56 protein-coding genes, 1 tRNA gene and 1 pseudogene (2 of these 58 cut by a window edge) are annotated in these 55,456 nt (G+C 64.0%); 29 read left to right on the top strand and 29 right to left on the bottom strand.

The genetic code is table 11. The features are described from left to right. The 5 genes in view from ACVWZA_RS03700 to ACVWZA_RS03680 are tightly spaced (at most 11 nt apart) and all read left to right on the top strand, a layout consistent with a single transcriptional unit that may run on beyond the window. Positions 1-478 carry the 3' portion of an LLM class flavin-dependent oxidoreductase gene (locus ACVWZA_RS03700; protein ID WP_457309792.1) on the top strand. The gene continues 611 nt to the left of window position 1, outside the view, so 478 of the gene's 1,089 nt are visible here — the last part of the coding sequence; the start codon falls outside the window, past its left edge; its stop codon occupies positions 476-478. An 11-nt stretch (positions 479-489) separates the two neighbouring features. Continuing rightward, the gene (locus ACVWZA_RS03695) at positions 490-1,098 is read left to right on the top strand and encodes an NADPH-dependent FMN reductase (protein WP_457309791.1); all 609 of its coding nucleotides are present in this window, start codon (positions 490-492) and stop codon (positions 1,096-1,098) included. After that, positions 1,091-2,302, top strand: a complete 1,212-nt coding sequence (locus ACVWZA_RS03690) for a molybdopterin-dependent oxidoreductase (protein ID WP_457309790.1) — start codon at positions 1,091-1,093, stop codon at positions 2,300-2,302. Before ACVWZA_RS03695 ends, ACVWZA_RS03690 begins: the two co-directional genes overlap by 8 nt. Next, positions 2,299-2,715, top strand: a complete 417-nt coding sequence (locus tag ACVWZA_RS03685; RefSeq protein WP_457309789.1) for a hypothetical protein — start codon at positions 2,299-2,301, stop codon at positions 2,713-2,715. Before ACVWZA_RS03690 ends, ACVWZA_RS03685 begins: the two co-directional genes overlap by 4 nt. Then, positions 2,712-3,164, top strand: a complete 453-nt coding sequence (locus tag ACVWZA_RS03680; RefSeq protein ID WP_457309788.1) for an SRPBCC family protein — start codon at positions 2,712-2,714, stop codon at positions 3,162-3,164. Before ACVWZA_RS03685 ends, ACVWZA_RS03680 begins: the two co-directional genes overlap by 4 nt. 3 nt (positions 3,165-3,167) lie before the next feature. On the opposite strand, the gene ACVWZA_RS03675 is transcribed toward ACVWZA_RS03680, so the two are convergent. Beyond that, complete coding sequence (locus ACVWZA_RS03675; RefSeq protein WP_457309787.1) at positions 3,168-4,037, bottom strand: 3-hydroxybutyryl-CoA dehydrogenase; 870 nt, start codon at positions 4,035-4,037, stop codon at positions 3,168-3,170. Between the two features lie 167 nt (positions 4,038-4,204). Here ACVWZA_RS03675 and ACVWZA_RS03670 point away from each other — a divergent pair, with 167 nt between their 5' ends. Continuing rightward, positions 4,205-5,212 carry a DUF1176 domain-containing protein gene (locus ACVWZA_RS03670; RefSeq protein WP_457309786.1) on the top strand — a complete coding sequence of 336 codons (1,008 nt, stop codon included), beginning with the start codon at positions 4,205-4,207 and terminating at the stop codon, positions 5,210-5,212. Positions 5,213-5,215: 3 nt separating this feature from the next. On the opposite strand, the gene egtD is transcribed toward ACVWZA_RS03670, so the two are convergent. From egtD to gluQRS, 5 genes are read right to left on the bottom strand one after another with little or no spacing between them, the layout of a single operon-like run. After that, a complete protein-coding gene (egtD, locus tag ACVWZA_RS03665) occupies positions 5,216-6,193 on the bottom strand; it encodes an L-histidine N(alpha)-methyltransferase (protein WP_457309785.1) in 978 nt (325 codons plus the stop codon). Continuing rightward, positions 6,194-7,483 carry an ergothioneine biosynthesis protein EgtB gene (gene egtB, locus ACVWZA_RS03660; RefSeq protein ID WP_457309784.1) on the bottom strand — a complete coding sequence of 430 codons (1,290 nt, stop codon included), beginning with the start codon at positions 7,481-7,483 and terminating at the stop codon, positions 6,194-6,196. It abuts the gene before it with no gap. A 55-nt stretch (positions 7,484-7,538) separates the two neighbouring features. Then, complete coding sequence (locus ACVWZA_RS03655; RefSeq protein ID WP_457309783.1) at positions 7,539-8,108, bottom strand: cob(I)yrinic acid a,c-diamide adenosyltransferase; 570 nt, start codon at positions 8,106-8,108, stop codon at positions 7,539-7,541. 17 nt (positions 8,109-8,125) lie between these two features. Then, a complete protein-coding gene (locus ACVWZA_RS03650; protein ID WP_457309782.1) occupies positions 8,126-8,359 on the bottom strand; it encodes a twin transmembrane helix small protein in 234 nt (77 codons plus the stop codon). Between the two features lie 9 nt (positions 8,360-8,368). After that, entirely contained in the window at positions 8,369-9,241 is an 873-nt protein-coding gene (gene gluQRS, locus ACVWZA_RS03645; RefSeq protein WP_457309781.1) for a tRNA glutamyl-Q(34) synthetase GluQRS, read from the bottom strand. Between the two features lie 107 nt (positions 9,242-9,348). Between gluQRS and ACVWZA_RS03640 the strand changes: the two genes are divergently transcribed. The 3 genes from ACVWZA_RS03640 (at position 9,349) to ppc (ending at position 13,552) form a co-directional block, all read left to right on the top strand. Continuing rightward, positions 9,349-9,915 carry an HNH endonuclease gene (locus ACVWZA_RS03640; protein ID WP_457309780.1) on the top strand — a complete coding sequence of 189 codons (567 nt, stop codon included), beginning with the start codon at positions 9,349-9,351 and terminating at the stop codon, positions 9,913-9,915. Between the two features lie 121 nt (positions 9,916-10,036). Next, positions 10,037-10,396: a hypothetical protein gene (locus ACVWZA_RS03635; RefSeq protein ID WP_457309779.1), complete on the top strand. Its 360-nt coding sequence runs from the start codon at positions 10,037-10,039 to the stop codon at positions 10,394-10,396. Positions 10,397-10,864: 468 nt separating this feature from the next. Beyond that, the gene (gene ppc, locus ACVWZA_RS03630; RefSeq protein WP_457309778.1) at positions 10,865-13,552 is read left to right on the top strand and encodes a phosphoenolpyruvate carboxylase; all 2,688 of its coding nucleotides are present in this window, start codon (positions 10,865-10,867) and stop codon (positions 13,550-13,552) included. A 103-nt stretch (positions 13,553-13,655) separates the two neighbouring features. On the opposite strand, the gene ACVWZA_RS03625 is transcribed toward ppc, so the two are convergent. Together ACVWZA_RS03625 and ACVWZA_RS03620 are read right to left on the bottom strand one after the other, a co-directional pair. Next, positions 13,656-14,012, bottom strand: a complete 357-nt coding sequence (locus ACVWZA_RS03625; protein WP_457309777.1) for an acyl-CoA thioesterase — start codon at positions 14,010-14,012, stop codon at positions 13,656-13,658. A 78-nt stretch (positions 14,013-14,090) separates the two neighbouring features. Next, on the bottom strand, positions 14,091-16,148 hold the full coding sequence (locus tag ACVWZA_RS03620; protein ID WP_457309776.1) for a S9 family peptidase: 2,058 nt from the start codon (positions 16,146-16,148) through the stop codon (positions 14,091-14,093). Positions 16,149-16,231: 83 nt separating this feature from the next. Here ACVWZA_RS03620 and ACVWZA_RS03615 point away from each other — a divergent pair, with 83 nt between their 5' ends. Beyond that, positions 16,232-18,028, top strand: a complete 1,797-nt coding sequence (locus ACVWZA_RS03615; RefSeq protein WP_457309775.1) for an aminopeptidase P family protein — start codon at positions 16,232-16,234, stop codon at positions 18,026-18,028. A gap of 38 nt (positions 18,029-18,066) precedes the next feature. On the opposite strand, the gene ACVWZA_RS03610 is transcribed toward ACVWZA_RS03615, so the two are convergent. After that, entirely contained in the window at positions 18,067-18,210 is a 144-nt protein-coding gene (locus ACVWZA_RS03610; protein WP_457309774.1) for a hypothetical protein, read from the bottom strand. Between the two features lie 70 nt (positions 18,211-18,280). On the opposite strand from ACVWZA_RS03610, the gene ACVWZA_RS03605 reads away from it, so the two are divergent. Further along, positions 18,281-18,355, top strand: a tRNA-Thr gene (locus ACVWZA_RS03605). 574 nt (positions 18,356-18,929) lie between these two features. Here the strand turns inward: ACVWZA_RS03605 and ACVWZA_RS03600 are convergent. Next, entirely contained in the window at positions 18,930-19,925 is a 996-nt protein-coding gene (locus tag ACVWZA_RS03600; protein ID WP_457309773.1) for a LysR family transcriptional regulator, read from the bottom strand. A gap of 21 nt (positions 19,926-19,946) precedes the next feature. Between ACVWZA_RS03600 and ACVWZA_RS03595 the strand changes: the two genes are divergently transcribed. After that, entirely contained in the window at positions 19,947-20,762 is an 816-nt protein-coding gene (locus ACVWZA_RS03595) for an alpha/beta fold hydrolase (protein WP_457309772.1), read from the top strand. A gap of 159 nt (positions 20,763-20,921) precedes the next feature. Here ACVWZA_RS03595 and ACVWZA_RS03590 read toward each other — a convergent pair whose 3' ends face one another. Beyond that, entirely contained in the window at positions 20,922-21,518 is a 597-nt protein-coding gene (locus ACVWZA_RS03590; protein ID WP_457309770.1) for a recombinase family protein, read from the bottom strand. 128 nt (positions 21,519-21,646) lie between these two features. On the opposite strand from ACVWZA_RS03590, the pseudogene ACVWZA_RS03585 reads away from it, so the two are divergent. Continuing rightward, positions 21,647-24,599: pseudogene (locus ACVWZA_RS03585) on the top strand (Tn3 family transposase). Here ACVWZA_RS03585 and ACVWZA_RS03580 read toward each other — a convergent pair. Continuing rightward, positions 24,542-25,342 carry a DNA glycosylase AlkZ-like family protein gene (locus ACVWZA_RS03580; RefSeq protein ID WP_457309769.1) on the bottom strand — a complete coding sequence of 267 codons (801 nt, stop codon included), beginning with the start codon at positions 25,340-25,342 and terminating at the stop codon, positions 24,542-24,544. The pseudogene ACVWZA_RS03585 and the gene ACVWZA_RS03580 sit on opposite strands and share 58 nt — an antisense overlap. A gap of 448 nt (positions 25,343-25,790) precedes the next feature. Next, entirely contained in the window at positions 25,791-26,654 is an 864-nt protein-coding gene (locus tag ACVWZA_RS03575) for a sigma-70 family RNA polymerase sigma factor (protein ID WP_457309768.1), read from the bottom strand. Between the two features lie 245 nt (positions 26,655-26,899). Here ACVWZA_RS03575 and ACVWZA_RS03570 point away from each other — a divergent pair, with 245 nt between their 5' ends. Genes ACVWZA_RS03570 through ACVWZA_RS03560 form a run of 3 tightly spaced genes read left to right on the top strand, consistent with a single transcriptional unit; the run spans position 26,900 to position 29,782 of the window. Further along, on the top strand, positions 26,900-27,697 hold the full coding sequence (locus ACVWZA_RS03570) for an SDR family oxidoreductase (RefSeq protein ID WP_457309767.1): 798 nt from the start codon (positions 26,900-26,902) through the stop codon (positions 27,695-27,697). 55 nt (positions 27,698-27,752) lie between these two features. Beyond that, positions 27,753-29,210 carry an MFS transporter gene (locus ACVWZA_RS03565; RefSeq protein ID WP_457309766.1) on the top strand — a complete coding sequence of 486 codons (1,458 nt, stop codon included), beginning with the start codon at positions 27,753-27,755 and terminating at the stop codon, positions 29,208-29,210. Further along, positions 29,207-29,782, top strand: coding sequence for a DUF2165 family protein (locus ACVWZA_RS03560; protein ID WP_457309765.1), 576 nt, complete (start codon positions 29,207-29,209; stop codon positions 29,780-29,782). The genes ACVWZA_RS03565 and ACVWZA_RS03560 overlap by 4 nt, the downstream gene beginning before the upstream one ends. Before the next feature lie 236 nt (positions 29,783-30,018). Here ACVWZA_RS03560 and ACVWZA_RS03555 read toward each other — a convergent pair whose 3' ends face one another. Beyond that, positions 30,019-30,852 carry a thioesterase family protein gene (locus ACVWZA_RS03555; protein ID WP_457309764.1) on the bottom strand — a complete coding sequence of 278 codons (834 nt, stop codon included), beginning with the start codon at positions 30,850-30,852 and terminating at the stop codon, positions 30,019-30,021. Between the two features lie 398 nt (positions 30,853-31,250). On the opposite strand from ACVWZA_RS03555, the gene ACVWZA_RS03550 reads away from it, so the two are divergent. The 5 genes from ACVWZA_RS03550 (at position 31,251) to ACVWZA_RS03530 (ending at position 36,205) form a co-directional block, all read left to right on the top strand. After that, the gene (locus tag ACVWZA_RS03550) at positions 31,251-33,647 is read left to right on the top strand and encodes a TonB-dependent receptor (protein WP_457309763.1); all 2,397 of its coding nucleotides are present in this window, start codon (positions 31,251-31,253) and stop codon (positions 33,645-33,647) included. Positions 33,648-33,649: 2 nt separating this feature from the next. Continuing rightward, entirely contained in the window at positions 33,650-34,102 is a 453-nt protein-coding gene (locus ACVWZA_RS03545; protein WP_457309762.1) for an ester cyclase, read from the top strand. Positions 34,103-34,294: 192 nt separating this feature from the next. Further along, positions 34,295-35,125 (top strand): dienelactone hydrolase family protein, encoded by an 831-nt coding sequence (locus ACVWZA_RS03540; RefSeq protein ID WP_457309761.1) that lies wholly within the window; start codon positions 34,295-34,297, stop codon positions 35,123-35,125. Next, on the top strand, positions 35,122-35,577 hold the full coding sequence (locus tag ACVWZA_RS03535) for a GFA family protein (protein WP_457309760.1): 456 nt from the start codon (positions 35,122-35,124) through the stop codon (positions 35,575-35,577). Before ACVWZA_RS03540 ends, ACVWZA_RS03535 begins: the two co-directional genes overlap by 4 nt. Before the next feature lie 4 nt (positions 35,578-35,581). Then, the gene (locus ACVWZA_RS03530; RefSeq protein ID WP_457309759.1) at positions 35,582-36,205 is read left to right on the top strand and encodes a glutathione S-transferase family protein; all 624 of its coding nucleotides are present in this window, start codon (positions 35,582-35,584) and stop codon (positions 36,203-36,205) included. 30 nt (positions 36,206-36,235) lie between these two features. Here ACVWZA_RS03530 and ACVWZA_RS03525 read toward each other — a convergent pair whose 3' ends face one another. Further along, complete coding sequence (locus tag ACVWZA_RS03525; RefSeq protein WP_457309758.1) at positions 36,236-37,144, bottom strand: EamA family transporter; 909 nt, start codon at positions 37,142-37,144, stop codon at positions 36,236-36,238. Then, positions 37,141-38,223 carry a GlxA family transcriptional regulator gene (locus ACVWZA_RS03520; protein WP_457309757.1) on the bottom strand — a complete coding sequence of 361 codons (1,083 nt, stop codon included), beginning with the start codon at positions 38,221-38,223 and terminating at the stop codon, positions 37,141-37,143. The genes ACVWZA_RS03525 and ACVWZA_RS03520 overlap by 4 nt, the downstream gene beginning before the upstream one ends. A 482-nt stretch (positions 38,224-38,705) precedes the next feature. On the opposite strand from ACVWZA_RS03520, the gene ACVWZA_RS03515 reads away from it, so the two are divergent. Beyond that, positions 38,706-39,803 (top strand): alpha/beta fold hydrolase, encoded by a 1,098-nt coding sequence (locus ACVWZA_RS03515; RefSeq protein WP_457309756.1) that lies wholly within the window; start codon positions 38,706-38,708, stop codon positions 39,801-39,803. Positions 39,804-39,965: 162 nt separating this feature from the next. Here the strand turns inward: ACVWZA_RS03515 and ACVWZA_RS03510 are convergent, their stop codons facing one another. Next, on the bottom strand, positions 39,966-41,243 hold the full coding sequence (locus ACVWZA_RS03510; RefSeq protein WP_457310058.1) for an MFS transporter: 1,278 nt from the start codon (positions 41,241-41,243) through the stop codon (positions 39,966-39,968). 253 nt (positions 41,244-41,496) lie between these two features. Here ACVWZA_RS03510 and ACVWZA_RS03505 point away from each other — a divergent pair, with 253 nt between their 5' ends. Then, complete coding sequence (locus ACVWZA_RS03505; protein ID WP_457309755.1) at positions 41,497-42,426, top strand: PhzF family phenazine biosynthesis protein; 930 nt, start codon at positions 41,497-41,499, stop codon at positions 42,424-42,426. 82 nt (positions 42,427-42,508) lie between these two features. Here ACVWZA_RS03505 and ACVWZA_RS03500 read toward each other — a convergent pair whose 3' ends face one another. After that, complete coding sequence (locus ACVWZA_RS03500; RefSeq protein WP_457309754.1) at positions 42,509-42,907, bottom strand: RidA family protein; 399 nt, start codon at positions 42,905-42,907, stop codon at positions 42,509-42,511. Positions 42,908-42,974: 67 nt separating this feature from the next. On the opposite strand from ACVWZA_RS03500, the gene ACVWZA_RS03495 reads away from it, so the two are divergent. From ACVWZA_RS03495 to ACVWZA_RS03485, 3 genes are all read left to right on the top strand, one after another. Then, a complete protein-coding gene (locus ACVWZA_RS03495; protein ID WP_457309753.1) occupies positions 42,975-43,274 on the top strand; it encodes an ArsR/SmtB family transcription factor in 300 nt (99 codons plus the stop codon). Positions 43,275-43,280: 6 nt separating this feature from the next. Next, positions 43,281-43,715: a VOC family protein gene (locus tag ACVWZA_RS03490; RefSeq protein WP_457309752.1), complete on the top strand. Its 435-nt coding sequence runs from the start codon at positions 43,281-43,283 to the stop codon at positions 43,713-43,715. A 67-nt stretch (positions 43,716-43,782) separates the two neighbouring features. After that, positions 43,783-44,289 (top strand): DinB family protein, encoded by a 507-nt coding sequence (locus tag ACVWZA_RS03485; RefSeq protein ID WP_457309751.1) that lies wholly within the window; start codon positions 43,783-43,785, stop codon positions 44,287-44,289. A gap of 96 nt (positions 44,290-44,385) precedes the next feature. On the opposite strand, the gene ACVWZA_RS03480 is transcribed toward ACVWZA_RS03485, so the two are convergent. Then, positions 44,386-44,997, bottom strand: a complete 612-nt coding sequence (locus ACVWZA_RS03480; protein WP_457309750.1) for a DsbA family protein — start codon at positions 44,995-44,997, stop codon at positions 44,386-44,388. An 81-nt stretch (positions 44,998-45,078) separates the two neighbouring features. On the opposite strand from ACVWZA_RS03480, the gene ACVWZA_RS03475 reads away from it, so the two are divergent. Beyond that, positions 45,079-45,507, top strand: a complete 429-nt coding sequence (locus ACVWZA_RS03475; RefSeq protein ID WP_457309749.1) for a PaaI family thioesterase — start codon at positions 45,079-45,081, stop codon at positions 45,505-45,507. A 177-nt stretch (positions 45,508-45,684) separates the two neighbouring features. Here the strand turns inward: ACVWZA_RS03475 and ACVWZA_RS03470 are convergent, their stop codons facing one another. The 10 genes from ACVWZA_RS03470 to ACVWZA_RS03425 form a co-directional block, all read right to left on the bottom strand. Further along, positions 45,685-46,113, bottom strand: a complete 429-nt coding sequence (locus tag ACVWZA_RS03470; protein ID WP_457309748.1) for a VOC family protein — start codon at positions 46,111-46,113, stop codon at positions 45,685-45,687. Between the two features lie 183 nt (positions 46,114-46,296). Next, on the bottom strand, positions 46,297-47,196 hold the full coding sequence (locus ACVWZA_RS03465) for an NAD(P)-dependent oxidoreductase (protein WP_457309747.1): 900 nt from the start codon (positions 47,194-47,196) through the stop codon (positions 46,297-46,299). Between the two features lie 76 nt (positions 47,197-47,272). Further along, a complete protein-coding gene (locus tag ACVWZA_RS03460) occupies positions 47,273-47,914 on the bottom strand; it encodes a TetR/AcrR family transcriptional regulator (RefSeq protein WP_457309746.1) in 642 nt (213 codons plus the stop codon). Between the two features lie 211 nt (positions 47,915-48,125). Then, positions 48,126-49,022, bottom strand: coding sequence for a PhzF family phenazine biosynthesis protein (locus tag ACVWZA_RS03455; protein ID WP_457309745.1), 897 nt, complete (start codon positions 49,020-49,022; stop codon positions 48,126-48,128). A 426-nt stretch (positions 49,023-49,448) separates the two neighbouring features. Then, positions 49,449-50,174 carry an SDR family oxidoreductase gene (locus tag ACVWZA_RS03450; RefSeq protein WP_457309744.1) on the bottom strand — a complete coding sequence of 242 codons (726 nt, stop codon included), beginning with the start codon at positions 50,172-50,174 and terminating at the stop codon, positions 49,449-49,451. 93 nt (positions 50,175-50,267) lie between these two features. Next, positions 50,268-50,765 carry an N-acetyltransferase family protein gene (locus tag ACVWZA_RS03445; RefSeq protein WP_457309743.1) on the bottom strand — a complete coding sequence of 166 codons (498 nt, stop codon included), beginning with the start codon at positions 50,763-50,765 and terminating at the stop codon, positions 50,268-50,270. A gap of 8 nt (positions 50,766-50,773) precedes the next feature. Next, positions 50,774-51,190: a VOC family protein gene (locus ACVWZA_RS03440; RefSeq protein WP_457309742.1), complete on the bottom strand. Its 417-nt coding sequence runs from the start codon at positions 51,188-51,190 to the stop codon at positions 50,774-50,776. A 111-nt stretch (positions 51,191-51,301) separates the two neighbouring features. Beyond that, entirely contained in the window at positions 51,302-51,895 is a 594-nt protein-coding gene (locus ACVWZA_RS03435; protein WP_457309741.1) for a GNAT family N-acetyltransferase, read from the bottom strand. A 45-nt stretch (positions 51,896-51,940) separates the two neighbouring features. Beyond that, positions 51,941-52,645: an HD domain-containing protein gene (locus ACVWZA_RS03430; protein WP_457309740.1), complete on the bottom strand. Its 705-nt coding sequence runs from the start codon at positions 52,643-52,645 to the stop codon at positions 51,941-51,943. After that, the gene (locus ACVWZA_RS03425) at positions 52,639-53,259 is read right to left on the bottom strand and encodes a cysteine hydrolase family protein (protein ID WP_457309739.1); all 621 of its coding nucleotides are present in this window, start codon (positions 53,257-53,259) and stop codon (positions 52,639-52,641) included. The genes ACVWZA_RS03430 and ACVWZA_RS03425 overlap by 7 nt, the downstream gene beginning before the upstream one ends. Positions 53,260-53,325: 66 nt before the next feature. Between ACVWZA_RS03425 and ACVWZA_RS03420 the strand changes: the two genes are divergently transcribed. Together ACVWZA_RS03420 and ACVWZA_RS03415 are read left to right on the top strand one after the other, a co-directional pair. Then, positions 53,326-54,333 carry a GlxA family transcriptional regulator gene (locus tag ACVWZA_RS03420; protein ID WP_457309738.1) on the top strand — a complete coding sequence of 336 codons (1,008 nt, stop codon included), beginning with the start codon at positions 53,326-53,328 and terminating at the stop codon, positions 54,331-54,333. Positions 54,334-54,418: 85 nt separating this feature from the next. Then, positions 54,419-55,456, top strand: the 5' portion of a protein-coding gene (locus ACVWZA_RS03415; protein ID WP_457309737.1) for an MFS transporter. 366 nt of this gene lie beyond the right edge of the window; 1,038 of the gene's 1,404 nt are visible here — the first part of the coding sequence; its start codon is at positions 54,419-54,421; its stop codon lies beyond the right edge, outside the window.

The following is a 55,456-nucleotide window of genomic DNA, read 5'->3' as shown; positions in this document are numbered from 1 at the left end:
GTGGCCCGACAAGAAGGAAAATGTCGCTGCGATCATCGCCGATATGAAAGAGCGTGCGGCGAAGCACGGCCGCACCCTGCGCTTCGGTTACCGTGCGCACGTCATCGTGCGCGAGTCCGAAGCCGAAGCGCGGACAGCCGCCGACCGGCTGCTGTCCAAGCTCGACGCGGCGGAGGGTGCGGCGATCCGCGCCAAGTCGCTCGATTCGACCTCGACCGGCGTCGCCGCTCAGGCGGCACTGCGCGAAAATGCCGCGGACGACGGGTATGCCGAACCCAATCTATGGACGGGCGTCGGTCGCGCCCGCTCCGGCTGCGGCGCCGCGATCGTCGGCGATCCCGATCAGGTGCTCGCCAAGCTCAACGCCTATCGCGACATGGGCATTGAGGCATTCATCCTGTCGGGCTATCCCCATGCTGCCGAGGCGGACCTGTTCGCGCGTCACGTCCTGCCGCGGATCGATCACGCCCCCCTGTAAAAGGTTTACCCATGGCCGATGCCGCCGCCATTGACGTTCGGGCCGATATTCCTCTCGTCGTCGGAATCGGCGGGACGATCGGCGGTATCTCCTCGACCGAGCGGGCGCTGCGCATTGCGCTCGACGCGGCCGGGCGCGAAGGTTTCCGCACGCGCATGTTCGGTGGTGCGGATATGGCAAAGCTGCCGCTTTACGACCCCAAGGCCACCATGCGCACGCCCGACGAGATCGAATTCGTCGAAACGATCCGCCAGGCATCCGCGCTGATCATCGCCAGTCCCGGTTATCACGGCAGCATCTCCGGCGTCGTCAAGAACGCGCTCGACCTGCTCGAGGAGACGGCGCGCGACGAAAAGCGCCCTTATCTCGCCGACATGCCGGTCGGGCTGATCGCCACCGCTTATGGCTGGCAGGCGACCGGCAGCACGATCGCCGCGCTGCGCTCGATCGTGCACGCGCTGCGTGGCTGGCCGACCCCGTTCGCCGCGGCGATCAACAGCCAATTGACCAAGTTCGACGAGGACGGTGGGGCGAGCGAACCGGCGGTGCTGGAACAGCTTTGCATGGTCGGCCGCCAGGTCGCGCGCTTCGCGCCGCTGTCTATCAAGACCAATGGCTGAACTGGACCGCCGCCGCGCGATCGGGCTGATCGGGCTCGGCGGTGCCGGCCTGGTGACCGCACCGGTCTGGGGCCAAGCTCTGGCCGATCTCGGCCTGCCAGGCGGCAATGGCAGCCGGCCGTTGACCACCGCCTTTCCCGGCAAGGGCAGCATGATCTTGCAGCGTAGCCGCGCACCGCTGCTCGAAACGCCGATGGATGCGTTCGACGGCAATGTCTTCACGCCCAACGACCGCTTCTTCGTGCGCTGGCATTATGACGATATCCCGACCTCGGTCGATGTCACACGCTTCCGCCTGAAAGTTGGTGGTACGGTGCGCCAGCCGATTGCGCTGTCGCTCGCCGATCTGCTTGCCATGCCGCGCATCGAGATCGCCGCGATCAACCAGTGTTCGGGCAATTCGCGCGGCCATTTCTTTCCGCGCGTTCCCGGCGCGCAATGGGGCGATGGCGCGATCGGCAACGCGCGGTGGACCGGCGTACGGCTGAAAGACGTGCTCGACCGCGCCGGCGTCGCGTCGGGCGCCGTGGCGGTGCGGCTCGGCGGCCTCGACCAGCCGCCGCCCGGTGCGCCGGCGTTCGAAAAATCGCTTGAACTCGACCATGCGCGTGACGGCGACGTGATGATCGCGTTCCAGATGAACGGCGCGCAATTGCCGATGCTCAACGGCTTTCCCATTCGGCTCATCGTGCCCGGCTGGTATTCGACTTATTGGATCAAGGCGCTCGACCGGATCGAGGTGCTGACCGCGCCCGACACCGGGTATTGGATGGACAAGGCGTACCGCATCCCGACCGCGCCGCGCGCCTCCGTCGTACCGGGCGCGAAGGATTTCCCGACCGTGCCTATCAACCGCATGGTGCCGCGCGCCTTCTTCACCAACTTGGCGGACGGCGCGAGCGTGGTGGCGAATTCGCCTTTCTTCGTGCGCGGTCTCGCGATGGGCGGCGCTTCCGGCGTCGCACGGGTCGATCTGTCGATGGATGGCGGCGCGAGCTGGCATGCCGCACCGCTGGGGCCGGATCAGGGCAAATACGGCTTCCGCCTGTGGAACGCGACGATCCCCGCTCTGCGACCCGGCGGTTATCGCATCGCGGTGCGCTGCACCAATACCAATGGCGAGGTGCAGGTCGCCGATCCGATCTGGAACCCGGGCGGCTTTATGCGCAATTCGATCGAGTCGATCGCGGTGAAGGCGGCATGAAATCGATCGGCTTCAAGGTCGCTATGATCGCGCTGCTGGTCTTTGCCGTGCTGACGATCGGGTGGAATTTCCTGATCGACCGGGTCGATCCGGCCGCAGCACCCGCTACCGCGGCCAAGGGCCCTTCGGTCTCGGGTGCAGGCGTGACGCTTGTGTCCGACACGATCGCCCTGCCCGGTTCGACCGCCGCGCTGCCGGCGGGAGCGGCGGGCGAGCTGGTCACGCGCAACTGCACCGCGTGCCATTCGGTCGAGATGATCACCACCCAGCCGCATCTTGCGCCGGAGAAATGGCAGGCGACGGTGGAGAAGATGCGCGCAGTCTATAGGGCGCCGATCGCGCCCGGCGACGATCAGGCGCTGGTCGCGGCACTGGTCGGATTCCAGCAGCCCGCCAAGACCGGTGCCAAGTGACGATCCACTGGCTGGACGGCTTCGAACCAGCAAACAGCCCAGTCCATGTCGTCAACCGCATCGAGACCGCGACCGACCCACAGCTTGTCTGGCGCCGCCTGATCCGCGCCGCCGACTGGCCGCTAATCTACGCCAATGCCAGCAAGGTGAAGATCGAAGGCGGCGGCGCGGATTTGTTCGCCGATGCGCATTTCACCTGGAAGACCTTCGGCGTCTCGCTCAGGACTCGGGTGGTAGAGTTCGAACCGGAGGCGCGCATTGCGTGGCTCGCGGAATCGGCCGGTATGCGCGCCTATCACGCCTGGCTGATCACGCCGCGCGACGGCGGCGGCTGCACCATCCTGACCGAGGAAACGCAGCATGGGCTGGTCGCCCGTGCCGGCCGATTGCTCTTCACCGATCGAATGGAACGCTGGCACCAGAAATGGCTCGAAGCGCTTGCCGCCTGACGCTCACCGCGTCGGCACTGGCTCGTCGCCGGAATAATCGTAGAAGCCGCGCCCGGTCTTGCGGCCGAACCAGCCAGCTTCGACATATTTGACCAGCACCGGCGCGGGCCGGAACTTGGGGTCGCCGGTGCCTTCGAACAGCACGCGGGTTATCTCCAGACAGGTATCGAGACCGATAAAGTCCGCAAGCGTAAGCGGCCCCATCGGATGGTTGAGGCCAAGCTGGCAGGCGAGATCGATGTCGCGGATCGTCGCGACGCCTTCGCCAAGGGCGAAGCATGCTTCGTTGAGCATCGGCATCAGCACGCGATTGACGATGAAACCCGGCGCGTCGTTGGCGCGCACCACTTGCTTGCCCAGCGCCCTGGCATAGGTTTCGATCAGCTCGACCGTATCGTCCGATGTGGCGAGCCCGCGAATGATCTCGATCAGACCCATCACCGGCACGGGGTTGAAGAAATGCACCCCGATAAAGCGCTTGGGATCAGGTGAGGATTGCGCGAGTCGGGTGATCGGGATTGACGAGGTGTTCGACGCCAGCACCGCCTGATGCCCCAACACCTTGCCCACCTCAGCGAAGATCGTGCGTTTGATTTCCTCGCGCTCGGTCGCCGCTTCGATCACCAGTCCGCAGGACGACATGCCCTGCACGCCTTCGATCGGCTCGATCCGCGCCAGCGCCTGGTCGCGCGCGGCGGCGTCGATCTTTTCCTTCGACACCATCCGGTCGAGCGCCTTGGCGATGCCCGCCTTGCCCGCGTCCGCACGTTCTTTAGAAACGTCGGTCAGCAGCACATGATAGCCCGCCTGTGCCGATACCTGCGCGATCCCCGCGCCCATCTGTCCCGCCCCGATCACGCCTACCGATTGCATCGTTTCGCTCCGTCCAGTTCCATATCGCGTCGCTCCTATCGACTTGAGCGGCGTTGAGCTAGGATGCCGACGCCCCGCGACATCGCCTTTTTGCCAAGGCCGGTCGTTTTGCCGTTGTTCAATTTCACCAACCTGTCCCATGGCCGGTTCATGATGGGAGAGGTTCGATGCTGACGTTCGCCGCCCTCGCGCTGGCCGCTGCGCCGCCCCAAGCACCGACTTCGCCGCACCCGGGCGAGCTCAAGACGTTCCGCGACTGGGTTGCCGCATGCGACAATGGCCAAAGCTGCACCCTGGCGTCGCTCGGCCCGGGCAGCGGCACCCCGCCCGATGCGACAATGAACCTGATCCGTGGTGCCGGCCCCGATGGCGGGTTGCGTATCATCCTCGCCGCCAGCGACGGCGCGGTACCGGCAGGCCTGTCGATCGACGGCAAGACAGTTGGCGGCGCGTTCAAGCCGGCAGGTCGCGGCGTCACACTCGACGGTACCGGCGCGGCGACAATCGCTGCGCTGCTCGGCAACAGCAAGGCGCTGGCGGTGGTCGATGCCACGGGCAAGCGCATCGCGACACTGTCGCCCAACGGCATCGCCGCCGCGCTGCGCTATATCGATACAGCACAGGACCGTGACGGTGGCGTCACCGCCATCGTCGCCAAGGGGGCGAAGCCGGCAAGCGCGGTTCCCGCCGCCCCAATCCTGCCGATAATCATTGCCGTGCGCCCGGCCGGTCAGGCAGCGCGCCCGACCGCGACGCAAATCGCCGCTCTGGCCCGCTCGGCCAAATGCGAGGCCTTGCCCACCGCGTCGGGCAAGGACGAGTCCTTCGCGCTCGGCGCGGGCAAGGCATTGGTGCTGATTCCGTGCGGAGCGGGTGCCTATAATCTCACCTCCGCCGTGTTTGTCATCGACAATGGAAAACCGGCGCCGGCGCGCTTCGACGCGCCATCGGGCTTTGGCGAGGCGTCGATCGTGCCGATGGTGGTCAATGCCGATTACAAGGCGGGCACGCTGACCAGCCATATCAAGGGCCGCGGCCTTGGCGATTGCGGCACGATTCAGAGTTTCGTGTGGGACGGCGCGAAATTCCGCCTGAACGAGCAATCCGAAATGGGCGAATGCCGCGGCAATCCGAATTTCATCACCACCTGGCGGGCACGGGTCACGCGCCCATAGAGTTCAGGGTGCGGACCGTGCTGCTTGCGCCTCTGCCAGGATCACCGCGAACAGGCCATCGGGATCGGTCCATTCCGCGATCGGCGTCCAGCCGCCGCTGCGCAGCAGAATACGCGCGTCACGCTCGCCATATTTATGGCTGTTCTCGGTGTGGATCGTCTCGCCCGCCCGAATCGAGAAAGGCCTGCCCTCGATCGTGAAATCGAGATCTTCCTGCGCCGCCAGATGCATCTCGATCCGCGCGCGATCGTCGTTCCACACCGCGCGGTGACGGAACCGGTCGATCGGCAAGGTCGCCCCAAGCTCGCGATTAATGCGTTCGAGCAGGTTCAGGTTGAACCTCGCCGTCACGCCGGCCGCGTCGTCATAGGCCGCGACCAGTGTGTCCACATCCTTCACCCGGTCCATGCCGATCAGCAACATCGCGCCCTCGCCGAGCGATTGCTTCATCGCGCGCAGCAGATCGACCGAGGCGTGCGGGATCATGTTGCCGATAGTCGAGCCGGGGAAGAAACCGAGCTTGGGCAGCGCCGCGACCTGCGGTGGCAGCGCAATCGGACGCATGAAGTCCGCCTCTACCGGCAAGACTGGCAGGCCGGGAAACGCCGCAGACAGGTCCGCGGACGATTCGCGCAGAAAGTCCCCCGAAATGTCGATCGGCACATAAGCGGCAGGCGCGACCGCGCTGAGCAGAACCGGCGTCTTGGTCGAAGAACCCGACCCGAATTCGACCACCGCGCGCCCCTTGCCTGCCAGTTCGGCGACCTTGGGCGCCACGTCGCGAAGGATCGCGGTTTCGGTCCGCGTCGGATAATATTCCGGCAGATCGGTGATCGCCTCGAACAATTCGGAACCACGCCGGTCATAGAACCAGCGCGCCGGGATCGCGCGCGGGCGCATCTCGAACCCACGCAGCACATCGGCGCGGAACGCCGGGTCGGCCAGGGTGACGTCGCCGTCCTCGATCTCACGCTTGAGCATTTACGAATCCCTGGCCAGTCGCACGCCGGTGAATTGCCAGCGCTGGTGCGGATAGAAGAAATTGCGGTAGCTCGCCCGGGAATGGCCGCGCGGCGTGGCGCAGGATCCGCCGCGCAGCACGCACTGCCCGGACATGAACTTGCCATTATATTCACCCACCGCGCCGTCGATCGTCCTGAATCCCGGATAGGGGCGATAGGCGCTGCCGGTCCATTGCCAGACATCGCCGAAAAAGGCCGGACCGCCTTCCGCGGGGCGGGGTTCGACCGGGCCCGCCGCATCCATCTGATTGCCACCCGCCGCGTCATACGCGCTGGCCGCGGCTTCCCATTCGGCCTCGGTCGGCAGGCGCGCGCCGGCCCAGCTCGCATAGGCGTCGGCCTCGTAGAAGCTGACATGTGTCACCGGCGCGGCGGGATCGATCGCGCGACGCCCGTCGAGTCCGAAGCGTGTCCAGCCGCCGCCGCCCTGATCCGAATCATCCCATTCCCAATAAAGCGGCGCAAAGATGGCTTCGGCCCTTACCCAGGCCCAGCCGTCCGACAGCCAGTGACGCGCATCGCGATAACCGCCATCGGCGATGAACGCGGCCCATTCGCCGTTGGTGACGGTGCGGTCAGCGATGGCATGGGGCACAAGCAGCGCCTGGTGGCGCGGGCCTTCGCAATCGAACGCGAAGCCCCCGTCCTTCCGACCGGCATCGTCATGGCCGATCTCGACGATGCCGGGCTTGCCCTCGATCCAGCCGATCGGCCCGGGCATCGCCACCGGCACCTTGCGCGCCGCCGGCCAAATCGCCGGATCGAGCGGATTCTCCGACATCAGGTGCAGCATATCGGTGACGAGCAGTTCCTGATGCTGCTCCTCATGATGGCAACCGAGGATCACCAATTCTGTTGCCGCCGGCGGCAAGCCAGGCAGCGCGGCGACCAGCGCGGCATCGACATGGTGGCGATAGGCCAGCACCTCATCGAGCGTCGGCCGCGTGATCATGCCGCGCCGGCCGCGCGCATGGCGGCGTCCCTCGGCTTCGTAATAGCTGTTGAACAGGAACGGGAAGCGTTCGTCGTGCAGCGCGTAGCCGGTGACGAAATCGCGCAGGATAAAGGTTTCGAAAAACCAGCTGGTATGCGCCAGATGCCATTTGGCCGGCGACGCATCCTCCATCGACTGCACCGTCGCATCTGCATCGGACAGCGGTGCGACCAATGCCTCGGTCAGCGCACGTACGGCGGAAAAGCGCTCGATGAGCGCTGACGGGGAGACTGCGAGAGGCTGTATTGTTCGCATTCTGTTCTCCATATCCAGAATAGAAACGCGAATCAATTGATCTGGAGCAAGGCGGCTATCGGGAAGCGCCGGGAACCCATAAAACGTCGCCACAGGCCGATTGGTTCATATGGCGTGCCGTAACGAACAGATAATCCGATAATCGGTTGATATAGGATAAGGCCTGCGGGTTGAGCGGTACCGCCTGCGTCGCCGCGACCGCCGATCGCTCGGCACGGCGCACGGTCGCGCGGGCGACGTGGATCGCCGCAGCGGCCACGCTGCCACCGGGCAGGATGAAGCTGGTCAGCGGCGGCATCTGCGCATTCATCGCGTCGATCTCCGCCTCGAGCCGCGCGACCTGCGCGGCAACGATGCGCAGGGTCATTTCCGACGGCGCGAAATCATCTCCGGGCGTGGCGAGATCGGCGCCGAGGTCGAACAGGTCATTCTGGATGCGGATCAAAGCGGCGGCTGTTTCGCCCTGCTCCAGCGCGGCGATGGCGACACCGATCGCGCTGTTCGCTTCATCCACATCGCCGATCGCGACCATCCGCACGTCGGTCTTGGCGACACGCGACCCGTCTACCAGACCGGTGGTGCCATCATCGCCGGTGCGCGTATAGATTTTGTTGAGCTTGACCACCGGTCGTTACCGGCGGCTCACGTCCGGCCGGCGAGGAACAGGATCAGAACGACGATCACGATCGCGATCGCCTGAAAGAAGATGCGGTACTGCATCATCTTGTTCGACTTGATCGCCGCCGCGCTCGGCCCCGCCTCGCCGCCCTTCACTTCCGCACTCGCGTTCATCATGAAGATGACCAGACCACGGATGAAAACAACCACCACCGCGATCATCGCGGCGATGAGGAGGATTGCGAGGAAAATGCTCATGCATCGTATCTAATCACTGGCGACGCCAAAGCCAATGGGCAACGCCCCGTTGCGCAGCTGTTCCAGCAGCACCGGCCCTACCACCCCATCCAGCCGAAGCGATGCGAGCGTCGGCGCGCCGTCGCGCTTGGCGAGCCGATTGCCGATGGAGTCGGTCAGCAGCGCATGATGCCGATAGATCGGCACCGGCAGGCCGAGCACTTCCTGAAGCAGCCGGTGCACATGGGTTGCCTCGAACAGGTCCCGACCACGCACGATATGCGTCACGCTCTGCGCCGCGTCGTCAACCGCGACCGCGAGATGATAACTGGCCGGCGCATCCTTACGCGCCAGCACGACATCACCCAGGGCCAGCGGATCGGCGACCACCGGTCCGGCCAGCTCATCCTGCCAGACCAGGTCGCCGCCCTGCCCGACCGTCGCGATCGCCCTGGCCATATCGATCCGCCAGGCATGCGCCTCTCCCGCGATCCGGGCCGATCGTACCGACGCGTCGAGCCCGCGACACGTGCCGGGATAGACCGCGCCACCGGCGCCGTGCGGGGCCGACAGGCTGGCGGCGATGTCGGCGCGGGTACAGAAGCACGGATAGAGCAGGCCCATCTCGCGGAGCCGATCGAGTGCCATGGCATAGCCATCAAGCCGCTCCGACTGGTGCACCACCCGCCCGTCCCAGCCGAGGCCGAGCCAGGCAAGGTCGTCGAAAATGCCCTGTATATGCTCCGGTCGGGATCGGCTGCCGTCGATGTCCTCGATCCGGAGCAGGAAGGTGCCACACTCCTGTCGCGCGCGATCATGCGACTGGATAGCTGAAAAAGCGTGACCCAGATGCAACGGTCCGGTGGGGCTCGGCGCGAAGCGCGTGATGATCGTGCCCGGCATCAATCCCGCTCTTGACCGCGAGTCGCGCCCCGTGCTGCATTGCGTATTGTCATCATGGCGTCATCCTGATCGGCGATTGCCGCGCCAGGAAGCAAGGGGGGTTCTGCGTGTATCATCCCGATTTGATCCGGCACCCCGACAGCTGCCCGGCATTGGTGCTGAACGCCGATTACACTCCGCTGAGCTATTATCCGCTCTCCGTCTGGCCGTGGCAGACCGCGATCAAGGCCGTATTTCTCGACCGGGTCGATATCGTCGCGCAATATGAACGCGAGGTGCGCAGCCCGACGGCGCGCTTGAAGCTGCCCTCGGTGATCGCGCTCAAATCCTATGTCCGGCCAAGCGCTTTTCCCGCCTTCACCCGGTTCAACGTGTTCCTGCGTGACAAATTCTCCTGCCAATATTGCGGCAGCGGGCATGATCTGACGTTCGATCATATCATCCCGCGCGCGCAAGGCGGGCGCACGACCTGGGAAAATGTCGCAACCGCGTGCGCGCCATGCAATCTGAAGAAAGGCGGGCGGACGCCCAAACAGGCACATATGCCGCTGCACATCTCGGCGATCCGCCCGACCAGTTGGCAGATGCAGGAACATGGCCGGCGCTTCCCGCCCAATTACCTCCATGATACCTGGCATGACTGGCTTTATTGGGATGTCGAGCTGGAGGCGTGAACGACGCGGTCGTCGCGCGTCGGGGCGCGCCGATCAAGGGCCTTGATGACCGCCGGAACTGATCGCACCGCTCCTCCGTTCGGCGAGCACGCCGTTCCGCGAGCACAGGAGCCCTGCCCAGATGCGTCATGTCATCCCCTTGTTCTTCATCGCACCACTGCTGCTCGCCGGCTGTTCGAACGATAGCGATGAGGATGCCGCCGGGTTCAAGCCCCCGGTCAATGTCCTGCGCGCCGACCTGGTCGCCGGATTCGACAAGCGCTTCGAGCGGCTCGATCGCGACAAGAACGGGACCATCGAGCCGCGCGAGGTCGCGCAGCGGCCGGCGCTGATCAAAAGATACGATGCCGACAATGATGGCGTCGTCACGCGCGACGAATTCAAGACCGTGCAACTCAAGCGATTCGACCAGGCCGATGTCAATCATGACGGAACGCTGACCACCGCCGAGCGCGACGCGATCAAGGACGCGCGGCCATAGAGCATGGAGCATTGCATGCGCGGCGCCTTTGCGCGCGTGGCGATGCTGTTCCGACAATAGGAAAGAGCGAGCCTGTATAGGTCAGGCAAGAGATGCCAGACCACATTCGGTGCCATGGTTTGAATCACTGCGGGCGGCAACGCCGAGCGGTGGGGAGATATGGGACACCATCAATGTCCCGTTTCTCTGGCTACCGCGTCACGACGATGCCATTATAATTCCTTAGATATCAGATAGTTGATTAAGAACAGGCAAGTTTAGGCAGCGCCGGGGTTTCAAGAGATATGGGACATCAAAATACTTCAAGTCGATCGAGCTCGCGCGCCAGATGTCATGCGACGCGCATTTCAGATGGCTTTGCCCAACCGATCTCTGCTGGGCACGACATGAATCGGATTAAACGTCCGGGGGCGCTAAAATCGGCGGCGCGCGGTTGACCTGAGCCGTGCCGCAGCGCAGCATTGGCTGATGACCGAACTGCCTCCGATCACCAACAATCCCGACATCCGCTTCCTCGGCAAGCTGCTTGGCGACGTCATTCGCGCCTATGGCGGCGACACATTGTTCCAGCGCACCGAATATATCCGCGCCGCGTCGGTCGACCGGCATCGCGGGCTTGAGGGCGCGGGCGGAACCGATCTGGGTCTCGACCGGCTGGATATCGACGAGACGCTCGATTTCGTGCGCGGCTTCATGCTGTTCTCGATGCTCGCCAACCTGGCGGAAGATCGCCAGGGTGTCGCGGCGGAAGAAGGCGCCGACCTCGCAGCCGCGCTCAAGCGGCTCGCCGATGAGGGCATCGATCACAGGGCGGTGATGGCGCTGCTCGATCGCGCGCTGATCGCGCCGGTGCTGACCGCGCATCCCACCGAGGTACGGCGCAAGTCGATGATCGATCACCGCAACCGCATCGCCGAGTTGATGGCGATGAAGGATCGCGGGCTGAAGGAGACCGGCGACGGCGACCGTATCGACGAAGCGATCCTGCGCCAGATCGCCTTGCTGTGGCAGACCCGCGTGCTGCGCCGCGAGCGGCTCTATGTCGCCGATGAGGTCGAGACCGCGCTGAGTTACCTGCGCGATGTGTTTCTGCCGACGCTCCCCGCGCTCTACCAGAAATGGGACCGAGCGCTGGGCGAACGCACGCCTAGCTTCCTGCGCCCGGGCAGCTGGATCGGCGGCGACCGCGACGGCAATCCATTCGTCACCGCCGACAGTCAGCGTATCGCACTGGCCAAGGCGAGCGAGGCGGTGCTCGGCTATTATCTCGACGGGGTGAACGCGCTGGGCGCCGAACTGTCGATCTCGACCGACATCGCGCATGTCGATGCCGATGTGCAACGCCTCGCCGAAGCGAGCGGGGATATCGCGCAGAGCCGCGCCGACGAACCCTATCGCCGCGCCTTGTCGGGCATTTATGCGCGACTGTCGGCGACGCATCTCGTGCTGATCGGCAAGCCCGCGCCACGGCCGTCCGCGTTGAAGGGCGAGGCCTATCCCGACCCGAAGGCGTTCCGCGCCGATCTCGTCGCGATCGCGCATGGCCTGGCGGCCGAAGGTGGCGCATCCTTGTCGTCGGGCGGCGCGCTCGGCCGGCTGATCCGCGCGGTCGAGACATTCGGTTTCCACCTCGCCACGCTCGACATGCGCCAGAACAGCGCGGTGCACGAACGCGTCGTCGCCGAACTGCTCAAGGTCGCCGGGGTCGAGCCCGATTATCTCGCGCTCGATGAAGCGGCACGGGTCAAATTGCTGCGCGCCGAACTGTCCAATGCGCGACCGCTGACCAGCAGTTTCGCCGATTATTCGGAGGAGACGAGCGGCGAACTGGCGATCGTGCGTGCCGCTGCCGAAGCGCACGCCAAATACGGGGCCGGCTGCATCACCAATTACATCGTGTCGATGGCGCAGTCGGTGTCCGATCTGCTCGAGATCAACCTGATGCTGAAGGAATTCGGGCTGTACCGGCCGGGCTCCCCTTCCGGTTCGGGACCGACCGCGGCGATCATGGCCGTGCCGTTGTTCGAGACGATCGGCGATCTCGAGGCCGCGCCGGGGATTATGACCGACTGGCTCGGCCTGCCCGAGATTGCCACGATCGCGCAGGCGCGCGGGCATCAGGAAGTGATGATCGGCTATTCGGATTCTAACAAGGATGGCGGCTATCTCACCTCGACCTGGAGCCTGAGCAAGGCATCGACCGCGTTGAAGCCGGTGTTCGAACAGGCCGGCGTGGCGATGCAATTGTTCCACGGCCGCGGTGGCGCGGTCGGGCGCGGCGGCGGATCGTCCTTCGCCGCGATCCGCGCACAACCGCCGGGCACGGTGCAGGGCCGTATCCGCATCACCGAACAGGGCGAAGTGATCGCGGGCAAATATGGCACGCGCGAAACCGCCGCGACCAACCTTGAGGCGATGGCATCGGCGACGTTGCTCGCCAGCCTTGAACCCGACCAGTTCTCGCACGCCGATACGGAGCGTTTCGGCGCGGCGATGGATGTGATTTCGGGCACCGCGTTCAAGGCCTATCGCGACCTGGTCTATGGCATCGAGGGCTTCCGCACCTTTTTCCGCCAGATGACGCCGATCGCCGAAATCTCCGGCCTGAAGATCGGCAGCCGCCCGGCAAGCCGCAAGAAATCCGATGCGATCGAGGATCTGCGCGCAATCCCCTGGGTGTTCAGCTGGGCGCAGGCGCGCGTCATGCTGCCGGGCTGGTATGGCGTGGGGCAAGCCATTGCCGCCTTCCCCGACAAGGGACTGCTGACCGAAATGGCGGAGGGCTGGCCATTCTTCGCCGCGAGTCTCGCCAATATGGAGATGGTGCTGGCCAAGTCCGACATGCGCATTGCCGAGCGCTATGCCGCGCTGGTCGAGGATGCGGCCTTACGCGATTCGGTGTTCGGCGCGATCCGCGACGGGTGGGGCAAGGCGCATGACGGGCTGCTCGAGATCACCGGCCAGTCGCGATTGCTCGAAAAACATCCGGCGCTCGATGAATCGATCCGGCTGAGATTGCCTTATATCGAGCCGCTCAACCTGTTGCAGATCGAACTGATCAAGCGCCGTCGCGCTGGCGAAACCGATGAGCGGATCGGCGAGGGGATTCTCCTGTCGATCAACGCGATCGCCACCGCGTTGAGGAATTCGGGCTAACTTTCCCTCTCCCCCTGTGGGAGAGGGAGGGAGGAGCGAAGCGACGGAAGGGTGAGGGGGACTGCGGGACTGATCGCACAGTCCCCCTCACCCTTCCCACTCGCTACGCGAGCGGGCCCCTTCCCTCTCCCACAGGGGGAGAGGGAGATTGGAGGAACGGCGCGGCCAATTCCGGCCGCACCCGCAACAACCGCCCCGTCGCGCGATCGAGCAGCGCCCAGGTCGACACCGCCTCGACCTTCACCTTGCCATCGGCCCCGGTGAACCGCACATGGCGGTCGAAGCGCGCGCCGCGTGGCGGCTCCGGCACCCAGGTTTCTCCGGTCACCGTCTCTCCGGCAGCCACATTGCCGCGATAATCAATCTCGTGCCGCGTCACGACCCAGATATAGGCCGCCTGATCCTCCGCCGACGCGATCGCCGTCCAGTGCGCGACGGCGATGTCCTGAATCCACTTCACTCACACCGCATTATTGACGTGACCAAGCTCATCGATGTCGGCCGGGGACGCAGTGATGGTGAGAGTGAAGGGCATTGATCAGGCTTCCACCCCCAATTGCCACAACACGAACGCGTGCTCCTCGGCCGCTTCGCGCAGGCTTTCGAAGCGGCCCGATTTGCCGCCATGCCCGGCGCCCATATTGGTCTTGAGCAGCAGCACGTTATCGTCGGTCTTCATCTCACGCAGCCTGGCCGCCCATTTCGCCGGCTCCCAATAGGTCACGCGCGGATCGTTGAGCCCGCCCGAGATGAACATCGGCGGATAGGCTTGAGCCTTGACCTGGTCGTAGGGCGAATAACCACGGATCAGGTCGAACGCCGCCTTGTCCTCGATCGGATTGCCCCATTCGGGCCATTCGCCCGGGGTCAGTGGCAGATCCGCGTCGAGCATGGTGTTGAGCACATCGACGAACGGCACATCGGCGATCACCGCGCCCCATAATTCAGGGTCGGAATTGACCACCGCGCCCATCAGCTCACCCCCGGCCGAGCGCCCGGCGATCGCGATCTTGCCCGCGCTGGTCCAGCGTTCAGCGATCAGGCCCTTCGCGACATCGACAAAGTCGTTGAAGGTGTTGGCACGCTTGTCGAGCTTGCCGTCGAGATACCATTGCTGGCCGAGATCATCGCCGCCGCGGATATGCGCAATGGCATAAGCGAAGCCGCGATCGAGCAACGACAGCCGCCCGGTCGAGAAACCCGGCGGGATGGCATAACCATAGGCGCCGTATGAATAGAGGAAGAGCGGCGCCGACCCGTCGCGCGGAAAATCCTTCGGATAGACGATCGACACCGGCACCTCGGTGCCATCGCGCGCGGTGATCTTGAGCCGCTCGGTCGCATATTTGCCCGCGTCGTAACCGCTCGGGATCTCCTGCACCTTGAGCGTTGTCAGGGTGCCGGTCGCGACGTCATAATCATATTCGGTACCCGGCGTGACCATCGATTCATAACCGACGCGCAGCACCTGCATGTCATATTCTGGATTGTTGCCGAGGCCCGCGTCATAGCTCGCCTCAGGGAAGGCGATGCGTTTGGGCAGGCCGCCCTCATAGGAGTGAATTTCGATCTGATCGAGACCGTCCTCGCGCCCGTCGACGATGAGGAAATCGCGGAAACACTCGACCCCCGTCATGTAGAAATGGTGCGACGGGCCGATCAGCTCGGTCCATTCGCCGGGCGCTTCGATGCTTCCGGTGCACAGACGGAAGTTCGGGTCGGTGTCGTTGGTGTGGATGAACAGCGTACCGTCATGTTCATCGACCTCATATTCGCGCCCGACTTTCCGCGCCGACACCAGCAGCGGCGTGGCCAGCGGCTCGTTGGCGGGGAGCAGATAGATTTCGCTCGTCACATGGTCGCCGCTGGCGATGACGATCCATTTGCGCGAGCTGGTTTCCGACACGCCGACGCGAAAGCCCTCATCGGCCTCCTTGAACAGCTCGACATCGTCGGTGACCGGCGTACCGAGCCGGTGATAACGGACATTGTCGGTGCGCCATTGTTCATTGGCGAGGCCGTAGAGGAAGCCGGTCGAATCGGTCGTCCAGACGATCTCTGACAACATGCCGGGAATGACGTCGGGCAGATGATCGCCGCTGGTCAGATCCTTGACCCGCACCTCGAACCGTTCCGACCCGTTATCGTCGATCGCATAAGCGAGATAGCGTCCGTCCTCGCTGATCGAGAAGGCGCCAAGGCGGAAATATTCCTTGCCATCCGCCAGTGCCGGCTCGTCGAGGATCAGCACGTCATCGCCGCCCGCCACCGGCTTGCGCCACCATTTGCGATATTCGCCGCCGGTCTCGAACGCGGTCCAGTAGAGCCAGTCGCCATCCTTTTGCGGGACCGACGAATCATCCTCCTTGATGCGCCCCTTCATCTCCTCATAGAGCCGGTCGGTCAGCGCCTTGTGCGGTGCCATCATGCTCTCGAAATAGGCGTTCTCGTCCTCGAGATAGGCGAGCACATCCTTGTCGGTGACCTCCGGATAACCCGGATCCTTGAGCCAGGCATAAGGGTCATCGATGGTGACGCCGTGCGTGGTGAAGCTGTGCGGGCGCTTTTCAGCGACGGGCGGTGTGGGGAGTGTCATCCGCCCCCTTTACCGCCCGGACCGAGCTTGTCGAAGCCCCGTCGTTTCTTCTACGCTGGAGCAAGAACTAGCAGGATTCTTCCATGTCCACCTATGCCGACCGCCTTTCCGCCCTTCGCGAACAATTGAAGCGCGACCGCCTCGACGGGTTCGTAGTACCACTGACCGACGAGCATATGTCGGAATATGTCGGCGCCTATGCGCAGCGGCTCGCCTGGCTTACCGGGTTCCAGGGATCGGCGGGCAGCGCCGTCGTCCTGCCCGAACAAGCGGCGATCTTCACCGACGGGCGCTATACGCTGCAAGTGCGCCAGCAAGTCGATGGTGATCATTGGCAGTTCGCCTCGGTACCCGCGACCAGCGTTGCCGGCTGGCTCGGTGAACATGCCGCCAAGGGCGGGCGGATCGGCTACGACCCCTGGCTGCACACCAGCGCCTGGGTCGCCGAGGCCAAGACGGCGCTCGCCGCGCGTGGTGCGGAGCTGGTCGCGGTCGATACCAACCCGATCGATGCGGTGTGGCCCGACCGCCCCGCGCCAAGCGATGCACGACTGGTCGTGCAGAACGAGGCACAGGCTGGTGCCTCATCCGCCACGAAACGCGCGGAAATCGCCGACTGGCTGGCGGAGCGGAAAGCGGATGCCGTGGTGCTGACCGCGCTCGATTCGATCGCCTGGACGCTCAATGTGCGCGGGCAGGACGTCGCGCACACGCCAGTCGCCCTGGCCTATGCGATCGTCGATGCCGACGGCACCGCCGACCTGTTCGTCGCATCGGACAAGATCGACGAGACGGTACGCCAGCATCTCGGCAATGCGATTCGCGTGAAGGAACGATCGGCCTTCCCGGCGGCGCTTGGCGCCTATGCCGGAAAGCGCATCGCCGCCGATCCCGAGCGCGCCGTCGCCGCAATCTTCGACCGGCTCGAACAGGGTGGGGCGAAAGTGCTGGCGCTGCGCGACCCGGTGGTGCTGGCCAAGGCGATGAAGAATCCGGTCGAGATCGCCGGGCACCGCGCCGCGTCGGCGCGCGACGGCGCGGCGCTGGCGCGGTTCCTGCGCTGGGTCGAGGCCGAAGCGCCCAGGGGCGGGCAGACCGAACTCAGTTGTGTCGCCAAGCTGCAGGAATTCCGCGAGGCGACCGGTGTGCTCAAGGACACGTCGTTCGACACCATTTCCGCGACTGGCGGGCATGGCGCGAGCCCGCATTATCATTCGACCCCCGAATCGAACGCCCCGCTCGAACCGGGCCAGCTTTATCTGGTCGATTCGGGCGGGCAATATGCCGACGGCACGACCGACGTGACGCGCGTGCTGCCGATCGGCCAGCCGAGTGACGAGATGCGCGACCGCTTCACCCGCGTGCTCAAAGGCCATATCGGCCTTGCCACCGCGATCTTTCCGCCGGGCACCAATGGCGGGCAACTCGACGGTTTCGCGCGGCGGCCGCTGTGGGAGGCGGGGCTCGATTACGCACATGGCACCGGCCATGGCGTTGGCGCCTATCTGGCGGTCCATGAGGGGCCGCAGCGCATCGCCCAACCCAATTATCCCGGTGGCGGTCCGAGCGAACCGTTGCGCGCGGGCATGATCATCTCGAACGAGCCGGGTTATTACAAGGCGGGCGAATACGGCATCCGCATCGAGAACCTGATCCTGGTCGAGGAGCGCGCGATCGCCGGCGGCGACGCCCCGATGCTCGGTTTCGAAACTCTGACCTTCTGTCCGATCGAACGCAGCCTGATCGTGCCCGAAATGCTCACCTCGGCCGAGCGCGGCTGGCTCAACGCCTATCATGCTCGGGTGCTCGAGATTCTCGGGGCGCAAATGGCGGGTGACGAACTCGACTGGCTGAACGAAAAATGCGCACCGATCAGCTAGCCCGAAACGGGTGATTCGCGCCCTGCGGCGAAAACCGATTACCCGGCCTGATCCTCCGGCTTGGCCTTGTCGTCGCGCGGCACGACAGGCGCGTCACCACCGCGCGCCTGCGCCTTGCGGCGCTTCAGATTCTCGCGCAGCGCCGCCGCCAGTCGAGCATCCTTTTCGTCCTTATCACTCATAACAGCGCCTTCGCCTTGACAATCCTGCCGCCCTCGTCTCTTAGGCGCGCTCCGATCGCAAGACCGGTTTGCTGCCGTAGCTCAGTGGTAGAGCGCATCCTTGGTAAGGCTGAGGTCGTGAGTTCAATCCTCACCGGCAGCACCATTTTTCAATGACTTAGCGTGCGACGGACCTCCCCTTCGGGGGCGGGCCATCACCGGGCCATCACGGATGTGAGCGATGTGTCGGCATTTACCGAACGCTTGTCCGACCCGACCCTGCCGTCGCCCGGATTATCTGGAAGGCTAGGAAGGTCTCGACAAAGCTGCGAACCTTCCTGAGAAGCGGCTCGATCGTACCGGTCCGCCGCTGTTCGGAATGTGGTTTGATGCTGTCGGCCGCGACGGTTGGTGGCGGATTACGAAAGCCTGCCCGGACGCATTCTAGGCTCAACTCTGCACGGTCTCGAGCGAATGGACGTCATCCAGACCGAGCCAGGCCGCTGTCGGCGCAGTTCCTCCTGCAGGCGCATGACCGTGTCGGCCGTTGCGCCGACCTTGAGCGTGATAGGCCCTTGTGCATTATTCGGACACAGATTCACGGTAGCCCGGAATTGGTCTCTTGGGCAGCAACCACCCTATGGCGATCGTTACCGAGGTGGTTTGCTGATCCAGCAGCCGACATTGTGAAGCGGGGTTCTAACCGTGGCAAAGTTGCGCGGGTAGGCTTGGCACGGATGTCAAAATCGACGGGCCGTGACACCCGCTGGCGTTTTCAAGACGATGGTCGAAAGGTGCTGCCATAGCTCGCTGGCGACAGGACCATGCGGGGGGTCGCGCAATCTGATTGCGGCCAGTGTTTCGACCCGACCGGAAAGATGACATCCATGCAGGTTGACCAGCGCGCCAGAGCGCAGGTCCTCCTCGATCAGGAAGTTCGGCAGATGGCCCCATGCCATGCCTTGCAGGATCAGCTCGCGCTTCATAGCATGATCGGCGACCGAGCATCGGGCTGCACCATCGATCAAAAAATGATCCTCGGACAATCCGTCCGTGGCGGTGTCTCGGATGACGCATTGAGTAAACGCACGAAGCTGCTCAGGCGTGATGTCGAACCCGGCGTCGAACGGCAGGAAGCTGGGTGCCGCCACCGGGACCAACGATACCTCCCCGATCTTGATTTGCTCCATGCCAAGATCGGAGGCGTCAGCGCGGTGGAACACCATGTCGGCGGTTCCGGCATGCAGGCGTTCCGCTGGCCCGCGCACTGCCTCATAGTCGAGGTGCAGCCGCGTGCGCTTGTGCACAGCAAAGAAAGCCGACAGGATCGGCAGGATTGATGCCCTGGGACACAGGTCGCCGAGTACGATCCGCAAGACCGTCTCCTCACCTTGCCGCAACTGTCCGGCATAACGGCCAAGATTGTCCATCTCGCGAAGCGCGAGTACGGCACGGTCGTGAAACAGGTGCCCGGCCTCCGTTGCCGTTACGCGGTATCCAGAACGGTCGAGCAACGTCAGGCCGAGCCGTGCCTCCAGCTTGCCTACCGCCGCAAACACCGAGGGATGCGTCCGATGGAGTAAGGCTGCGGCAGCCTGAAAGCTCCCTGATCGCACGACTGCATCAAAGCAACGCAACTCGTGCATCTTAAATGCCGCATTGTTAGTTTCATCTACAATCACCGTTGTATGATAGTAATTTTTCCCATCACTGCGAATGGTATATTGCTCCTCCAATGGTATATTGGAGACAAGACCATGAGTGATGTGCTGACTTTCGTGACAGGCGACGGGTGCCGAATCGCCTATCGGCTTGATGGAGAGGCGGGACGTCCGGTCCTAATCCTCTCCAACTCTATCGCGACCACATTGCATATGTGGGACGATCAGATGGTCGCGCTTGCTGAGGGCTTTCAGGTGCTGCGCTACGATACGCGCGGGCACGGTCGATCTGATGCGCCGGCAGGAGCCTATTCGCTTGATCGCTTGGGCCGTGACGTGTTGGAACTTATGGACGGGCTAGAGATCGACCGCGCACATTTCTGCGGTCTGTCGCTCGGTGGATTCGTCGGACAGTGGCTTGGTGCGCGTGCGCCCGAACGGCTGCACCGGCTCGTCCTTTCGAACACCTCGCCCTATCTTGGCCCGGCACCGCAATGGGATGCGCTGATCGCCAAAGTCCTGGGCGACCGTGACATGACCGCAATGGCGGACATGTTCATGGGTAACTGGTTTCCCCAACGGATGTTTGTTGAGCAACCGGATGTCGTTCAGCGTTTCCGCGGCATGGTGCTGGCAACACGGCCCGATGGGCTAGCAGGCTGCTTCGCAGTCGTCCGCGACGCCGACCTTCGGCGGACGAATGCTGTCATCCCGGTCTCTACGCTCGTGATCGCCGGCGCAGACGACACGGTGACGCTGGCAAGCCACAGTGAACTAATCGCGAAAGCCATCCCTTCGGCATGCCTGATCGTCCTGCCGGGCGTTCACATGCTTAACGTCGAGCGCGCGGACTTCGCCGGCGCGGTAATATCCTTCCTCCAGCAGGATCGCGAAACTCGCGGTCGGGACTGATCGGGCTTGTGATGTGGAGAGCCGTTGGATTGACATAGCCAAGTTTCAGTCCGCTTGGGGCGGCAGTCAAATCGCACGGTTGCGCCCCCACAGCGACGACGGCTTTCCGCATCTTTAGGCTCAAAAGCCGAACCGCCATTCATCGCCGTCCGCGAGCACTCACGCCGTTATGACCTCCATGCTTTGCCGGTGCGCAGCTACAATTCGCGAAACGGTGGGTTCGCTGACGCCGTAAAGACGTGCCATTTCAGCGCCAGATTTGCGACCGGAGACAACAGACTCGGCAATCTCACGCCGTTGCTTGTCGGCCAGCTTGCGACGCCGCCCGCCGACCCGTCCCTCTGCACGAGCCTGGGCAAGGCCGGCGCTGGTCCGTTCCCGGATCATGGCGCGCTCGAACTCGGCGAAGCTGCCGACCATCTGCATCATCATGCGCCCCGCAGCCGTCGTGGTGTCGATCGCTTCGGTCAACGAACGGAAGCCTGCCCCCGCCAGCTCGATCCGCTCCATGATGTGCAGCATGTCCTTCAAGCTGCGCGACAACCGGTCGAGTTTCCAGACCACCACCACGTCGCCGTCGCGCAACTGCCCGATCATCTCCAGGAGCTTCGGCCGATCCCACCGTCCGCCGCTGGCCGTCTCCTCGAACACTCGCTTGCAACCGGCCGCATCAAGCGCGCGGCGCTGGGCCGCGTTCGACTGATCGTCACCCTTCGACACGCGGGCATAGCCGATCAGGTAGGGTTCGCGGGTCATCCTGCTCCTTTCACAAACGGCCGTATCCGGAGGCAGAAACAGGAGTGACGGGCTTCCCCCGCCATCTGCCTTTCACAATCCTCTTTCATTAAGCAGGCAAAAGGCAAGAGGTTTTTGGAGGATGAAACATGCCCGCCCGCGTTCCAATGACCGAGCGGCAGCGTGCCGCACTGCTGGCGCTGCCCGATACCGAGACGATGGTTGTGCGACATCATGGTCTCGACGCCGAAGACTTGTCCGCGATTGGCATCGCACGCACTCCGGCCACTCGGCTTGGCTATGCCCTGCAACTCTGCTGCCTGCGGTATCCAGGACGGCACCTGCGCGCCGGCGAGCTGTTACCAGCGATCATGCTCGACCATATCGCCGACCAGGTTGGGGTGGATGCGGGCGTCATCGGCGACTTCGCGCGACGTACGCCGACCCGCTACGATCAGCTTGCCGGCATCAAGGCCCGGTTTGGTTTTGCCGATCTGAGCCAGCCAGTTCGCACCTCCATGATGGCGTGGCTGGCCACAGAAGCCATGCCCATCGTTGACGGACGCATTCTGCTCGACCGACTGCTGGACGAGCTGCGCACCCGGCGCATCGTCATCCCTGGTATCAGCGTTGTGGAGCGGATGACGGCCGAAGCAATGCTTCGGGCGGAAACCGATCCGGTCGCCGCGGTCGATGACACACTCGATACAGAGATGCGTCAGCGTCTCGACACGCTGGTGGATGACAAGATGCATGACCGACAGAGCCGCTTTTCCTGGCTGCGTGAACCGGAGCCCCGCGTCGCGCTCGCCTCTCTCACCGAAATCCTAGAGAAGGTCGGGCTGATCCGCTGGACCGGTATTTCCCGTGTTCTGATCGATCCCAGGCACGAACCACGCCTGACGCAATTCGCTCGCGAAGGTGTGCGTTATACCGCCCAAGCCTTCCAACAGATGCGACCTGCCCGCAGGCGGGTCATCTTGCTTGCCACGCTGCGCGAGATGGAGGCCACGCTTACCGACGCGGCGATCGCCATGTTCGGCGCCTTGATGGGACGCGCTCACCTGCGTGCTCGCAAACGCCTGGAACAGCGGGTCGCGGTCTCAGGACGCGAGGGGGGCGCGATCGGCTGATACGCATCGCCACGGTGCTGGAAACGGTCAGCCGGGCAGCCCGCGCCGGTGAATATATCGGCGCGGCCCTCAGGGATATCATGCCTCTCGACATGCTCGATGCCGATGCGGCGATCATCCGTCGTACCGCCGCACCTCACAGGTATGATGTGCTGAACGAGATTGCAGCCGAGTACCGAACCTTCAAGCGGGCAGGACCACAGTTCCTGCAAACGCTCGATTTCCACGGCCGGGCCGGCACCGCGATATTGCGCAATGCGATGACGGTCCTGTCGGATCTCGATGGCGACTGGCGCAAACCGCTTCCCGCCGACGTTCCGCTCGGTCATGTCGAGCGGCGCTGGCAACGCCATGTCGTGGTCGCAGGAAAGATCGACCGGACGCATTGGGAGATGGCGACTTACGGCGCGCTCGCCAATGCGCTGGCATCGGGTGATATCTGGGTGCCGACGTCACGGATGCACCGGTCGCTCGACGTGCTGCTTGCGCCATCGCCAGGCGCCACGCTCCAACCGCCGTTCTCTCTCGGCGACCCACATGCATGGCTCGACCAACGCGCTGGACAACTCGACAGCGCCTTGCGCAGCGTCGCTCGCAACCTGGACGGGCGTGATGCCGCCCTGTTCGCCGGGGAGAGATTACGCTTCCCCAAAGAGCAGAAAAACGATGACGGCGGGCAGGACGAAGGGCGGCACCTGACGCTCGCCTGTTACGGCGTGCTGCCTGCTACCCGTATCACCGACGTGCTATCGCAGGTCGAACGCTGGACCGGCTTCACCCGACATTTCGGTCACGTTTCAACCGGGTTGCCGCCTGCCGATGAGCGCGCCTTCCTCGCCACCCTGATTGCCGAAGCGACCAATCTCGGATTGTCGCGCATGGCCGAGGTATGCGGCGCGGGATCACGCCGCGCGCTTCTGCGCATGCAGACATGGCACATGCGCGAGGAAACCTTTCGGGCGGCGCTCGCCTGCCTGACCGATGCCATCCACGCCGAGCCAATCGCGGCCTGGTTCGGACAGGGACACCGGGCGTCCGCGGATGGTCAGGCGTTCTATCTGGGCGGACCGGGGAGAAGCCGGCGGAGCGATCAACGCACATTACGGTCGCGATCCGGTGGTCAAAATCTACACCACCATCACTGATCGGTACGCGCCACTTCACCAGACCGTAATCGCCGGCACGGCAGGGGAAGCCATTCATGCGCTTGACGGTATCCTCGGCCACGATAGCAACGCCGATCTCACCGCGCTGCACGTCGATGGGGGCGGCGTTTCCGACATCGTGTTCGCGACGATGCACCTTCTCGGGCTCGATTTCGAGCCGCGCATTCCCCGCCTGTCAGATCGGCGCCTTTACGCCTTTGAGCCCTCAAAGCGTTATGGCAGGCTCGCGCCGCTGTTCGGGCACAGGCTCAACCGGGACCTGATCGTCAGTCACTGGCCGGATATCGAACGTGTCATCGGCGCGATGCGTGACCGCACCGTCACGCCGTCGTTGATCCTGAAGAAGCTGTCCGCCTACCGCCAACAGAACAGCCTCGCCGCGGCATTGCGCGAGGTTGGGCGGATCGAGCGCACGCTGTTCACGCTGCGCTGGTTCGACGATCCGGCGCTGCGCCGCACTGTCACCGCCGAGTTGAACAAGGGTGAGGCCCGCAACAGCCTGGCCCGGGCGGTCGCTTTCCACCGGCTTGGCCGTTTTCGTGATCGTGGCTTGGAAAATCAGCAGACCTGCGGCCGCGCTCAACCTAGCCACCGCTGCGATCATACTATTCAACTGCCGCTATCTCGGCCGCGCCGTTGAAGAAATGCGCCGTCGAGCAAGCCCTATCGATCCGGCGATGCTGTCTCGCCTGTCGCCGCTGGGCTGGGACCGTATCAATCTCACAGGCGATTATGTCTGGTCCGATCACCTGGATCTCGATGCTAACGGCCTCATGCCGCTGCTCCTCAAGCCGCTACCGTGAATCTGTGTCCGAATAATGCACAGAGGCCTGATACGCTGCGCTCGAAGGATTCCGGCCTGGCGATCAGCCTTGAGATCGACCCGCGCGACCAGGTGCCCGACGAGCAGGAACGGTAGCACGTAGTATCCATGACTGCGGAGATGCTGTGGCACGTAGATCTCGATGCGGTGCCGGAAGCCGAACAATCGCTCGGTTCGATCCCGTCCCCAGATGAGCGGATCGAACGGGGCAAGCAACGCTGCGCCCCCTATCCTGCGCGGAACGCGGTCGTCGCAGTGCAGCCAGGTCTTCAAGCTCGAACCCTCGACCTTGACCGGTATCAGCCTGTCTTCATCCGCAAGGGCGATGATCGCGTGATCGGCCTCGTGCGGCTTGAGGCGGAGGTAGTCGCGCAGTTCCGCCGGCGTGGCGACGTCGAGCGCCTGGGCGCTGCGGTCGACGAGATGGCGCTGGGCCGTCGCTGCGTCCGGTGTTGGAAGGCGCAGGATCGCAGGAGGGATGACGCGCTCCATCAGGTCGTAGACGCGGGTAAAATTGCCCCGCCTGGTGGCGGTCGTGATCAGCCCCGCCCAGAAAAGGTATTCGAGCGCGTGCTTGGTGTCGCTCCATTCCCACCAGCCACTGCTGCTGCTGCCTTCGAAATCGGCGGCGGTCAGGGGAACTTCTACGGTAAGTGGATGCGGCGATGGGACGTGAGCGATCAGTTCCCGAACGGCCGACGTTGGGCTCAGAACCTGCTTCACACCCTGCGCGAGGGTGCTCCCTGGCGATAGCTCGATGCGATGACGCGGCGCCTTCCCTCACGCGCAGGAACGACCTGTCAATGCTGCAGACCAGCGCTCGAGCCCTTTCGAAATAGGGGCCGGCCCCAAAGAAGCCGCTTTCGGGGCGCGTCGGGAGGCGTGTGGGATCCGTCTGCTCGGGCTTGTCCCATCCAAACGTACGGTCAAGGTCCTGGAAGGCCGCTTCCAAGCTCGGGTCGTGGGGGCGTAGGGCATGGAGCGCCGCGACGATTCCGGCGCAGTCGAGGACGATGAACGGAACGCCGACGGTGGCTGTGTGTACACAGCGTCGGCTTCGCTATTGCCGACGCCTCAATAAATTCTGTCGAGAAGTTCTGTCGGCCGAATGTCGCAGCTGAGCCGTTGCGGAATGGCCCAGCGGCTCACTGTTACGCGACGATGTTCCACATCAATTCAGATGTCGGAGCTTGTCGGGGTTCCGTACCACGTAGATCCCGACGACCTTGTCGCCCTCGATATCGAGGGCGGTGGTCTGTAGCTCGCCATCGGCCTCGCGTGATATGAACCCGGGCAATCCGTTGATGTACCGAACCCGAACGAGCTCCGAGCCCTTCGCCTGGAACTGCGAGGCGAGGAATTCCTGGAACCGCATGACGTCGGCGAAGCCGAAGATTGGCTCGGCCGCAGTCGGTCGCTTGCCGCCCCCATCCGCATGCACGCTGACATCCGCCGCCAACATGGCTCCGAGCGCCTTCATGTCCCCGCTTCGCGATGCGGTGAAGAACGCATTTGCAATCGCTACGCCGCGCTCCTTCTCCACCCGGTATCGTGGACGCTCGTTCTGGACATTTGTCCGTGCGCGGGATGCGAGCTGACGAACGGCTGCGGCATCCCTTTCGACGGTGGTCGCCACTTCGTCAAAGCTGACCCCCAACACGTCGTGGAGCAGGAAGGCAGCCCGTTCCAAGGGTGACAGCCGCTCGAGCGCCAGCATTAGCGGTAACGTCACGTCTTCGGGTTCGTCGGTCTCGTCGACGGTGGGATCGGGGAGCCAGGAGCCGACATAGGTTTCACGCCGCCGCCGGACGTTGTCGAACTGGTCTAGGCAGAGTCGGGTAACGACCTTGCGGAGGAATGCTTCGGGGCACAGCACCACGGTGCGATCGGTACGCAACCAGCGGATGAAGGCTTCCTGTACCACGTCTTCGGCATCGGCGATCGTTCCGAGCATGCGGTAGGCGATCTTGGCGAGTTTCGCCCGCATCGGGGCGAAGCTCGCTGCGGCGTCTTCAGCCCCCGGGTGCGCGTTCATCGTAGCTCCTTCCCTAGCGAACGAGCCCATGACTTCGGCTGCGATAGCCACAGTGTAGGATCTCGCGCACCTCCCGTCCCGATGGGATGTCATCACCCGAACTCCCAAGTGCGCGCCCCGGCCGTTCGTAAACGTCCTGGACTCGAAGAAAAAGCATCAGCCCGAAATCTTTTTCGGCGCGCATGTCACAAAGCGGTGCCGTCCAGCCGTCTCGGGTTCGTTGCAGGCAAGGCAAGGAGCCCCTTATGACGACAATATTAGTGACTGGCGCGGCTGGAACGTTGGGACAGGCGGTTGTTCAGCGTCTGCTCGACCATGGCAGCGAGGTGAGGGCGATAGTCCGCAGCGATAACGATTCCGTTGACGGCGCCGAGACGATTGTCGTCGACCTGCTGACTGGCCACGGCCTGTCGGACGCGATGGGTGGGGTGGACGCGGTGATTCATTGTGCCACTGGTTTCGGTCCGGACGCGACCGCCGAGTGCGATGTAGCGGAGCTCCTTCTTTCGGCCGCCAGTGGCGCGGGCTCGCCCCACATGGTCTACATCTCCATCATCGGCGCCGATCGCACCTCCTTCCCGTATTTCCAGGCCAAGACGCGGGTTGAACGGTTGTTCGAACAGTCCGGGCTACCCTTCTCAATACTTCGCGCGACGCAGTTCCACGGGTTCGTCTTGGGTCTGATCCGGTCGTTCGAGAGCGACGGCGAGCTGCGCATTCCAAGAGGGCTGGCCTTCCAGCCGATCGACGTGGACGAGGTGGCCGAAGCGCTTTCGCGGACGGCACTACGGGAACCGCTGGGCGCTGTCGTCGAAATGGCTGGTCCCCAGATCCTGACACTCGAGGAAATGGCCGAGAGCTACGCCGATAGCATGGGCGCCATACCGGTCGTCAGCGTAGACTCAAGCGAGGACGCCGCAGAGTTCCACGATGTGTTTCGTTCTCGCAACATGGTCGCGCCCGACAGGGCCGTGGGCCAGGTCAACTGGTCGGTGTTCGTCGAACGACAGCACCTGCTGGCGACCCCACCCGCGCTCGCCTGAACACTCCGACCCGGTGGTCGCCGGCCACCCCCTACGCCATCACAAGGAGGATGATATGTCTTCAGCGCAACACGCGCCCTGCACGCCCGATAACCGATGGGCTGAACTGTTCAGCGGGCGGCGCGCGATTTACACCCTGATCCTGGCAGGTAGCGTCGCGTTGCATGCCGTGAACATATATGTGGCGACGACGGTAATGCCGGATATCGTCGCGGACATCGGCGGCTTCGACTATTACGCCTGGGGTACGACGCTGTTCGTGCTCGCCTCCATCATCGCCGCTGCGCTTTCGACGCAGTTGCTCCACGGCGTTGGTGCCCGCAACGGATACGCGCTGGCGGCGGTGACGTTCGTGGCCGGCACTCTCGGCGTCGCGCTTGCGCCGACCATGCCAGTGCTGCTGGCGGGCCGCTTCATCCAAGGACTAGGCGGCGGGCTGCTGTATGCGCTCGCCTACGGCGTCATCCGGCTCGTCTTTCCCGAGCGCATGTGGTCGCGCGCCATCGGGTTTATCTCGGCGACTTGGGGCGTATCCACGCTCACGGGTCCGGCGATCGGCGGAATATTCGCTGAGCTGAGCGCCTGGCGCTGGGCATTCTTTAGCCTCATCCCACTAGCCGTCTTGTTCGGAGGCTTGGCGTTCACGTCGCTACCGCACGCCGGGAAGAGGGACGACGGGTCGGTGGCCGTGCCGGTATGGCAACTGGCCCTACTGACGGCGAGCGTTCTGACGCTTTCCGCAGGCAGCTTGGCCAAGACCAGCTTCGGAGCGGTTTCCAGCGTGATCGGGGCGGCACTACTCTTCGTGCTCCTGATCGTAGTAGAGGCACGCGCCAGGGCGAGGTTGGTGCCGCGTGGTGGCATCTCCTTCTCCACCCCGCTGGGTGCCCTGTATGCGACGGCAGGGCTTCTGGTCCTCGGCATGCAGCCGGAAATCTACGTGCCCTATTTCTTGCAGGTCCTGCATGGCCAGTCTCCGCTTCTGGCGGGGTATCTTGCCGCCCTGATGGCGATCGGCTGGACGCTGGGATCAATTCTGAGCTCGGGCTGGTCGACGCACAGGGCGCGTAGCGCGATCATCGCGGGACCCACCCTATGCCTCGCCGGATTGGCGCTGCTCGCGGCATTCCTTCCACACCGCGGCGGCGGCGATTGGCTTGTGCTCGGACCGGTCTGCGTGGGCCTGGTGATTGTAGGCCTCGGCATCGGCTTCGCATGGCCGCATCTCGTGACCTCAGTGTTCAAAGCCGCTCCGGAGGGCGAGCAGGAGCTTGCGGCTGGCGCTGTGACCACCGTCCAGCTGCTCGCATCCGCTCTCGGTGCGGCCGCTGCGGGTGTGGTCGCCAACATGGCCGGCATCGCGTCCCCGGGCGCTGACGGAACCCTGGCCGCCTTCTGGCTGCCGACCACGTTCGCCGCCGCACCCGCACTCGTTCTGGCGATGTTGCTCGCTCGGCGTCGGACTGCGCGTGCGTCGCGTCCTGACCCAATTTCCGAAGGGATCCTCAAATGACGTTCGTCGCCACACTGCTGCCGTTCAAGTTGATCCTGGTCCTTGGCTTCTCGACTTGGCTCGCGGTAATCGTCCTCAACAATGTCTTGGCATTCCGGAACGGCGTATTTGCAGTCGGCACCATGATGTCGATGGCGCCGTTCGACGAGGAACCCGCAATACAGACGCCGTTACTTGCCCGCCGCGTGGTTGCTTCCCGGTGGCATAGGCTCGTCTATGGGTCCGTGGTCGCGCTGGAGGCGGCAGTGCTCGCACTCATGATGTACGCTGCCTTTGGCCTTGGCTCCACGATCGCGGATCAGTTGGCATATGAGGATGCCCTGATCCGTGGAAACCTCGCTTTCGCAGCGTTGCTGGTGCTCGACTTTGTGTTCCTGATCGGGGGCGCGTGGTTCGTCTACTATATCCGCCAGGACAGTGTGCAGATCGCCCACTTCGCATTGCTGGGGGCCACGCTCGCGGGCGCGCTGGTGCTAAACCTGCCTTCTGGTTCAAGCCGGGCTGGCCCTAGCAGCCTCCCCGCGTCGCCAATTTCCAGCGGCGATGCCGCTGCGATACGGCAACGCACATGAGCTCGATGTGCGAGGCAGTGTGCCACTGCGGCAACGTAACGATCAGCGTCGATAGCGCGCCCGCGGAAGTCACGGAATGCCAAGTGGCGCGGGTTGGCCTCACTGAGCCATTGAGAGTATACGCGACTCAGATGTCATCGTATCGTTCTGAGTCGGGCGTAGAATAAATTGTAAGCCGGCGCCCATGTCGACGAACCGGGAGCAGACGGCACATGACATAGCGCTTGGGCACGAGGTCATCGTTCCGAGACGCTCTCCTTCGCCCGTCGTTCGATCAGCGTCGTCTGGAGAGATCGCCCAAACCACCCACCGGCATCGCCGATCCGCGCGTGTGTCATTCCGCGCCCATCCGACCCGACCCAACACTCCGCGTCGAGGAGGATCCAAGGACCGCTAGGCTGTCGCGCAAGGGAAACCGTAAGGTCGGCGTTCGGATAGGACCACTGCGCGAAGGAGACCGCCGACCCGATCCCGTTCGCGAAATCGGCGCATGCCAGCGTCGCCGTTACGGCATCGGTCTCCTCGCCCGCCACCAGCTCTCCAAGCATCCTGAACCAGATTGAGGCGGGCCCGGGCGTCTCGAACGTCCCACGGACGGCCAGCATCTCGAAGAGCCGCGAGAATCCCACGCCCGTGGGCGGCCGAGTACGGGACCCGAAGGACGGACCCGGGAGATCGAGCGGCGGTAAGCAAGCCGCGTCCCCGCTCGCACCGCGCTTGACCCTCAGCACTTCGCCCCTCGTTACGAGGATTCCCTCCGCCCGCAGCTCGACTTCAAGCAGCTGGATCTTACTGCCTTCGCGCAGCACCCGCGCCGAGACATGCAGTTCGGCGACGGGCACAGGACGTATCAGGTTCACAGTCACGCGCGCCACCTCCATGGGAACCGGCGTTGAAATCGCCCGTGCCGAATGCGCGACAAGCGCGGCGGGTGCTCCACCATGGCAGAAGCCGGCGGCCCACGGCCCGCTCGCCGAGGGTCGTGCCAAGTAGCTGCTCGGACCGGTTCGGATGAACGGCGGGGCGGCGCCAAGATCGGGGTCGCTGGGAGGGGGGCGGCTTTCGATCATAAAGCGGAGGATGCCGGGCCGGACTGCTTCAACGCAAGAGCGTGGTTGGACAGGATACTAGGCTTGTCGGCCAATCGAGCGTTAAACACATAGCATATTCGATCGACGGCACACACGCGGCCGCCCGTGATCCGAATAGCGGGCTCCCATTTCTCCCCCGACGTCCGACTTCCAATCGAAGCGTTGGTGCGCGTCGTCGTGCCGCCGTAGGCGCGTGAGCCGGTCGGTCATGACGTCGAGATCCAAGCCAAGGGCGAATGGCGGAACATCCCCGGAAATTGTCATTCCCTCCACTGGATGAGGCACCGGTACAACCGCAACTTCCTCACGGAAACTCGGAGTACAAAGCGACAGCGAGTTGCGGTGCGTCCCAACGGGGCGCGATAGGGGAGAATGGGATGGAATACCGGGTCGGCCGCCGTGCGGCACTTCTCAGCTGCTGCTGCCTCATGCTGCTGCCAGCAGCCGCGCGCGCGCAATCGCAACCGCAGACACAGACAGTTGCGGAGCCGACCACCGACGAGCCCGCGGACATAATAGTCACCGCCTCGAAGCGTGAGCAGTCCCTCCAGGACGTCCCCTTCTCGATCAACGCGCAGACGCAGGCCGACATCCAGCGGACCGGCGCGGTGACGCTCGAGGACCTTTCCCGCAACGTGGCAGGCCTGACGGTGCAGAACCTCGGTCCCGGCCAGAGCCAGATCTCGGTCCGCGGCGTGTCGGCCGGACAGGTGGTCCGCGACCAGCCGGGTGTGAAGGAGCAGGTGGGCGTGTATCTCGACGAGAGCGTGGTCTCGCTCTCGTTATTCACGCCGGACCTCGATCTCTTCGACCTAAATCGCGTCGAGACGCTCCGCGGACCGCAGGGGACGCTCTTCGGTTCCGGCTCGGTGGGCGGGACCATCCGCTACATCACGAACCAGCCGAACACGCGACGTGTCGAGGGCCAGATCGAGGGCAGCGTCAACCTCATCGACGGCGGCTCGCTCGGCGGCTCGCTGAAGGGCGCGGTCAACATCCCGCTCTCGAGCCAGCTTGCGGTCCGCGCCGTCGGCTACGGGACGCGCTACGGCGGCTTCGTCGACGCCTTGCGCGAGGGCGGTGGCGTGCAGCGCAACGTCAACAAGGGCGAGAGATATGGGGGGCGGCTGGCTTTCTTGTGGCAACCGACCGACGACATCTCGATCACGCCACGCGTGGTCTATCAGAAAGTCACGGCCGACGGCTTCAACCGCGAGGACGTATACAACCTCTTCGCGAACAGGTTCACGACAACGAGACCGGCGATCATGCTCGGGGAGCGCCAGCAGTATTTGCTGCGCAACGAGCGGTTCGCCGACGAGACGTTCCTCGCCGACCTGACCGGGAGCTTCGCCTTTGGTGGCGTCAAGCTCACCACCGTAACCAGCTACCTCAAGCGGAACCTGCTCGTGTCACGCGACGCCAGCGCACTTACCGGGTCCGTGTCGGTGGACCTTGGCTTCGCGCCCACCGCCATCGCGTTGCCGTCCGATCTCCGAGACACCACGGATCTGAAGACCTTCTCGCAGGAGATCCGCCTGTCGTCCGACGGCGCCGGGCCGTTCCAATGGGTGATCGGCGCCTTCTATACCGATATCGGCCGGCGCTACCGCCAGACGCTTCCCACCCCCGGCTACGACGCCGCCACCGATGCGGCGCTTGGTGCGGGAACCTCGGCGTCCCTGCGCAACGGCTTCGAGCCAAACTCGCCGTTCAATTCGGAGCAGCCCTTCAAGATCAAGCAGAAGGCCGTATTCGGTGAGGCGAGTTACGACCTCGGGTCGCTGACGCTCACGGCAGGAGGTCGCTACTACGACTTCAGGGAATCGCGGACATTCAAGAGCGGCGGCCTTTTCACCAATCTCGACAACCGATCGGACGAGACACGTTCGAGCGGCTTCAGCCCCCGTGCTTTGTTGAGCTGGAAGGCGGCGCGAAACGTGAGCGTGAACGCGCAGGTTGCCAAGGGCTTTAGGCTGGGCGGCGTGAACGACCCGCTCAACTTGCCGCTGTGCTCGGCGGGTGACCGGCAGCTGTTCGGCGGATTTCAGAACTACAAGGACGAGACGCTCTGGAACTACGAGCTCGGGGTCAAGTCGCAGTTCGGCGGGATCACGTTCAACACCGCCGCGTTCTACACCGACATCAGCAACCTGCAGGTCACGCTCGACGCCGGGTCCTGCTCATCGCGGATCGTGTTCAACACGCCCAAGGCGCACAGCCAGGGGATCGAGTTCGAACTCGGGGCGCGGCCGATGCGTGGCCTAAACCTCGGCCTCAATGGAACAATCCTGAGGTCGCAATTCGACTCCACGCTGCCCGGCGCGCTCGCGGCGACCACCGGCATCCGCGACGGCAACCGGCTGCCGACCGTGCCCCGCTTCCAGATCTCCGCCAACGCCACCTACGAGTTTCGGGTCCACGCCGATTGGACTGGGTTCGTTACGACGAGCTTCCAGCATGTCGGCAGCCGCTACACGCAGCCGAGCGACCAGGAGAACAACCCGCGCACGTTCGTGACCGGACTACCCTACGGAGGAGCGCCAGCGACCGCATCGACCACCCTCGACCTCCAATTGCCGGCCTATCAACTTGTGAACCTGAGCGTAGGCGCCCGGGCCCAGGGCGGATTGGAAATCGTCGCGTCGGTGTCCAACCTGTTGGACGAGAACGCGCTCCTGTCCTTCGACCGGGAGCGCGGCGGCAGAGCGCGGCTCGGCTACAACATCGGACAGCCGCGGACCTACGGCGTCACCATCCGGCAAAAGTTCTAACCATGGAGCCGGAGCCGACCGGGGCCCAGACGGCACGCCGACTTGCCATCGAATTTTTCAGGAGGGTGTGGGCTCCGCCGCACGACCTGCAGGCGATCGACGAACTGATGACCGAGGACTACCGGATAACGACCGCGGGCAAGGTCATTGAGGGGCGGGAGGCGTTCAAGGCTTGGGTGGCCGAGATGCAGCGGCAGGTCGGCGATGCCACCAACGAACATCTCGAAGTCCTCACCGACGAGTCCGGCAGCAGGGTCGTGTCGCGATGGAAAACGCGGGGTTCGAATAACGGCATGTTCTCGCTCGCGCCGGACGGTCAGCCAGTCGAGTTCACCGGGATCGCGATCTGGTCGGTGAGGGACGGGCGGCTGGCCGAGTGCTGGGTCGAGCGAAGTGCCCTGGAGCTCTTCCATCGTCTGGCAGGGACTTCTCCCAAAGGCCCGACGGCAAGCTGACGTTTCGGTCCGTGTGGACGCGCAGACGCACCGGCACGCTGGCGAGAACGCACCGCATTTTGGCGCGGTGATCCCTTTAACCGGCGACGTGGCGCCCGCACGCTGGCGCCCGAACGGACCGGTCTCGCGAGGCCCCGCCCACCAACGACTTTCAGCGCGTCCCTCACCGCCGGGCGCAGAGGAGCACAGCGAATGGAAAAGGTAGAGACAGCGCAGGACGGATCCCTGGAAGACTTCGAGGAGCTGAGCCTCACGTTCGACGGGATCGGCAAGAGGGTGTGGCGATCCGGTTCCGGGCCAGCTGTCATCGTCATGGCGGAGATGCCTGGCATCACGCCGCACGTCCTCCGCTTCGCGCGCTGGGTTCGCGACGCCGGCATGACCGTTTGGCTCCCCTCGCTCTTCGGCACGGACGGCGCGGAGCCCACGGCCGAACACGGTGCCGAGGTCTTCCGACGGGCGTGCGTGAGCGCGGAGTTTCGCGCCCTGGGTGGTGGGGGAACGTCCAGCCCCGTCACCCAGTGGCTCATGGCACTCGCCCGGCACGCGTTCTCCGAATGCGGTGGCGCCGGCGTCGGCACCGTGGGCATGTGCTTCACCGGGAACTTCGCCCTGACGATGATGCTCGAGCCTGCAGTGCTCGCGCCGGTGCTTTGCCAGCCGGCGCTGCCGCTCGACAATCCCGCAGGCCTCGAGATCTCGGCGGACGAGCTCTCGCAGATCAAGGAGCGACTTGATCGAGAGGGCCGCAAGGTGATGGCCTACAGGTTCAAGGGCGACGCATTCTGCCGCGCGGAGCGGTTCGCCGCCTATGCCGCAGCCCTCGGCGACGGGTTCGTCGAGCATGTGCTGCCGGATGAGGCCGCCCACAAGGAACCGCCATCGTTCTACGCGGTCCACGTGCCGACACCGCACAGCGTCGTCACGGCGCACCTGATCGACGGCGAGGGCCAACCGACAATTCGCGCGCGCGACGAGATCATCGAGTTCCTCAAGCGCTCATGCACGGAGGAGCGGTCGTGACCGAACAGCTTCAGCTACAACCGCTCACCGGAAGGTGCCTTTGCGGCGAACTCTCCTACAAGGCGCTCGGGCGCCTCGACCGCTGCTACGTGTGCCACTGCACGGATTGCCAAAAGCGCAGCGGAAGCTCCTTCATCGTGACGCTCCCAGTGGCCGCTGAGACGTTCGAGCTGTCGGGCGATACGATCACCGTCGAGCCGAAGCGTGGAGATGCGCCTCCGGCGGTCGTTCACTTCTGCCCGTCCTGCCTCTGCCGCATATTCACCGTGAGCCCCGCCCGGCCGGGCTTCGTCATGCTCAGGGGTGGCTCGCTCGACGACACCACCGGGCTCGACCCGGCGGTCCACATATGGACCAGCAGCAAGCAGTCGTGGGTCGAGCTGCCCGAGGGGGTCCCGGCTCTGGCCAACCAGCCCACTGACGCCGCCGAATGGCTTGCGTTACTGAGATAGGGCCATGCAACTTCTTGGACGAACCTCTTCGATCAACATGCGTAAGGTGATGTGGACCGCCGCAGAGATCGGCATACGCTACGCTCACGAGGTGGAATGGGGCACGCCGGTGGCCCCGACCCAGGACGTGGACTTCAAAAGGATAAACCCCAACGGGCTGATCCCGGTCTGGATCGACGATGCCGGACCACTTTGGGAGTCCAACACGATCTGCCGGTATCTCGCCAACCGGCACGGCCGCGAGGACCTTCTTCCCGCGTCCGCGGTCGAGCGGGCGAAGGTGGAGAAGTGGATGGACTGGGGAGCAGGCGACCTCAACGCCGCCTGGCGCTATCCGTTCATGTGGCTCGTCCGCCAAGACGCCAGGTTCGACGACGGGGCTCAGGTCCAGCGCGGCACAGCCGCATGGAACACGATGATGCAAACCCTCGATGCGCACCTGGCTGTCGCCGGGCCGTTCGCGGCCGGCCCTTCCTTCACCCTGGCAGACATCATTCTTGGCCTGTCGGCCCACCGGTGGCTCCACACCCCGATCGAACGGCCCCGACTGGGCAACATAGAGCGCTACGTCCGGGAGCTGGCATGCCGTCCCTCATGCGCAGGCCTTGTGACCGCTGAACTGCCGTGACCTGAGCCGCCGACTAAGGCGGCGCGGTGCTCACCTGCCGGATTCGCCAGCGGCGTCTGCGCGCATAGCGGCGGTTCGCCACTGCGGAATGACCACGCCCGCGATGATCAGGCCGGCGGCGGCGACCTCGGCCAAATCCAGCTGCTCGGAAAGCAGCATGACCGCCATGCCCATCGCCACGACGGGAACCAGCAGCGTCAGCGGCGCGATACGGGCGAGCCCGTGCGTCCGGATGAGCCGGTTCCAGACGGCGTATCCGAAAATGGTGTTGGCGTAGGCCTGCCAGGCCACGATGCCGACCGTGGCTGCGTCGAAGACGCGGATGGGCTGGACGAGCGCCGCGGGACCCTCGGTCACGAGCGATAGCGCCGCGAGGGGCAGCGCGGCGAACGGACTCATCCAGACCATGAAGGCGGCGAGGTCACCATCGTAGCTCGCGCGGCGCATCATGACGTTGCAGCAGGCCCAAGAGAGCCCGGCCAACAGGGTCAGCACGATGCCAATGGTCGTCGCGGACGCACCGGCCGCCATCCCGATGACGACTAGGCCGGACGCCGCAATGACACAGCCGACGACCTGCGCGGTCCGCACGCGCTCGCCAAGCACGATAGCGGCGAGCGCGATATTGAAGAACGCCTGCGTCTGCACGACGACCGCGGCGATCGCCGGGCTGATCTGGTCGCGCATGGCGACGAAGAGCAACCCGAACTGCCCTAATCCCGTGACCACGCCGAATGCGACCAGTAGCCGCCAACGCTCGCGCGGCGGTGGAAGGAAGAGGCAGACCGGAAAGAACGAGAGCGCGAACCGCCAGGCACACAGTGCCAGGGGGGCCATCCGATCGAGACCCCACCTCACCACTATGAAGTTCGAGGCCCAGACCAGGACCACGACCGCTATCAGCGCAATGTCGCGCGCCGGCAGGCGCTCGCCACTCACCCGTGAAGCTCAGCGGATCGCAAACCCACCCCGGGGGGCGGTGGTAGCGGCCTGGACACTGCCGAGCGCGCTCTCGCGCGCAGATCTCGCGGGCCGAGGCCCGAACCCCGGCGGATTAGACCCCGAAGCGTCGACGGGTCGGAATAACCCACCTGGTAGGCGATTTCCTCGAAGGGCAGCGCGGTGGACTCGATGAGTTCCACGGCCCGCTCGACCCTCAGCTGCTGGAGGAACTGGATCGGCGACAACCCGGTCGCGGATGTCACCCGTCTCGAAAAAGTCCGAGGGGACTGGCCGGCGGCTCGCGCCAGGTCCGCGACCCCGACCCCCTGGCCTAGGCGCGGTCGCGCCCAGGCGGCGGCGCGCGCCACACCCTCGCTCGAGGCCGCAAGCAGTCCGATCGCCATGTAGGGCACCTGCGACCGGCGCTCGTCCAGGAGCATCGTGCGCGTGCAGCCCTCCGCGATCTCGGCGCCGGCATAGCGCGCGATCAGACCGACCATGAGGTCCATCTGCGCCATCGCCGCACCGGCGGTCGTGAACAGGCCATCCGACAGAACGAGCTCGGCCGTGTCCAACCGCACCGCGGGGAAGAGCTCGCGGAAGGCGGGAGCCAGCCACCAGGCAGTCGTCGCCTTCCTATTGTCGAGGACTCCGCTGCTCGCGACAAGCAAGGTGCCCGTGCACGAGCTCGCGACATGGGCGCCGGCCCGGGCGGCGCTCAGGATCACGGAGCGCGCCTCCTGAGCGTCGCCCTCGGCCAGGCGGTCGACATAGCGCGCCGCCTTGGAGAACCCCTGAGCCGGCACGATCAACACTTCGGGATCACCATGGGCGCCCTCTGGCGCGGCGAGGAATGGCCTGAATAGGTGCGCGCCGGAGCCCTCGAGGCGAACCGAGAACGCTGGAGGCCTTCCAGCGTTGAGACAGACCTGGTTCGCCATTGCGAGCACGTCGATGGTGATGGCGACGCTCGAGGCGAGCGCTCCGAGCAAGATGACAACCGTGACCGACAGCATCGCATCGGGTCCCGCGACATCCCGCCCGTGCCCCTCCTGGGAAGCGAACCGCTTGGCCATCGAGCCGTCGTCGGAGGTGGGGCGCAGTGCAAGCGCCGCCGCCCTTCGCCCCCCAGCCGACCGCGCCATCTGCACCACCTTGGCTGGCCTGGTTCTCACTGACGAAACTCCCTCAAAACCGGGCTTCCGCTCGGCCCGTGTCCGCGGTCGACCCAGACCTGCTGCATAGGCCGCACGGCGCGACGCCCGCGACCAGCGACCGCAATACGGATACACCGCGTCCCAATGACACCGAAGTGGCCAATATGTCTAATATCGGGGATATCTCGCCAAACATGATGGCGAAAATGCCATCGAATGTGGCGAGATCGACGCTGGCCGAGCTGCACCGAGTCGCGCTTGATCACGAAATGGAACGGCCACCTGAACTGTCCTCAGGCAGGGGTCGCACCGAGCCACCGTTCCACGCCGACCCGTCGACTTCCGCAGCATCGGACGGGAGTCCGGCAAACGACCGACTGGTCCGGCGAGGACACGCCAATATGGAGATCCAGGTGAGAAGAATTCTGATCATAATCCTCGCGGTCGCCGGCCTTGCCGCGATCGCCCTGGCGGTGCTGCTCCTCGTCTATTCCACCCCATCCCACGCCGCCGCGGCGGGCCAATCGACGACCACGTCGCGCCCGGCCGTAAGCAGCAGCGTGGAAGTCGCTCCGGGGCGATCGCTCCACGTCGTCTGCATGGGTGACGGGCCCGTAACCGTGCTCCTCGACGCGGGCGGTAGCGACTGGTCGTCGATCTGGAGCACGATTCAGCCAAGGATCGCCTCGCGAGCCCGTGCCTGCTCCTACGATCGCGCGGGCCTAGGTCTCAGCGATGCGGATTCCGGACCCCGGACACCAGCCGCAATCGCGGAGGACCTCCACGCGCTCATTCAGGCATCCGCATGGAAGGGGCCGATCGTCCTGGTCGGCCACTCGCTCGGAGGTTTCAACGTCAAGCTCTACACAGCACTCCATCCCGGCGACGTCGCCGGCCTCGTGCTGATCGACCCTTCGGAGGAACGCTCCTGGGACCGGACCAGGGTTGTGATCACCCGGAAATACGGTTCAGTCCTCAGCGCGAGGTCGGAGCTGCTCGACCAGGCTTTCCTCGGCAGGCTCATCACGCGCTTCCGGGATTGCGCCGCCGCCGCCCGCGAGAAGGGGTTCGAGGCCGGCTCCATTCCGTATCGGCGGTGCACCGACCCGGACCGGCCGCAGCTGGACAAGGCAGTTGCCGCCGAGCGGGCGACGCTGATGGGGACATCCAAGTATCAATCCGCACAGGCGTCGGAGATCGTCAACAGCGTCTACGGGACCGACGTTTCCGACGGGGTCTACGCACGCCTGTTCCGACCCGGCGTCTTCCGCCGTCTGCCTATGGTCGTCCTAACACACGTCGAGCCCGCCTCATCCGACCCGCTCGACCTCTTGGGCACCGAGCAGGGCATCCTGCTGCACAGGCAGACCGCCGCCCTCTCCACCCGCGGACTGCAGCGAATGGTCTCGGGCTCGTCCCACTACATCCATTTCGACCAACCCGATGTCGTGCTGGCCGCAATCGACGAGGTCCTCGCCATGGCAACTTCGCGCCGATAGGCGCGAAGCGGCCTGCACGGCCTTCCATCGAGGCACCGCGCTTCACCGCGACCGGTCACCTCACGATCCTCGGCTCCCCAACTGACCAGCAACGCCTAGGGGCGGGCCGACTTTCGACCGGACAGGTTGGGAGGATACAGACGCGGTGGAACTGCTGAAAAGCTAGACCGCGACCTGCCCGCTAACAGCGCGACGCCCCGACGAGAAGGCAAACACAAGGGCCACCGCCAAGGCCATCACGCCTCCCATGAGGAACGCGGGGCCGTAGTCACCAGCGATGTCGCGGACCATGCCGGCACCGAACGCGGCCGCCGCCGCTCCCGCCTGATGGCCCGTGAAGATCCAACCGTAGACGATCGGCGCCCGCGACTGACCGAAATGGGCGTTCACGATCTTCAGGGTCGGCGGCACCGTGGCAATCCAGTCCAAACCGAAGAGCACCAGGAACGCAGAGAGGCCGAAGCCGTCCAACGAGATCGCCGGGAGTGCCAGGAGCGAGAGGCCCCTCAAGCCGAAATAGGCGACAAGCAGCTTCTTGGGATCGTAGCGATCGCTCAGCCAACCCGATGCCGTCGCTCCGGCGATGTCGAACACGCCCATAAACGCGAGCCACCCCGCAGCCTGCACGGGGGCGATCCCCTGGTCACCGCAGAACGCGATCAGGTGAGTCCCAACAAGCCCATTGGTAGTGAAGCCGCACACGAAGAAGGCGACGAAAAGCAGCCAGAAGGTCTTCTCCCTACCCGCTCGCGCCAGTTCCTCGACGGCTGCGAAGGGACGAGTGGCCGCGAGCGACGCCGGAGGCACCTCGTCCGGCTCGGCGCCGTAGCGCCCCAGACCCAGAGCCTGCGGCCGCTCGCGCATCAGCAGCCATGCGACCGGCAGCAGGATGAGCATCACGCACGTGACGAGCCGGACGACAGGCCTCCAATCGCCGGCTTCGGCGAGCCCGGCCATCGCCGGCAGGAAGATGAGCGAGCCAGTCGCGGTGCTCGCGGTGAGAAGCCCCATCATAAGACCCTGGCGTCGTGCAAACCACCTGTTCACGACGGTCGCCGCGAGCACTCCGGCCACCGCGCCGCTTCCCACTCCAGAGACAAGGCCCCAGGCCAGAAAATACTGCCACGGCTCCGTCATTCCGAGGCTGGCACCCGTCGCCACAGCCATGAGCGCGAGGCCGGAAAGCAGAACGCGCTTTATGCCGTATCTCTGCATCAGCGCGCCAGCAAACGGGCCGACGAGACCGTTCACGAGTATTCCGAGACCGGCGCCGGCGGCGACGATCGAACGGTCCCACCCGAACCATATCTGCAGAGGGACGAGTAGCACCCCCGGCGCGGCGCGAAGCCCAGCCGCCGCGAGCAGGGACACGAACGTCACCGCAAGGATCACGAATGCGTAATGTGGACCCCGTGAAGGGCGCGGTGCGGCACCGGCCATCACGCGCTGAGCGTCAGGGACGAACCGCATGGCGCGGGTCCAGCGAGCTGGTTTTGCAGCGGGCCGACGGGCCGGCACCAATCGGGCAACTGTGCCCGGTCTGCAGAATCGGGCATCACGCGGTAGTCTCCCCAGCAACCGCCGAGTTTTGCCCGAACCGCCTCGGATCACCCAGTGTCACATGAGACATCGATCGGGGCTTTCTCGCCAAGTAGCCAGACGCCCACGGAAACACTCCAAAGTCACTCTGGTGATGGCGAACCTGACCCGAAACTTGTCCGCTCCGGCGCTGCCACCGCCAACCAATGCATCCGATCATGGCTCACACCATGACCGGGAGTTGACGATGCGCCAGTGGACGATCGACGCGTTTACCAATCGAGCGTTCGGTGGAAACCCGGCGTGCGTTCTAGAACCCCTTTCCGAATGGCCTTCCGACGCCTGGATGCAGCGGCTCGCCACCGAGAACCACGCCGGCGCCACCGCCTTCATCGTGCGTGGCGACACCGACTTCCGCTTCTCGCTCCGGTGGTTCACCGCATCGGTTGAGGTGCCGCTTTGCGGCCATGCAACGCTTGCCGCAGCACACGCACTTTTCAACGAAATCAGACTGTCGACAGACCTGATCGAGTTCGACACTGCATCTGGGCGCATCGGGGTGGCCAAGACGGCTGACCGCCTTGAGCTCGACATGCCAGCTCAGCATGCGCAGAAGATCGCTCCACCGCCGGCGCTGACCACAGCGCTCGGTGCAGAGCCTGTCGAGGTCTGGGCCGGTCCATACCTCATCGCGATCCTGGATTCCCCGAGTGCGGTGCGAGCCGTCCGTCCAGATCTGGACGCACTGCGCACCGTATCGCTGGCTTACGGCGGACAGGGGAACGTGGGGGTTGCAGCGGCTACGGACGGTGCGGAGCCATACGACGTAATCGACCGGTTCTTTGCACCTGGCTACGGCATACCCGAGGACGCCGCCACGGGGTCCTTCCACTGCATCCTGGCTCCGATCATGGCAGATCGGCTCGGGAAGGATATGATCCGCTTCCACCAGGCCTCACCAGAGCGGGGAGCCGATTTCACCTGCAGGGTCGCCAACCCCCGAGTGCTCCTGTCGGGGGAGGCAGTAACCATCCTCGAAAGCACGCTCCGAATTTCGGTCGATGCCAAGCCGCACGCGAAATAGAGTTTTCCCCGTCGATTTACGGACCCACGCCCCCTCTGACCAGCCGCACCTGCACCTGGGACACGACCCTGGCGGATTGACATCAGGGCCGCTTAGCGGCTGCAATCGCCTCGATCTCGACCAGCGCCCCCATCGGCAAAGCTGCGACCCCGACCGTAGTCCGGGAAGGTTTCCGTTCACCAAAGGCGCCGCCATATATTTCGTTCATCACGGCGAAGTCGGCCATGTCGGTCAGATAGACGTTGGCCTTGACGACGTCGTCGAGACAACCTCCGACCAGCGCCAAGACCTCAGCGATGTTCGCCAGCGCCTGCTTCGTTTGCGCGGCAATGCCGCCTGTCACGAGCGCCGCACCGCCGCTGGCGATACCGATCCGTCCAGAGAGAAACAGAAGTTCCCCAATTCTGGTGATGTCCGAATAGGGGCCCATCGCCCCCGGCCCAGGGACGGAAAGTCCTTCGATGCTCGACGACCGTGACATGGCAACCTCCAGTATAAATTGATCCTAACAAGTTGACATTTATTTCGTCGATTGGCAATTCAACGACATGACGGATGCCGAACTCTTTCGAGCGCTCGGGAACGAGCGTCGCCTGCGGATCCTCGGTTGGCTCAAGGATCCGACCGCGCACTTTGCGCCGCAACGGGATGGAGACCTCGTCGAGGATGGCGTGTGCGGCCAACTGATCGCGGAGAAGCTCGGGATAAATGCGTCGACGCTGAGTGAACACATGCGCGTCCTTCAGGCCAGCGGCCTAGTGACGGGCAAGCGCATCAAGCAGTGGACGTTCTACCGTCGCGACGCCACGCGCCTCAAGGCGCTCGGCGCGATCATCGATGGGATCTGAGCGCTCGTGTTCAGCCATGTCACCGTTGGAGTCAGCGACTTGGATCGAGCAGGGCGCTTCTACGACGGCCTGCTCGCGCCACTCGGTCTTGTGCAACGCAGGGTGACGCCGGATGGCGGACCGCAGGCATTATGCTGGCACGACCCGGCGCAGGCGCTACCTCTTTTTTACGCCTACACGCCCCTAGACGGCGAGCGTAGCACTTGTGGAAATGGCTCCATGGTGGCTTTTCTCGCCGACAGTCCGGATTGTGTCGTGTTGGCCTACGACGAGGCGCTTCGATGCGGCGGGACCGACGATGGGGCGCCAGGCCCGCGTCCGAGATATGGTCCGGCATACTTCGGCGCCTACGTCCGGGACCCAGACGGAAACAAGCTGCACGTCGTCTGCAGGACCGAGCAAGCTGCTGCGCCGACAGGTCGGCGAGACCGGCCCGCGTGAAATGCAGTTGGTGTTCCTGGCCGCGCTGACGAGGCTCGAACGACACGCTAGTCGAAGGTGACGAACAATGCGCGAACTGCTGAAGAAGATGCTGGCCTACAAGGCATGGGCCAATGAACTGATCTTCAGCGCTGTTCAGGCGCTTCCGCCGGGCGAGGCCGTGCGTGAGCGAGCCACTAGGTGGGAAAGCATCGCCTACACCCTGTCGCACGTTCTCGTGGTCGACGACATCTTCCGTTGCCATTTGACGGGCGTCTCGCACGCCTACACGTTGCGCAACACGGCCGAGCGGCCACCGGTGGCGGACATACGCCGCCGTCAGCTTGAGATGGACCACTGGTATAGGGCCTACGCCGACGGCCTCGACGACCACGCCTTCTCCGAGGTCGTCCATTTCAGATTCATCGGCGGCGGCGAGGGCGCGATGTCGCGCGAGGACATTCTGATCCACGTCGTCAACCACGGCACATACCACCGCGGCCTCGTGAGCGACATGATGTGTCAGATCCCGGCGGAGATGCCAGCCAACGACTACCCCGTGTTCATCCGTGACGACTGGATGAGCCAGCGCTGATCGCAGAGAGCCCGCCAATTGACGCGCCTGCTGTCATTGGGTAACGATTCGATATTCAATAACAATCCCCCGGACAAGCGAGGCGTGGCGAGCGATTCAGGCGCTGGAAAGCCACCGCTCGACCATCGGCAGCCGGTCCGCTCCCCAGAATGGCTCCCCGTCGACGACGATCCAAGGCGAGCCGAAGATGCCTCGGGAGCCGGCCTCGTCGCACTGCCGACGTAGCGCGCTTCTCCAGGCGTCGTCACCTGCGGCCGCGGTAAGCGCGGCGGGATCCAACCCGACTCTCGCGCCGACGTCCGCGGCGGTCGCCGGGTCGGAGATGTCCAGTCCGTCCGCGAAGAGCGACGCCAGCAGTGCCTTCGCGAGGGCACCCGCAGAGCTCTCGCCGCTGGTCTCGCGAGTCGCGAGGATCATGCGCGCGGGCACCTGGGTGCGGAGCGGGAAATCCGACCGCATGACGAAAGGGACGCCCTCCATCCGCGCCATCCGCTCCCAGTCGCGACGCGCATAGTCGCCTTTCAGCGGTTGCTCGGTGAGTGGCGCATTCCCGGTAACCCTGAACATCAAGCCAAGCAGGAATGGCCGCCAGACTACGAATCGGCCATGCCGACCAGCGATCTCGCCGATCCGGAGGGAGGCGAAGTATGCATAGGGCGAACTCAGGTCGAACCAAAACTCGATCGGGGCAAATTCGTCGGCCGGCATATCCAAACCTTTCTCCGACTTGCATAGGGAGGCTAGTCGGTTAGGGTAACGATCGCTATCCAAAACGACAAGGAGGGCGACATGGACGACCAGGCTGAAGACAGTGTGCCAGAAGGCTTCGAACGCCACTTTCGCCAGAGTCCGGCGACCGACCCATGGGAACCGCTGTTTTCCAAGAGGTCATCCGATGGATTCTCGATCGGTTTCCACGTGCGAGATGCTCATTGCAACGCTCGCGGCATTCTGCATGGCGGCGTGCTGTCAGCATTGGCCGATAACGCGATGGGGATTGCCTGCGCGGCGAAGGCTAAAGCTGCGGACAGATTGCTCACAATCCACCTTTCGGTCGATTATCTGAGCTCGGCGAAGCCGCCGCAGTGGGTCGAGGTCCGCACAATTCCGCAACGCGTGGGCGGCTCTCTCGCCTACGGCGCGGCGGAGATACTCGCCGACGGAGAAGCGATCGCCGGAGCGTCTGCAATCTTCAAGATCGTGAGGCGGCGAAGCTGAGCCGCGTCGCGCCTAGGGATCGCTCGATCCTGCATACGAGCACGACGCGCTCGCCTCGCGGGATGGTGCTTTACGCGGACGGCATGGTCGATCCATGGACTAGCTAGGTCGTAGACTCATGAAAAGCGGCCTGTCGGAAAGCGGCCCAAAAGCGGACATCAGCGACTTGCCGCTGCCTCAACCGGCGTCCTCGCGGAAGACCGCCTCTACGTTGTTGCCGTCTGGATCGAAAATGAAAGCCGCGTAGTAGCCTTCCGGATAGCCACCGGTTCGCAGACCAGGGGCGCCATTTTCCTTTCCCCCCGCTTCTAGGGCAGCCTTGTGAAAGGCATCGACCTGCTCGCGGCTGACCGCCCTGAATGCCGTGTGTTGGCGCAGGCCATGCGCGTGGAATACGTCCACCCAGAAAACTGGATAATCCACGCCGAAGCCGACGCCGCCGAGATTAGGGTCATCGAGCGACGATGTGCCCATTTCGCGCGAAATACACACGAGTGGCTTAGCCCCCAGCGGCCTAAGTGCCGCTTGATAGAATGCCGCAGAGGAATGGATATCCGAAACACCAATACCGGTGTGGTCCACGAGCCAGTTCTGATTGCTTGTCATGCTACCCCATTAAGGGAGTGAACGACGCCTTTCCACTCAATGTCGGCTGCTCAGCCCGTGCGCCAATAGCGGTCGTTTATGGGTTCACGACCTAGACCAGTAGATGTCGGTTTCCGACGAGTGCGGTCCAGCGCGAGCAATACGAGCAAGTTGTCACCCGGCGGGTAGTAGCGTGTGCATCGGTCATGCATGTCCTGTCGGCATGCAGCGCTGGGCGTTCGTCAGAAGCTCCAGCGCCCCGATCACGCCAATCATGTCAACGGCGCCGAGCCCCGCTGCCTCTGCCTCCGCAAACAGCTGGTGAGACTGGTCGAGCAGTGGCGTCGCGATCGAGGCGGCACGCGCCGCCTGTGCGATCAGCCCGTTGTTCATGAGAACGTCCGAAAGCCCGGCCTGGGCCGAAAGGTCGCTGCGGACCAGCTTGTCCAGCTTCACGCGCGACACGTCGCTCGCCATCGGTCCGGCATCGACGATGGAGCGGAACAACTCAAGGTCGAGGCCACTGTTCGCCGCGAAGTGCGCCGCCTCCATCAGGCCCGTGACCATGGTGATGAGGAACAGGTTGACGGCGAGCTTCATCGACAAGGCGTTCGGCACCGCGCCGCACGCGAAAGTGCCCGAGCACATCGGCTTGATGAGATCGCGGACGAACTCCACGTCGTCCGCGTCGCCCGCCACCATCCCCACGAGCGCCCCACGCTCGGCGGGCGTGCGCGAGCCGGACACGGGGGCCTCCACGTAGCGGCCGCCGACCTCCCGGATCTCGGTCGCCAGACCAAGCGAAAAGTCGGGAGATGTCGTGCCCGTGTGGACGATCAGCCTTCCCGCCACATTGTGCCCGAACTCGACAGTGCCGCGTTCAAGCACATGGTCCACCGCCGCCTCGTTCGCCAGCATCATCAGAGTCGTAGGGGAACCCCTCAGCGCGTCGCGCGCCGACTCCTCCACACGCGCGCCGAGCGCCGCGATACGCTCTCGCGCCGGGACCGAGCGGTTCCACACCGATAGGCGCACGCCAGCGCCAACAAGGTTTGCGGCCATGGGTTCACCCATGTGACCCAGGCCGATGAAGGCGACGTCCACCAGCAAGCTCCTCAGCAAGGATGCCCAGATAGCGGCATTGGATAACGATTGCTATCCAAAAAAGGTCTCCTTGTCATCAGTAGTCGGCGGGTGTCCACACCACACCGCTGCGGGGCGTTTCCGGGAGTGGAGCGCCGGCGATCATCACGCAGGCCCTCCGCACCGCCTCCGCGATCTCGGCTGATAGCCCCTTATCGAGGACCGCGCGCGCCATGTTGGCGCCCCCGGCAAGGAGCGCGAGCATCGCCAGCGCGCGGGCGCGCCCATCCCCTTCGCCCTGCAGCGGAGCCTCCTCGAGCATCGCGTCGACCGCGCGCTGCACGCTCTGTTGATACGCGTCCTTCACCGCGTCATCGGCCCGCGCCACCACCGGGGTCAGCGCCGGCAGGTTGCATCCCCGCCCGGTCTCACGAAGATGCTCCGGCGACGTATGCAAAGATGCGAAGTCGTTTACCCATCCCCCGACCGGATCGACCGTCGGCGAACCACGCAGGTTTCGGACCCGCCTAGCGACGCGGTCGATCCCAGCGCGGGCGACCTCGAGCAGCACCTGCGCCTTGGTGTCGAAGTGCTTGTAGAAGCTGCCGGAGGTGAGCCCGGCCGCCTGGGCAAGCTGATCGACGCCAACGCCATCATAGCCCTTCTCGCGGATGACGCACGCTGCCGCGCGGACGAGGGCGTCGCGCGAGGCAGCCTTGTGCTCTGGAGAGTATCTCATCTGTCAGTTTCCGTTCGTCATTGATCCGAAGGATCAGCTGGGGGGAAAGGTCCCGGATTACCACGTGCCAGGATTCGCCGGTTAGGTAGCCGAGCCGCGCTGAGTGCGGACCGTCCCCCAGCTGCACTAACGGACTGAACCCACCAAGCCTTGTCGAGTCCCTGCCCGCTCGACCATCCGCCCGCGCCGCATTCGCGCAGCACTGCTGCATTCAAGGGGTCGTAAGATCGACGTGGCCGCGAAAGACGGGAACACAAGTTCCGCCAACGCCCGCGCGAATGCCGTCTCCTGTTCGCCATGCCCGCACAGACAGGCGGCTCGGTCGGCCCATCTCGACCCCCTGCAGCGTTTCGAAGGCAATCTCGTCCCCGCCGCCGATACGGAGGAGCAGCGCCGCGAGCGCGGCGTTGGCGCTGCCCGTTGCCGGATCCTCCCATGTGCCAGCCATCGGAGCGAACATGCGGGCCCGCACATCGTCACCCGAGCGGGCGTAGAGAAATATCGAAAGCCTGTCGGAACTCAGGCCGCTGGCGGCATAGGCACGCCGATACGCGTCCAGCCTCGGCGAGGCGCGACCGAGCGCCGCCGGCGTTACTTCAACGAGTACGAAGTCAATGCCAACGCCCGCGATCGTCGGCGGATGGCTCGTCAACACCAAGTCGGCGACCTCTAGGCCGAGACATTCCGCGATCGCGGCTGGTGAAAGCTCCCCGAAGGTCTCAAGAGTGCGAGGCGCAACGATTGACGCCCCGTTTGCCACGCCAGCCGCGTCGCGCTGGAGCTCCACCTCCACGAGGCCGGCCATCTCCTCGAACCGCAGAACGGGGCCGTCAGCGCGTCCCAGCTGAGCGAGGACGACGGCCGTGCCGACGTTGGGATGCCCGGCGAATGGCATCTCGGAGGTGCGGTTGAAGATGCGCACCCTCGCTGCGGCGGAGGGCGTCTCCGGCGGGAGGACGAAGGAAGTTTCGCTCAGGTTCATCTCCGCCGAGAGACTTTGCATCTCCGCGCTGGTCAGGCCTGCGGCGTCCGGAAAGACGGCGAGCGGGTTGCCGCCGAACTGCCGATCGGTGAACACGTCCACCGTCAGATACTCGTAACGCCTCATCTACACCTCCGTCGCCGGCGAGAACGCGTGGCAACCACGCAGCCTTTGGGTAGAGATCGTGATCTAACCATACAAGTCATTGTGGCGGGTGGGTCACGTTAGGCGTCACCCCAGCTAAGCCAAGCTAATCAGATCTTGGGGAGCGCGAGTGCTGACCGCCGACGAACTCAGTTTCCGGATACTGCCCGCCGCACTGAATGCCGCTGCGGGCGCGTCGCCAACTGGCCAGCTTTTGGGCCGGTTTCGGACAGGCAGCTTTCGGAATTAGCCGTTGAGAAGCGGTCGTTACCCGAGATCGCCTATACCGGGACGGCCGCCGTCCTTTAGCTCGGCGAGAAAAGAGCGCACCTTACACAGTAGCCGACTTTGATGGACGGCCTGAGCGGCCTTCCTTCGAGATTGAGACGGGACGCCGGGAACCTCACTCTACATCAGGTGCAGCCCTCCATCCACGTCGAGCACAATTCCCGTCACAAACGCGTTCCCGATGAGAAAAGCGATCCCGTCGGCTACTTCCTCTGGGCGACCGGCACGACGCAGCGGCGCACGGCCGCTCTGCTGCTCAAAGGACTCGCGCGGCTTGTCTGCCCACCATGGCGTGTCAATGACGCCGGGCGACACGGCGTTTACGCGACGGGGCGCCAGTTCCCGTGCGAGCGTCGGCACCATGCGCTCGAGCGCGCCGTTGATGGCTGCAAGCCCTGACGTGCCGGGATTGGCAATGCGGGAAGAGGCCGCAGTGACAAATGTGATCGACCCGTCGGTGCTCAGAAATGGCAGCGCTGCCTGGGCGGAGTTCCAATGCGCCCAAAACTTGGCGTCGAACGCTTGTCTTAGAAGGTCTCCATCAACGTCGGCGAACGACCCGCCACCGCGACCCCCGGATGCAGCGATAACCAGATGATCGAAGGGGCCGACCCGATTAAACAGCGCGTCCATAACAGCGCGGTCGCCGCTGTCGCCCACCTCGCTGCGCGCATCTCCCCCGATCGCCGCAAGCGCGTTCGTTAGCCGCGTGGGATCGCGCCCGACGACGGTAAGCATTGCGCCCTGTTTTGCCAAACGCTGGGCGGCGGCGAGGCCGATCCCGGAAGTGCCGCCGATAATGATGACGTGAGGACGGCTAACGGCCATATCGAGCTCCAGGAACATTCAGCGCGGAAGGGAAAAGACCTAGATCAAGAGCGGCGAGCAGGGATGAACGTCCCATTCTCAGCTCTATCCACGACCCATGTGGCATGCGCATCAGCCAGCACGGAGAGCGGGTACCGCCAGTTCGAATTCGTATCGCCAAACCTCAAGTAGGACGTCTCCGTCGGCAGTTGGCAGAACGCTGGTCATCGTTCCGACGCGACGCCACCGATTTTTCTCGTAGAACCGCGCTGCGTGCTCGTTACCGATTGCACAGGCGAGCCATGCTCGTGGCACTTTCTCGAGACGTAGCCGGTCAAGCGCGTGCGACATCAGCGCTGGCGCCACGTTTGTACCTCGCGCGGACGAAGATACGTAGAATTGGTAGAGTTCGTCACGCTTGAGCATCACGAAGCCCGCCACCACGCCGTCCACCTCGGCGACGCTCGTGTTTGACAGCGCGCTCAGTGCCCGGTCAGCGAAGCTCGCCAAGGTACGTGCTTTGCGGAGCGCGGTGGGAAGCAACTCGGAATGCGCATCTTGCCAACCGTCGAACCATATTTCGGCGAGACGTTGGACATCATCGCGAATTGCCGCTCTGATTTCTACCACAGGCGGGCTCAGCGCTCGAGCAAAGGGTTCGGGTTACGGGCCTCGAGGCCGCCGCTGCCGTAGGGCCGCGTGATAACCTCAAGCAGGTGGCCGTTGGGGTCGTCGAAGTATAGCCCGCGTCCGTCGTCCCAATGGTTGATCTGCAGCGGATCTTTGTGAAACGGGTCTGACCAGTACGGAACGGCGTTCACGACCAGTCGGTCGAAGATCTCGTCGAACTCGTGCTCGGAGACCAGAAACGCAAAGTGCCGGGAAGCGATCGGCTCGTCCGTCTCGATGAGATCTAGCGAGGTCGCTCCGGCCTGAACGACAGTGAAATGGCCCAAGCGACGATGCGGTGCCAAGCCCAATATCGTTTCGAGGAACTCGGCAGTCACCGAGGCATCTTTTGCATGCACGATAGTATGGTTCAGACTGAGCGTCATCCGGATCCCCTTATTTTCACCCGCGAGGTATTTGCGGTCGCACCTGGCACATCCGCTACTATGGCCGCGCGTTGCTTCGTCCGGGGTCGCGTCGCGTGGACTAAAACGATCTCATCCATTGCCGCGCCTATGCGACAGCAGCGACAGTCGGGAGCGCAAACCCGCCTGAACCGCCGGCCATTCATCGTCGATGATCGAGAAATACACAGAGTCCCGCCAGGTCCCGTCGGGCAGGATACGATGTTTCCGATGCACACCTTCCTCTACGGCACCGAGCTTCGTTATCGCCGCCCGCGATCGCGCATTGCGGACGTCGGTTTTAAGCTGCACCCGAACGACGCCGTTCGAGAATGCGTGATCGAGCAGCAAGTGTTTGGCTGCAGGGTTTATCATCGTCCCCTGCACACTCGGGGAATACCATGTTCCGCCGATTTCAACCGCGCGATCAACCTCGCGATATTCAAGATAACAGCTTTGTCCGACGATCTGATCGTCCGGCGCTATCACCGCAAATGGTAACCAGGAGCCATCCTGGCGCAGGCCCAACATGGCGTCAAAATACGCATCGAAGCCTTGGTGGATATTGAACGGCTGGAGCGTCCAAATAGCGCTCTCAGGCCCCGCAATGCGCATGCGTTCGCGGTGCTGCTCATCAAGCGGCTCAAGCGTAAGATGCGGACTTTGAAGTGTTATAGCTGGCAGCATATCATTTCCGTCGGAGGCCAATGGACATCGCAGGTAGCGAGGAATTTACTCGTCGAAGGGTGCTGCGACGAGCGCGTCCACAGACGATGGCGCGGAATATCCTTCGACAAACCGGACGCCGAAGTCGGCTACCCATGTACCATAGGTCGAAGTGGGGTGCGTTGTCGCCAAGCAGCACAAGCATGCTGAAAACCGGCGCTTCATCTCGAGCCGGGGATATGCGTTGACTATGGCGTCGACATTCTCTTGACCGATACGATCGAGGCCAACTCCGCCATAGTCTGCTGCGACCCCCGCGTTCACCAGAGCGACCTCCGCCTGCTTGTGGCGGGCGATAGACCCGGTGGAATGCAGCGCGATGCAGTCCCAAACCAATTGGCGCCGATGACGGCACATCGTCGGGTCCTCGGCAGACAGGATTTCCAGCGCAGCGTCGGCGCCGTTGACCTCGAAGCGATGCGGCCCTGGGTGGTCGGCGCTCAATCCTAGATCATGCAATAGCGCGCCAAGCGCCAAAAGTTCTCCATCGTGCATAATCCCCGCGTCTCGGGCGATGTGCGTCGCAAAGAGCCATGAGCGAACCACGTGGTTGAACATCCAAGGTTCCGACGCGCGACGCGCCTGATCCAGCGCGACCTCAAACAGCCTGCCGCTGGGTAAACCAGTCCCACTCAGGCTGGCCAATGCGACCAACTCGCCCGATTCCGCTGACGTGCGCCCGCGCCCGTCGTCCTCAACAGCGTTCAACATATCGATGGTGCCGCACCGCACGTGTCTCCGGATAGCACTGGCATTGCCCTCAAGACGCGAGTGTCAGTGCCGTAGGCGACCGACGAGTCGAGCCAGCCGAGCAGGTCAGCCGTTTGGACGACGGTCGCAAATTCGCCGTCGAGATCACCCAGCGCATTGCTGTGAACCTCGTCAGCGGTGCGCATACGCCCGGACGCTAACCTGGAGTTAAATGCAGCGGTCGCATCAGAAGCAACAATGGTTTCGAAACCGAGGTTTCCAGCCATCCGTACGCTAGTCGAAACACAGTGGTTGGTCGTAAGGCCAACAATAACCAACGTCCCGATGCCACCGTCCTTCAAGTCTCGCTCAAGAGCGGTGCCGATGAAGGCACTGTTCACGTGTTTGAGATAGATCGGCTCGTCGGGAGCGGGTATCGCCTCAGGCTTCGGCGCGTGGCCTGGCCCGTCAGGCCTGAACGCGCCGTCAGAGGCCAAGCTCGCATGATGCACGTGGCGCACTGGGCGCCCAGTGCGTCGCCATCCCGCTAGCAGTCTGGCGATATTCGCCTCCGCCCCAGGGTTGTTGCGCGGCCCCCAGGTTTCGATGTCGAAGCCCTTCTGGACATCGATCACGATAAGGGCGGCGTTTGACGCCAACATTCCAAAAACCTCGCATGGTACACTTGCTTCCCACGCTGCATGCCACACGAATCTTCTGGCGCAAAAGACATAGATGCCTCAAAAAGCGCCATGACCCATGTTGTCGGTTTTTATTTGCACCCCGGCTATCAACTGCTGGATCTGGCCGGACCACTTGATGCGCTGGCTGCGGCCAACGAAGCCGCCAACGCGCCGCTATATGGGTTCAGCTTCTTGTCGTGCGCAGGTGGCATAATCACTGGAAACGCGGGAACCAGTGTCGAGACCACACGAGCGCATCTCTCGACATGTGGCACGCTCATGGTAGTCGGCGGCGATCGCAAGCGCATGCTTGCTGCTGCGGACGTCTCCGCCGTTACCGATCTCGCACTCAACACTAAGCGTGTTTCAGGTGTGTGCAACGGTGCGTTTCTGCTCGCTGCTACCGGACTGCTCGATATGCGGCGCGCCACGACGCACTGGGCGTGCGCTCTTGCCCTGCAGCGGGCATACCCGTCGATCACGGTTCAGGCCGACAAGATTTTCGTAGTGGACGGCCCGATATGGACATCGGCCGGGATCACGGCTGGCATCGACATGACGTTGGCGATGATCGAGACTGATCATGGGATCGAGCTTGCGCGCGCGGTCGCACGGGCGCTCGTCGTATATCACCGCCGACCCGGCGGCCAGTCGCAGTTCTCGGCGCTGTCACAGCTTGAACCGACATCCGACCGCATTCGGCTGGTACTGGCGTACGCTCGTGAACATTTGTCGGACGATCTGTCGGTCGAACGGCTGGCGCGCGCGGCGTGCCTAAGCCCGCGGCAGTTCGGAAGGGTCTTCCAGAAAGAAACTGGCGAAACGCCAGCCAGAGCGGTGGAGCGGCTGCGAGTGGAAGCTGCGCGGCTTCGTCTGGAGAGCAGTGCGGACCCCGTACAAATAATCGCGCGCGCAACGGGCTTTAACGATCCCGAACGCATGCGTCGCGCGTTCGTAAAATTATACGGCCAATCGCCCCAGGCCATACGGCGGCTCGGCATGATGCCGACCTATGCATACATGTAGGCCACCCATACGATTTTGTGGTCCCCACGGGCGGCCGACTGGTGCAGCCATAGGAAGAACCCGCGGCTCGAAAGAGAGAACGATTGTGTCCGTCGATATAACAGAGCCTGCTCGCGGGAGGGCGATTTTATACCTGGTGTCGTTCGCGATGCTGATCGTTTCGCTTGATCAGTACATTGTCGTCGTCGCGTTGCCCGAGATCGCGGGCGATTTGGGCTACACGCCGCAAACACTCCAGTCGGTCGTCAGCGCCTACGCGATCGCATCCAGTGGTTTCTTGCTGTTCGGCGGGCGCGCGTCTGATCTGCTCGGCCGAAGGCGTGTTCTAATCTTCGGTTTGCTCTTATATCTGGCCGCGTCGCTTGGCGGTGGCTTGGCGTCGAGTCCGGTCGAGCAGCTTGCAGCGCGCGCTATACAGGGACTAGGCGGCGCCCTGGTCTTCCCCAGTACACTTGCACTGATCAACGTGCGATTTTCCGAAGGTCAGGAGCGCAATCGCGCACTGGGAGTATGGGCTGGGGCCGGCGCCGCGGGCCTCGTGATCGGCGTCCTTCTTGGCGGCGCTCTGACGAGCGCGTTCGGATGGCGATCGGTTTTCTTGGTCAATGTTCCGCTGGCTGGAATCGCCATCGCGGCAGCATTCGCGTTTATCGAGGTCGATGGACCCATCGAGAAATCAAGATCGTTCGACCTTCCCGGAGCATTCGCCGTTACGGCTGCAATCACGCTGTTGGTCCTTGCCTTGGTGGAAGGCCCAAACCTCGGTTGGTTCTCGCCGTGGACGGTGACAAGCCTGATTGCTGGCGGAGCTCTGGGTCTTGCATTCGCCTATATCGAGGGCCGGAGCGCGGAGCCGCTATTGCCGCTACCCATGCTCAGGAACGGGTGGCTACGTCTATCGCTCGTCGTGGCTACCCTGTTCATGGCGACGTTTGGTGCGCTTCTCTATTTTCTCTCGCTCTTTTTCCAGACTGTTTTGCGTTACGACGCCCTGCAAACGGGTTTTGCTTTTCTGCTGCCGACCGCGGTGGTTGTCGCATCGTCGGCATATTCTGGGAGCTTTGTCTCACGCTTCGGCGTTCGGACTACGATGATCGGTGCGCTGTCTATTGGCGCTGCTGGA

The organism is Sphingomonas sp. UYAg733 (assembly GCF_054057355.1).
Note: the sequence above shows the minus strand (reverse complement) of the source record. Positions and strands in the feature narration are given on the sequence as shown.

Excerpts from the sequence above, each read along its gene's own strand:
- ACVWZA_RS03670 (WP_457309786.1), top strand. The coding sequence starts at position 4,205 with ATGCTGACGTTCGCCGCCCTCGCGCTGGCCGCTGCGCCGCCCCAAGCA.
- ACVWZA_RS03595 (WP_457309772.1), top strand. The coding sequence starts at position 19,947 with ATGAGTGATGTGCTGACTTTCGTGACAGGCGACGGGTGCCGAATCGCC.
- ACVWZA_RS03500 (WP_457309754.1), bottom strand. The coding sequence starts at position 42,907 with ATGTCACGGTCGTCGAGCATCGAAGGACTTTCCGTCCCTGGGCCGGGG.
- ACVWZA_RS03550 (WP_457309763.1), top strand. The coding sequence starts at position 31,251 with ATGGAATACCGGGTCGGCCGCCGTGCGGCACTTCTCAGCTGCTGCTGC.
- ACVWZA_RS03570 (WP_457309767.1), top strand. The coding sequence starts at position 26,900 with ATGACGACAATATTAGTGACTGGCGCGGCTGGAACGTTGGGACAGGCG.
- ACVWZA_RS03650 (WP_457309782.1), bottom strand. The coding sequence starts at position 8,359 with ATGAGCATTTTCCTCGCAATCCTCCTCATCGCCGCGATGATCGCGGTG.
- ACVWZA_RS03675 (WP_457309787.1), bottom strand. The coding sequence starts at position 4,037 with ATGCAATCGGTAGGCGTGATCGGGGCGGGACAGATGGGCGCGGGGATC.
- ACVWZA_RS03690 (WP_457309790.1), top strand. The coding sequence starts at position 1,091 with ATGGCTGAACTGGACCGCCGCCGCGCGATCGGGCTGATCGGGCTCGGC.
- ppc (WP_457309778.1), top strand. The coding sequence starts at position 10,865 with ATGACCGAACTGCCTCCGATCACCAACAATCCCGACATCCGCTTCCTC.
- ACVWZA_RS03515 (WP_457309756.1), top strand. The coding sequence starts at position 38,706 with ATGGAGATCCAGGTGAGAAGAATTCTGATCATAATCCTCGCGGTCGCC.
- ACVWZA_RS03460 (WP_457309746.1), bottom strand. The coding sequence starts at position 47,914 with ATGAGATACTCTCCAGAGCACAAGGCTGCCTCGCGCGACGCCCTCGTC.
- ACVWZA_RS03475 (WP_457309749.1), top strand. The coding sequence starts at position 45,079 with ATGGACGACCAGGCTGAAGACAGTGTGCCAGAAGGCTTCGAACGCCAC.
- ACVWZA_RS03420 (WP_457309738.1), top strand. The coding sequence starts at position 53,326 with ATGCCACACGAATCTTCTGGCGCAAAAGACATAGATGCCTCAAAAAGC.
- ACVWZA_RS03450 (WP_457309744.1), bottom strand. The coding sequence starts at position 50,174 with ATGTTCCTGGAGCTCGATATGGCCGTTAGCCGTCCTCACGTCATCATT.
- gluQRS (WP_457309781.1), bottom strand. The coding sequence starts at position 9,241 with ATGCCGGGCACGATCATCACGCGCTTCGCGCCGAGCCCCACCGGACCG.
- ACVWZA_RS03435 (WP_457309741.1), bottom strand. The coding sequence starts at position 51,895 with ATGCTGCCAGCTATAACACTTCAAAGTCCGCATCTTACGCTTGAGCCG.
- ACVWZA_RS03455 (WP_457309745.1), bottom strand. The coding sequence starts at position 49,022 with ATGAGGCGTTACGAGTATCTGACGGTGGACGTGTTCACCGATCGGCAG.
- ACVWZA_RS03635 (WP_457309779.1), top strand. The coding sequence starts at position 10,037 with ATGCGTCATGTCATCCCCTTGTTCTTCATCGCACCACTGCTGCTCGCC.
- ACVWZA_RS03540 (WP_457309761.1), top strand. The coding sequence starts at position 34,295 with ATGGAAAAGGTAGAGACAGCGCAGGACGGATCCCTGGAAGACTTCGAG.
- ACVWZA_RS03530 (WP_457309759.1), top strand. The coding sequence starts at position 35,582 with ATGCAACTTCTTGGACGAACCTCTTCGATCAACATGCGTAAGGTGATG.
- ACVWZA_RS03555 (WP_457309764.1), bottom strand. The coding sequence starts at position 30,852 with ATGATCGAAAGCCGCCCCCCTCCCAGCGACCCCGATCTTGGCGCCGCC.
- ACVWZA_RS03620 (WP_457309776.1), bottom strand. The coding sequence starts at position 16,148 with ATGACACTCCCCACACCGCCCGTCGCTGAAAAGCGCCCGCACAGCTTC.
- ACVWZA_RS03485 (WP_457309751.1), top strand. The coding sequence starts at position 43,783 with ATGCGCGAACTGCTGAAGAAGATGCTGGCCTACAAGGCATGGGCCAAT.
- ACVWZA_RS03695 (WP_457309791.1), top strand. The coding sequence starts at position 490 with ATGGCCGATGCCGCCGCCATTGACGTTCGGGCCGATATTCCTCTCGTC.
- ACVWZA_RS03440 (WP_457309742.1), bottom strand. The coding sequence starts at position 51,190 with ATGACGCTCAGTCTGAACCATACTATCGTGCATGCAAAAGATGCCTCG.
- ACVWZA_RS03560 (WP_457309765.1), top strand. The coding sequence starts at position 29,207 with ATGACGTTCGTCGCCACACTGCTGCCGTTCAAGTTGATCCTGGTCCTT.
- ACVWZA_RS03565 (WP_457309766.1), top strand. The coding sequence starts at position 27,753 with ATGTCTTCAGCGCAACACGCGCCCTGCACGCCCGATAACCGATGGGCT.
- egtB (WP_457309784.1), bottom strand. The coding sequence starts at position 7,483 with ATGCGAACAATACAGCCTCTCGCAGTCTCCCCGTCAGCGCTCATCGAG.
- ACVWZA_RS03495 (WP_457309753.1), top strand. The coding sequence starts at position 42,975 with ATGACGGATGCCGAACTCTTTCGAGCGCTCGGGAACGAGCGTCGCCTG.
- egtD (WP_457309785.1), bottom strand. The coding sequence starts at position 6,193 with ATGCTCAAGCGTGAGATCGAGGACGGCGACGTCACCCTGGCCGACCCG.
- ACVWZA_RS03470 (WP_457309748.1), bottom strand. The coding sequence starts at position 46,113 with ATGACAAGCAATCAGAACTGGCTCGTGGACCACACCGGTATTGGTGTT.
- ACVWZA_RS03615 (WP_457309775.1), top strand. The coding sequence starts at position 16,232 with ATGTCCACCTATGCCGACCGCCTTTCCGCCCTTCGCGAACAATTGAAG.
- ACVWZA_RS03505 (WP_457309755.1), top strand. The coding sequence starts at position 41,497 with ATGGCGAACCTGACCCGAAACTTGTCCGCTCCGGCGCTGCCACCGCCA.
- ACVWZA_RS03510 (WP_457310058.1), bottom strand. The coding sequence starts at position 41,243 with ATGGCCGGTGCCGCACCGCGCCCTTCACGGGGTCCACATTACGCATTC.
- ACVWZA_RS03575 (WP_457309768.1), bottom strand. The coding sequence starts at position 26,654 with ATGAACGCGCACCCGGGGGCTGAAGACGCCGCAGCGAGCTTCGCCCCG.
- ACVWZA_RS03545 (WP_457309762.1), top strand. The coding sequence starts at position 33,650 with ATGGAGCCGGAGCCGACCGGGGCCCAGACGGCACGCCGACTTGCCATC.
- ACVWZA_RS03430 (WP_457309740.1), bottom strand. The coding sequence starts at position 52,645 with ATGTTGAACGCTGTTGAGGACGACGGGCGCGGGCGCACGTCAGCGGAA.
- ACVWZA_RS03520 (WP_457309757.1), bottom strand. The coding sequence starts at position 38,223 with ATGGCCAAGCGGTTCGCTTCCCAGGAGGGGCACGGGCGGGATGTCGCG.
- ACVWZA_RS03590 (WP_457309770.1), bottom strand. The coding sequence starts at position 21,518 with ATGACCCGCGAACCCTACCTGATCGGCTATGCCCGCGTGTCGAAGGGT.
- ACVWZA_RS03685 (WP_457309789.1), top strand. The coding sequence starts at position 2,299 with ATGAAATCGATCGGCTTCAAGGTCGCTATGATCGCGCTGCTGGTCTTT.
- ACVWZA_RS03610 (WP_457309774.1), bottom strand. The coding sequence starts at position 18,210 with ATGAGTGATAAGGACGAAAAGGATGCTCGACTGGCGGCGGCGCTGCGC.
- ACVWZA_RS03480 (WP_457309750.1), bottom strand. The coding sequence starts at position 44,997 with ATGCCGGCCGACGAATTTGCCCCGATCGAGTTTTGGTTCGACCTGAGT.